This window comes from Variovorax sp. 770b2 (assembly GCF_900115685.1).
Classification (GTDB): Bacteria; Pseudomonadota; Gammaproteobacteria; order Burkholderiales; family Burkholderiaceae_C; genus Variovorax.
In genome coordinates this window covers 281,677-334,974 of record NZ_FOXJ01000004.1, presented here as the reverse complement: position 1 = coordinate 334,974, position 53,298 = coordinate 281,677, and the positions used below count along the sequence as shown (strand labels likewise).

The window sequence follows — 53,298 nt, the reverse complement described above, 5'->3', positions numbered from 1 at the left end:
CCCGCGAAGAACAGGCCCACCAGGATGAGGCAGGTGCCCGCGCCGAACGGGTCCTCGACCACGCCGTTCAGGCCGCCTTCGATGAACTTGGCCGGGATGCCGAGCACCGTTTCGGACCCGAACCAGGTCGCGAAGGTGGTCGTCACGATCATGAAGAGCGGCAGGTGCCGCCCCGCGATGGCGAAGTCGGTGGTGTTCTTCACCCGCCTGGCGGCATAGAGCCCGATGGCGATGGTGACCAGCAGATAGACGACAACCAACGTCAGCAGCACGGGGAATCTCCTCTAGAACAACTTCACACGCACCAGCAACTGCATGGCGAGCAACCCCAATACAAAACCTATGCCACCGTAGATGATGGTCTGCAGCAGCTTGTTGGTGCGTTTTTGCGCGGCCAGCAACTCCAGCAGCTCGCGGCGGTGATCGGGTGGCCGATTCTCAAGGAAATCGTGCAGCAATCGAGGCAGTTGCGGCAGCAATTTTGCGTAGCGCGGCGCTTCGGCCTTGAGCTGCTGGAACAGCTTCTTGGGCCCGATCTGGTCGACCATCCACTTCTCGAGGAAGGGCTTGGCGGTGTGCCAGAGGTCCAGCTCGGGATCGAGCTGGCGGCCCAGGCCCTCGATGTTGAGCAGCGTCTTCTGCAGCAGCACCAGCTGCGGCTGGATCTCGACGTGGAAGCGCCGCGAGGTCTGGAACAGGCGCATGAGCACCATGCCGAGCGAGATCTCCTTCAGCGGCCGGTCGAAGTACGGCTCGCAGACGGTGCGGATCGCCGCCTCCAGCTCGTCGATGCGCGTGCCCTCGGGCACCCAGCCGCTTTCCAGGTGCAGCTCGGCCACGCGCTTGTAGTCGCGCCGGAAGAAGGCCACGAAGTTCTGCGCGAGGTACTCCTTGTCCGACTCGGTGAGCGTGCCGATGATCCCGAAATCCAGCGAGATGTAGCGCCCGAAGGTCTCGGGCGCCAGGCTCACCTGGATGTTGCCCGGGTGCATGTCGGCATGGAAGAAACCGTCGCGGAACACCTGGGTGAAGAAGATCGTGACGCCGTCGCGTGCGAGCTTGGGAATGTCGACGCCGGCCGCGCGCAGGCGCTCGAGCTGGGCGATGGGCACGCCGTTCATGCGCTCCATCACGATCACCTCGGGGTGGCAGAAGTCCCAGAACATCTCGGGGATCAGCACCAGGTCGAGCTCGGCCATGTTGCGGCGCAACTGGGCCGCGTTGGCCGCCTCGCGCACCAGGTCGAGCTCGTCGTGCAGGTACTTGTCGAACTCGCCGACCACCTCGCGCGGCTTCAGGCGCTTGCCGTCGGGCGAGAGCTTCTCGACCCAGCCGGCCATCATGGCCATGAGCGCCAGGTCTTTCTCGATCACGCCGCGCATGTTGGGGCGCAGCACCTTGACCGCGACGTCGCGGATCTCGCCCTGGTTGGTGCGGATGGTCGCGAAGTGCACCTGCGCGATCGAGGCGCTGGCAATGGGCGTCTCGTCGAACTGCACGAACACATCGCCCACCGGCCGGCGGAACGAGCGCTCGATGGTCGCGATGGCCACCGCCGAGGGAAACGGCGGCACGCGGTCCTGCAGGAAGGCGAGCTCGTCGGCGATGTCGGGCGGCAGCAGGTCGCGCCGGGTCGACAGCACCTGGCCGAACTTCACGAAGATGGGGCCCAGCCGCTCGAGCGCCTCGCGCAGCCGCTGGCCGCGCGGCGCATCGAGGTTGCGGCCGACGGACACGACGCGGGCCACCACGCGCAGCCAGGGCTTCTGGAAGCTCGTGAGCACGAGCTCGTCCAGGCCATAGCGCAGCGCGACCCAGACGATGAACAGGCCCCGGTAGAAGCGCCTCATTCGGCCTGGCCCGCCGAACCGCCGGCCTTGGCCGTGCGGTCGCCGACGAACTGGCGAAGCGCGGTCGCCACGCGCCGCACGCCATTGCCCAGGGTGTGCGCGGGCACATCGCCGATCACGCGTGCGAGGTCGTCCTCGACGTCCCAGCGCACGTGGTCGACCAGCCAGTTGACCTCGGCGGCCAGCTGCACGTCGCCGACGATCTGCACCGAGGGCTTGTCGCCGCGCAGCGTGGCGCGGGCGATCTCGAACGGGGAATCGTCGGTGACGGTGAGAGTGAGTTCAGGCACGGAGCCGGGCGGTGCCAGGTCGAGCAGGCCGGCCGGCGTGGCCACCAGTTCCATGGTCACGAAGCGCCACTGGAAACGCACCACCCTGCCCTGCTGGCGCAGCAGCCGCTGCTGGGCCTCGGGTTCCTGCTGCAGCACGTGGTTGAGGAACAGGACCGCGCGGTGCTGGATCTCGTGGACCGCCCAGTCCGGCGGCTGCAGGCGCTCGCCGATGCGGTTGAAGAGGTCGCCGAGAAAAGAAAAAGGGGACGATGGTGTGGCCATGTCCCCATTATCGTTTCTGTACGCGGCCCGGCGGCCGCGAACGTCGGTCGTTTACTGCAGCGCTTGCACGCCGGCAACCAGCCAGCCGCCACCACCGCTGGTCGGCTTGGTCATGTTCCACACTTCGCGGAACGGACCCGGGCCTGCCGAGGCGTCCTCGCGGATCATGCCGGAGAACTCCACGCTCGCCATGTAGGCGTCGGGCAGCTCTTCGATGCCCAGCAGCTTGGCGTCGAGCATCACGACCTCGGTCTTGTTCGATGCACCACCGGTGTGGCTCGCACGGTCGGCCAGCTGCGTGCGGATTTCCTCGACCATCTCGTCGGTCATCATCGAGCGCAGCATCGACACGTCGGCGCGGTCCCACGCATCCTGCAGCGTCACGAAGTTGCGCTTGGCGGCGCCAAGGAAGCCGTCCACGTCGAAGCCCGTGGGGATGCCCCAGGACTGCGAACCGCCCAGCGCTGAACCGATCATGCTGCCGCCCGCTGCGGCACCCGCTGCCGAGAGGCTGCTGCCATGGCGGTCACCATCGGCCGGCGTGGCGTCGAAGGCCGTGGCCGAACGCTCCCATGGCCGTGCCGACGCATCGTTGCCCACATTGGCCGGGCTGTACTGCACCGGTGCGCTGGCGTTGGCGGGGTTGCCGCCGGCGCCCTGGAAGGCAAAGCCGCCTTGGCCATTGGCACCACCCGAAGCAGCCGAGCGTGCCTTGAAGATGCGCCACACCGCGAAGGCGGCGAACACCAGCAGGCCGATCAAGAGGATGTTGCCGAAGCCGGCACCCAGGCCCAGCGAATGTGCGAGCCATGCGAGGCCGAGGCCGGCGGCGAGGCCACCGAGCATCGCGCCCCACGGACGCTTCGGCGCGGCGGCGGCGGGCGCGGCAGTCGCGGGCTTGGCGGCCGAGTTGGTCGCGTTCTGCTGCGCAGGTGCGGCGGGCGGCGTGGACTGGCGCTGCGTCACGTTGGACGACTGGCGGCCGAAGGACTTGCCGCCACCCACACGGGCGGCGTCTGCCTGCACGCTCACGAGCACCAACGCAGCTGCCAGGAACAAAGAACTCAAACTTTTCATGTCGTCTCCTCTAGAGCGAAAAATTCGCCTCATCAACACTTGATTCCAACATGCAAGGCAGCGATGCCACCCGTCATGTTGTGATAGTCCACATGTCCGAAACCGCCCTCTTTCATGAGGGTCTTGAGCTCCTCTTGCGAGGGATGCATGCGGATCGATTCGGCCAGGTAGCGATAGCTCGCGTCGTCGCCGGCCACGAGCTTGCCAAGGCGCGGCAGCACGTTGAAGGAGTACCAGTCGTAGGCCTTGGTGAGCGGCTTGGCGATCTTGGAGAACTCGAGCACCAGGAGCTTGCCGCGCGGCTTGAGCACGCGGTTCATTTCCTTGAGCGCGATGTCCTTGTGCGTCATGTTGCGCAGGCCGAAGGCCACCGTCACGACGTCGAAATGGTCATCGGGAAACGGCAGCTTCTCGGCATCGCAGACCAGCGTGGGGAGCGCAACGCCGGCATCGAGCAGGCGGTCGCGGCCGGTGCTCAGCATGGCTTCGTTGATGTCGGTGTGGACCACCTGGCCGGTGGCGCCGACCTTCTTGGAGAAGGCGAGCGCGAGGTCGCCGGTGCCGCCCGCGATGTCGAGCACGCGCGAGCCTTCGCCCACGTTCGCCACCATCACGGTGTAGGCCTTCCAGGCGCGGTGCAGGCCCACCGACATCAGGTCGTTCATGACGTCGTAGCGCGAGGCCACCGAATCGAAGACGCCGCGGACACGCTGCGCCTTCTCGCTTTCGTCGACTTTCTCGAAGCCGAAGTGGGTTGTACTCATGCGACCGATGTTAGGCCGGAAGCCCACACATCAAGGCGACGACCCCGCACCCACGGCGGGCATTTGTTGCTTTTTCTTCAAATGAAGAGACGCTGCAACGCGCGTCCTTGCTGCCTGCGGGGCTATCGTTTCAATAGCACCGGGAGATTCGAAAGCATCAGTGGCTGCTGCACGAAGGTCCGCTCTTGTCGATCATCGGTGCATCGCGATCGATGCCCGCCTCGGCGAGCCGGCGCTCGTACTGCGCCCACAGGTCGGCCTGGTTCGCACCGAGTTCGTAGAGCAGGTCCCACGAGTAGATGCCGGTGTTGTGGCCATCGCTGAAGGTCGGCTGCACGGCGTAGTTGCCGACCGGTTCGAGGTCGGCCAGTTCGACATCGCGCTTGCCCGTCTGCAGCACTTCCTGGCCCGGGCCGTGGCCCTGCACCTCGGCCGAGGGCGAGTAGATGCGCATCAGCTCGAAGGGAATGCGGAAGGTCGCCCCGTCCGAGAAGCCCACCTCGAGCACGCGCGACTGGCCGTGCACGGTGATCGATTGCGGCGTCGGTGCGCCCGGTTTCAAGCCTGCCATAGCGGTATTCCATTCGGAAAAATTCTCGGAGGCGCGCAGTATGCCGCGCGGCTGCGCCTGCATGCGCATCGCTGCGCGAATACCAGCGCTTAGCATCGCGGCATGCAGACACGTCAACGCCATCGATCGTCGCGCCCGAACTGGGCCGCCCTTGCCCTCTGCGCCGTGCTGGCGGCCGGCTCCGTCATGCCGGCGCATGCCTTCTGGGGCCTGCTCGGAAAGGCGGCAGGCAAGGCCGCAACCGCGGGCAAGGCAGCGGGAACCGCCGGCAAGGGTGCGGCTGTCGGCGCGGGTGCTGTCGCAGCCGAGAGCGCAACGGGCGTGGCAGGCGTTGCCGGCAAAGGCGCGGCAGCCCTCGGTGACGATGCGGCGCATGCCGCGCAGTTCGGGACGCGGGCCTCGGGGCCCGAATTCAGCGCAGTGAACGCCGCGCTGCCACCCGAGGTCGCCGCCTATCTCGCCAAGCCGGCGAAGGACCTGACGCCCAGGGACACTTCGCGAATGATGGACAGCTACCGCCAGATGGTCGAACGCGCAGGCAAGAGCGGCGACTTCACGACGGTGGAGCGCCTGCCCACTTCGGCGGGCACAGGCCGCACATTGCCGGTGAACGAGACGGCCAGGCCGGCCACATCCGCGCCCAAGACCGAAGCTGCAGCCTCATCGACGGGCGTGCCGTCCGCCTTGCCCATCCACGCACTGCGCGTGCTGGCCCATGCGTCGCACGCGGGCAACCGCGAGGCGCAGACCGAACTGGATCGTGTGTGCCGCGACGGCAGCGTCGCATCGAAGCGCTTCTCCAAGGAGATGCGCGCCACCCCGGAATTCAAGGAGGCATGCGCGAACCGCAAGTTGGCGGCAACCCGCACGGCCTCCGCGCGCTGAGCGCGGGCGGCCTCGCGTTCAGCCCTGCAGCAGCGCCAGCCGGCGGACCATCTCGGCCTCCACCTTCGGCAGCAATGCCTGCAGATCCACCACGCGATCGACCGGCGCCGCGCGCTGCGCGGCAGCCCAGAACGGCGCGGGAAAGTGACTGTCCCACTCGAAGCGCGCGATCACGTGCCAATGCAGGTGCGGCACCATGTTGCCGAGCGCGGCGAGGTTGACCTTCGTGGGCTTCAACTGCTCGCGCAGGCACTGCTCGACCGCCGTCACCGCTTCCATGCACAGCACGCGGTCCGCGGCGTCGAGATCGGAAAACTCCGGCGCATGGTCGCGCCAGATCACGCGGTAGAAAGCCGGAAAGCCCGCCTCCTCCGCATGGATCACGCGCACCTTGGCGCCCTCGAACACCACGCGGCCACCCGGGCCTTCGCAGAAGGGGCAGCCTGGATGCACCCTCATACCAGCACCCGCTCGATCCCGCCCTGGTTGGCTGCGGCCACGTATTTCGGCATCCAGTCCTCGCCCAGGATCTTGTTGGCCATCTCGACCACGATGTAGTCGGCTTCGAGCAGGCCGTTGTTCAGGTCGTTGCCGTAGCGCGAGAGGCCTTGCAGGCAGCTCGGGCAGCTGGTGAGGATCTTCACGTTGTCCTTGGCGCCGACAGCACCGCTCTCGCGCAATTCGGCCTCGCCCTTCTTGAGCTCCTCTTCCTTGCGAAAGCGGATCTGCGTGGAGATGTCGGGCCGCGACACGCCCAGCGTGCCCGACTCGCCGCAGCAGCGGTCGTTCTTGAGCACGTTGTCGCCGACCAGCGCCTTCACCGTCTTCATCGGGTCCTGCAGCTTCATCGGCGAATGGCAGGGGTCGTGATAGAGGTAGCCGCCACCGCCTGCGTCAGCCAGCGTGATGCCCTTCTCGAGCAGGTACTCGTGGATGTCGATGATCCGGCAGCCCGGGAAGATCTTGTCGAACTGGTAGCCCTGCAGCTGGTCGTAGCAGGTGCCGCAGCTCACCACCACGGTCTTGATGTCCAGGTAGTTGAGCGTGTTGGCCACGCGATGGAAGAGCACGCGGTTGTCCGTGATCATCTTCTCGGCCTTGTCGAACTGGCCGCTGCCGCGCTGCGGATAACCGCAGCACAGGTAGCCCGGCGGCAGCACCGTCTGCACGCCCGCATGCCAGAGCATCGCCTGCGTGGCCAGGCCCACTTGCGAGAAGAGGCGCTCCGATCCGCACCCCGGGAAGTAGAAGACCGCCTCGGTTTCCGAGGTCGTCGCCTTCGGGTCGCGGATGATCGGCACGTAGTCCGCGTCCTCGATGTCCAGCAGCGCGCGCGCCGTCTTCTTCGGCAGGTTGCCGGGCATCTTCTTGTTGATGAAGTGGATCACCTGCTCCTTGAGCGGCGCCACGCCCAGCGTGGCCGGCGGGGCGGCGGTCTGCTTCTTCGCCAGGCCGCGCAGCAGGTCGTTGGCCAGGCGCTGCGCCTTGAAGCCGATGCCCACCATGCCCGCGCGCACCGCCTTGATGGTCTGCGGGTTGGTCGCGTTCAGGAAGAACATCGCGGCCGCGTTGCCGGGGCGGAAGCTCTTCTGGCCCATCTTGCGCAGCAGGTTGCGCATGTTCATCGACACGTCGCCGAAGTCGATCTTCACCGGGCACGGCGTCAGGCACTTGTGGCACACGGTGCAGTGGTCGGCCACGTCCTCGAACTCTTCCCAGTGCTTGATGCTGATGCCGCGCCGCGTCTGCTCTTCATAGAGGAACGCCTCCACCAGCAGCGAGGTCGCCAGGATCTTGTTGCGCGGGCTGTACAGCAGGTTGGCGCGCGGCACGTGCGTGGCGCACACCGGCTTGCACTTGCCGCAGCGCAGGCAGTCCTTCACGCTGTCGGCGATGGCGCCGATGTCGCTCTGCTGCATGATCAGCGACTCGTGCCCCATGAGGCCGAAGCTGGGCGTGTAGGCGTTGGTCAGGTCGGCATGCAGCGTGACGGTTTCGCCCGCAGGCGCCCGCAGCAGCTTGCCCTTGTTGAAGCGGCCTTCGGGGTCGACGCGGGCCTTGTATTCGGTGAACGGGCGCAGCTCTTCGTCGCTCAGGAATTCGAGCTTGGTGATGCCGATGCCGTGCTCGCCCGAGATCACGCCGTCCAGGCTGCGTGCCAGCGCCATGATGCGCACCACCGCGGCATGCGCGGTCTGCAGCATGTCGTAGTTGTCGCTGTTCACGGGGATGTTGGTGTGCACGTTGCCATCGCCCGCGTGCATGTGCAGCGCGACCCACACGCGGCCCTTGAGCACGCGCTTGTGGATGGCGGTGCACTCGGCCAGGATCGGCGCGAACTCGGCGCCCGAAAAAATCTCCTGCAGCGGCTGGCGCAGCTGCGTCTTCCAGCTCGCGCGCAGGGTGTGGTCCTGCAGCTGCGGGAACAACTCATCCACGTTCTGCAGCCAGCCGGCCCAGAGCGCGCGCACCTCGTGCACCAGCGCCACGGCCTGCGCCACGCGGTCTTCGAGCAGCTCTGCCGCCGGGATCTCGTGCGCGTCGTCGGTCTTGCCCAGCGGCAGGTTGCCGCGCGCAAGGAACACTTCGAGCTCATCGGTGAGCGCGAGCTTGTTCTGCAACGACAGCTCGATGTTGATGCGCTCGATGCCGTCGCTGTACTCGGCCATGCGCGGCAGCGGGATCACCACGTCTTCGTTGATCTTGAAGGCGTTGGTGTGCTTGCTGATGGCGGCCGTGCGCTTGCGGTCGAGCCAGAATTTCTTGCGCGCCTCGGGGCTGATGGCGATGAAGCCTTCGCCGCTGCGCGAGTTGGCGATGCGCACCACCTCGGAGGTGACGCGTGCCACCGCATCGGCGTCGTCGCCCGCGATGTCGCCGAACAGCACCATCTTCGGCAGGCCGCCGTGCTTCTTCGATTTCGTGGCGTAGCCCACGGCCTTCAGATACCGATCGTCCAGATGCTCGAGGCCGGCCAGCAGCACGCCCGAGCGCTTCTGCTCGGCGAACATGAAGTCCTTGATCTCGACGATGCTGGGCACCGCGTCCTTCGCGTTGCCGAAGAATTCGAGGCACACGGTGCGCGTATGCGAGGGCATCTTGTGCACCACCCAGCGGCAGCTGGTGATGAGGCCGTCGCAGCCCTCCTTCTGGATGCCCGGCAGGCCCGAGAGGAACTTGTCGGTCACGTCCTTGCCCAGGCCCTCCTTGCGGAAGGTGCGGCCGGGGATGTCGAGACGCTCGGTGCGCAGTTTCGTCTTGCCGTCGGCCGCGTAGTACTGCAGCTCGAACAGCGCGCTTTCGGCGTCGTGGATCTTTCCCAGGTTGTGGCCGATGCGCGTGACTTCGAGCCACTCGGCCTGCGGCGTCACCATGCGCCACGAGGCGAGGTTGTCCAGCGCCGTGCCCCAGAGCACGGCCTTCTTGCCGCCGGCATTCATGGCGACGTTGCCGCCGACGCACGAGGCTTCGGCCGAGGTGGGATCGACCGCGAACACGAAGCCCGAGCGCTCGGCCGCATCGGCCACGCGCTGGGTGACCACGCCCGCTTCGGTCCAGATGGTCGGCACGGGGTTGTCGAGGCCGGGCAGCGAGATGTGCTCGACCTCGGTCATCGCCTCGAGCTTCTCGGTGTTGATGACGACGCTGTTCCAGGTCAGCGGAATCGCCCCGCCGGTGTAGCCGGTGCCGCCCCCGCGCGGGATGATGGTCAGGCCCAGCTCGATGCAGCCCTTCACCAGGAGCGCCATCTCGGCCTCGGTGTCGGGGCACAGCACGACGAAGGGGTACTCCACGCGCCAGTCGGTCGCATCGGTCACGTGCGATACGCGGGAGAGCCCGTCGAACTTGATGTTGTCCTTGGCGGTGAGCCGGCCCAGCACGCGCGTGGCCTTGCGGCGCAGGGCCGCGACGTCGCGGAACTTGGTGTCGAAGGCTGCCACCGCATCGCCGACCAGAGCGGTGAGCTCACCGACCAGTTGGTCGCGCGGCATGTCGCTGTCGGGGGTGCGGCGCTTCTGGACTTCGGTCAGCCGGTGCTTGAGTGCCTCGACCAGCTGGCCGCGGCGGCGCGGGTTGTCCAGCAGGTCGTCCACGAGGTAGGGATTGCGCTGCACCACCCAGATGTCGCCCAGCACTTCGTAGAGCATGCGCGCCGACCGGCCGGTGCGGCGCTCGGCGCGCAGGGTCTGCAGCAGTTCCCAGCCACGTTCGCCCAAGAGGCGAATCACGATCTCGCGATCGGAGAAGCTGGTGTAGTTGTACGGGATCTCGCGCAGTCGGACAGGCTCTGCGGCCTGTGCCAACAGCGTGTTCAACGCGGTCGGAGCATTCATCGGGTGGGGCCCTTGGCCAGGCGCTGCGCGCCCATGTAGCCGGGGGGTCGATTTTAGGGCAGGGCTTGGGGTCTTGCCTCGTGACCTTGGCCTTGCCCTTGTGCTATGGGCACCAGCCCGTCCCCGCCCGGCGCCCGAGCGCCCGGGCTCAGATGCTCAGAACAGCACGCGGCTGCGGATCGTGCCGTTCACCTTCGCCAGCTTCTCCAGCGCCAGGTCCGAGGAGGAGGCGTCGATGTCCGTCACCACGTACCCGACCTTCTCGTTCGTCTGCAGGAACTGGGAAGAGATATTGATGTTGTTGTCCGAGAAGATCTTGTTGATCTCGGACAGCACGCCCGGCACGTTCCGGTGGATGTGCAGCAGCCGGTGCTTGCCCGGGTGCGCGGGCAGCGCCACCTCGGGGAAATTGACCGACGAGGTCGAGGTGCCGTTGTCGCTGTACTTCACCAGCTTCTCGGCCACTTCGAGTCCGATGTTGGCCTGCGCCTCCATCGTCGAGCCGCCGATGTGCGGCGTCAGGATCACGTTGTCCAGGCCCCGCAGGGGCGACTGGAACTCGTCCTTGTTGCTGCGCGGCTCCACCGGGAACACGTCGATCGCGGCGCCCAGCAGCTTCTTTTCCTTCAGCGCGCCGGCCAGCGCCTCGATTTTGACCACGGTGCCGCGCGAGGCATTGATGAGGATCGACCCCGGCTTCATCGCGGCGATCTCGGCCGCGCCGATCATCCATTGCGTGGCCTGCGTCTCGGGCACGTGCAGCGTGACGATGTCGCTCTGAGCCAGCAGCTGGTGCAGCTCTCGCACCTGGCGCGCATTGCCCAGCGGCAGCTTGGTGACCACGTCGAAGAACGCCACGTGCATGCCCAGCGCCTCGGCCAGCACCGACAGCTGCGCGCCGATCGAGCCGTAGCCCACGATGCCCAGGGTCTTGCCGCGGATTTCGAACGCGTTGTCGGCCGACTTGAGCCAGCCGCCGCGATGCGCCACCGCGCTCTTCTCGGGCACGCCGCGCAAGAGCAGGATCGCTTCGGCCAGCACCAGCTCGGCCACCGAGCGGGTGTTGGAATAAGGCGCGTTGAACACCGCCACGCCATGCTCGCGGGCCGCATCGAGGTCGACCTGATTCGTGCCGATGCAGAAGCACCCGGCGGCCACCAGCTTGTGGGCCGCGGCAAACACCTCGGCCGTCAGCTGCGTGCGCGAGCGGATGCCCAGGAAATGAACGTCGGCGATCTTCGCCTTGAGTTCGGCATCGGGCAGTGCGCCCGGCAGCGACTCGATGTTGGTGTAGCCGGCGGCGCGCAGCACCTCCACGGCCGAGGGGTGGATGCCCTCGAGCAAGAGGAACTTGATCCTGCTTTTATCGAGGGAGGTTTTGCTGCTCATGGCGGTCTCGCAAAGGGCCCTGGCCGTGGCGAAAAGCTGGGCCGAAAAAGGGAGGGCGATGCTAGCATGGTGCAACGCAACATGCAGGCCCGCACCCCGCGCCGGGCTTGGCGCCAAAGGGGTTTCCCCGATTGGAAGATGACAGCGGTCCGTGCGCCAATGTGACGCGGCTGTGTCATCCACATGCCCTAGCATCCGCGCTTTCATTTTCCCTTCAGGAGTCTTCATGCGATTCAAGACGCTCGCGCTGGCCTCGACGCTGGCCGCGACCACGCTGTTCAACGTGGCGCAGGCCCAGACCGAGATCCAGTGGTGGCATTCCATGACCGCCGTCAACAACGAGTGGGTCAACGACCTGGCCAAGCAGTTCAACGAGAGCCAGAAGGAATACAAGATCGTGCCGACCTTCAAGGGCACGTACGACGAATCGATGACGGCTTCCATCGCGGCCTACCGCTCGGGCAACGCACCGCACATCCTGCAGGTGTTCGAAGTGGGCACCGCCACCATGATGGCCAGCAAGGGCGCGATCATTCCGGTGGGCCAGGTCATGAAGGACGCGGGCGAGAAGTTCGACCCGGCCGCCTACATCCCCGCCGTGGCCGGCTACTACACCGCCCCCAACGGCCAGATGCTGAGCTTCCCGTTCAACAGCTCGACCACCATCTTCTATTTCAACAAGGACGCCTTCAAGGCCGCGGGCCTGCCCACCGACAAGGCACCCTCGACCTGGCCCGAAGTGGTCGCGGCAGCGGCCAAGCTGAAGGCGAGCGGCCACAAGTGCCCGTTCACCACGGCCTGGCAGAACTGGACGCAGGTGGAGAGCTTCTCGGCCTGGCACAACGTGGAGTTCGCGAGCAAGGCCAACGGGCTGCAGGGCCTGGACGCGCGCCTGAAGGTGAACTCGCCGCTGCACCAGCGCCACATCGAGAACCTCGCCAGCATGGCCAAGCAGGGCCTGTTCATCTACAAGGGCCGCGGCAACGTGCCCGAGGCCTCGTTCGTCTCGGGCGAGTGCGCCATGATCAACACCTCGTCGGGCTTCTACGGCAACGTGGCCAAGAACGCCAAGTTCGCCTACGGCCTGGCGCCCCTGCCCTACTACCCGGACGTGCCGGGCGCACCGCAGAACACGGTGATCGGCGGCGCGAGCCTGTGGGTCATGTCGGGCAAGAAGCCGGCCGAGTACAAGGGCGTGGCCAAGTTCTTCAGCTTCATCTCGACGCCTGAAGTGCAGTCCGCCAGCCACAAGCGCACGGGCTACCTGCCGGTGACCACCGCCTCGTACAAGCTCACCGAGGAATCGGGCTTCTACAAGCAGAACCCCGGCACCGACGTGGCCGTGACGCAGATGATCCGCAAGGTCACCGACAAGAGCCGCGGCATCCGCCTGGGCAACTACGTGCAGATCCGCGCCATCGAGGACGAAGAGCTCGAACAGGTCTGGAACGGCAAGAAGACCGCCAAGGAGGCGCTGGACGCGATCGTCACGCGCGGCAACGAGCAACTGGAACGCTTCCAGAAGGCGAACAAGAGCTAACGATTGACGGCCGGGCCTGCGCGTCCGGCTAATATCGCCCGCCCCCGTTCGCTCTTGCACAAGGGCGGGCCGGGCGGGATTTTTTATTCAGAGGGATCATGGAAAAACGCGTTTTCTTTCGCTCGGGCTGGTTGCCCTGGCTGCTGTTGACGCCGCAGATGGCGGTGATCCTCGTGTTTTTCTTCTGGCCGGCGGGGCAGGCCATCCTGCAGTCGCTGCAGCAGCAGGACGCCTTCGGCACCTCGGTCGAATACGTCGGTCTGCAGAACTTCAAGGAACTGTTCCACGACCCGAGCTATGCCGAGTCGTTCAAGACCACGGCGTTCTTCTCGGTGCTGGTGGCCGGCATCGGCATCAGCCTGTCGCTCATGCTCGCCGTGTTCGCCGACCGCATCGTGCGCGGCGGCATGTTCTACAAGACCATGCTCATCCTGCCCTACGCCGTGGCGCCCGCGGTGGCGGCCGTGCTGTGGGTCTTCATGTTCTCGCCCTCGCTGGGCGTGGTGGCCTATGCGCTGGGCAAGGTCGGCATCAACTGGAACCACCTGCTCGACTCGGGCCACGCCATGACGCTGATCGTGATGGCCTCGGTGTGGAAGCAGATCTCCTACAACTTCCTGTTCTTCCTGGCCGGGCTGCAGTCCATTCCGAAGTCGCTGATCGAGGCCGCGGCCATCGACGGCGCGCGCCCGTGGCGCCGCTTCTGGACGGTGCAGTTCCCGCTGCTGTCGCCCACCACGTTCTTCCTCCTGGTGATCAACGTGGTCTACGCCTTCTTCGACACCTTCGCGATCGTCGATGCGGCCACGCAAGGCGGCCCGGGCAAGGACACCACGATCCTGGTCTACAAGGTCTACCACGACGGCTTCAAGGGCCTGGACCTGGGCGGCTCGGCCGCGCAGTCGGTGGTGCTGATGGTGATCGTGGTGGCGCTGACCGTCATCCAGTTCCGCTACGTCGAGAAGAAAGTGCAGTACTGATGAAGCAACAAGAAAAACCCGAACCCATCGGAGCGCAGCATGGTTGAGAAGCGCGGCACCCACGGCATCCTGGCCCACGTCATCATGATCCTGGGCGTGCTCATCGTCGCCTTCCCGCTCTACCTGGCGTTCGTGGCCTCCACGCACACCGCGCAGGAGATCGTGCAGGCGCCGATGCCGCTGCTGCCCGGCTCGAACATCGTGGACAGCTACAAGGGCGCGCTCTTCGGTCGCGAGAACAGCGCAGGCTCCAACGCCCCGGTGGCGCACATGATGTGGGTGAGCTTCGTGACGGCGATGGTGATCGCCATCGGCAAGATCTCCATCTCGCTGCTGTCGGCCTTTGCCATCGTCTACTTCCGCTTTCCGTTCAAGAAGATCTGCTTCTGGGCCATCTTCGTGACGCTGATGCTGCCGGTGGAGGTGCGCATCCTGCCCACCTACAAGGTGCTGTCGGACCTGAACATGCTGAACACCTACGCGGGCCTCACGGTGCCGCTGATCGCCTCGGCCACGGCGACTTTCCTGTTCCGCCAGTTCTTCCTCACGGTGCCGGACGAGCTCACCGAGGCCTCGCGCATGGACGGCGCAAGCCCGATGCGCTTTTTCTTCGACGTGCTGCTGCCGCTCTCCAAGACCTCGATTGCGGCGCTGTTCGTGATCCAGTTCATCTACGGCTGGAACCAGTACCTCTGGCCGCTGCTGGCGACCACGAGCGAAGACATGTACCCGGTGGTGGTCGGCATCAAGCGGATGATCGCCGGCGGCGACGGGCAGAACGAATGGAACGTCGTGATGGCCACCGCCATCCTGGCGATGCTGCCGCCCGCGCTGGTGGTGGTCCTGATGCAAAAGTGGTTCGTCAAGGGCCTTGTGGACACCGAGAAATAGGCTCGCCCCCAGGCTGCGCGCACATCGCGCCGCTTCGCCACCCCCTACCCGGGGGCACCACCAGCGGCACGGCAAAGCCGGTTCCGCGGTGGTTCTGGAAATAACAGTGCCTCGCGATAGAGGCCGAAATCGAGAAGAACATGGCTGCACTTTCCCTACGCAACGTCATCAAGCGCTACGGCCACGGGCCCAAAGCCAACCAGGTCATCCACGGCGTGAGCGCCGAGATCGCCGACCATGAGTTCATCGTGATCGTGGGCCCCTCGGGCTGCGGCAAGTCGACGCTGCTGCGCATGGTGGCCGGGCTGGAAGAAATCTCGGCCGGCGAAATCTCCATCGGCGGGCGCGTGGTGAACGAGCTCGAACCCTCCGAGCGCGACATCGCGATGGTGTTCCAGAACTACGCGCTCTACCCGCACATGAGCGTGTTCGCGAACATGGCCTACGGCCTGAAGATCGCCAAGGTGCCGGTGCCCGAGATCAAGGTGCGCGTGGACAAGGCCGCCAAGATCCTCGAACTGGGCCACCTGCTCGAGCGCAAGCCCCGCGAGCTCTCCGGCGGCCAGCGCCAGCGCGTGGCCATGGGCCGCGCGATCGTGCGGCAGCCGCAGGTGTTTCTGTTCGACGAACCGCTGTCGAACCTGGACGCCAAGCTGCGCGCGCAGACGCGCCTGGAAATCCAGAAGCTGCACCGCGAGCTGGGCATCACCTCCCTCTTCGTCACGCACGACCAGGTCGAGGCGATGACGCTCGCCCAGCGCATCATCGTGATGAACGGCGGCGTGATGGACCAGTTCGCGTCGCCCGAAGAGGTGTACTCGCGCCCGGCCACCACCTTCGTGGCGAGCTTCATCGGCTCGCCGCCGATGAACCTTCTGAGGCATGCACCGGGCGTGCGCGCGGGCCAGATCCTGGGCATTCGCCCCGAGCACATGAAGCTGGACGAAAGCGGCTGGACGGTGCAGGTCGAGCAGGTCGAACTGCTGGGCGCCGAGCGCCTGGTGTACGGCCGCATCGGCGACGAGCAGATCATCATGCGCACCGACGAAGGCGATCACCCGCCGGTCGCCGGCGACACGGTGAAGATCGCGGCGCGCGAAGACAAGCTGCACTGGTTCGACGCCGGATCGGGCAAGCGGGCAGATTGAGCGATGGCGGAACGAAGCCCCTGGCCCTACCCCCGTTGGGTCGCACACCGCGGCGCCGGCAAGCTGGCGCCTGAAAACACGCTCGCGGCCTTCCGTTTCGGCGCTTCGCACGGCTACCGCATGTTCGAGTGCGATGCCAAGCTGAGCGCGGACGGCGTGCCCTTCCTCATGCACGACGCCACGCTGGAGCGCACCACCAACGGCCACGGCGTCGGCGGCGAGCAACCGTGGAGCGCGCTGTCGCAGCTCGATGCGGGCGGCTGGCATTCGCGCAGCTTCGCAGGCGAGCCTCTGCCCACGCTGGAAAACCTGGCCCGCTTCTGCCTGGCCAACGATTACCTCCTCAACATCGAGATCAAGCCGACGCCCGGCACCGAACGCGAGACCGGCGAAGTGGTGGCGCGCGAAGCGGCGCGCCTCTGGCAGGGTGCGGCGACTCCTCCGCTGCTCACCTCCTTCCAGGTCGATTCGCTCCAGGGCGCCGCCGCCACGCAGCCCGAGCTGCCGCGCGGCCTGCTGCTCGACACGCTGTGGAACGGCTGGCTGGAGACCGCGCTGGACCTGGACTGCAAAGCCATCGTCTGCAACCACGCGCTGTGGAACACCGCCACCGTCGAACAGGTGCACGGCGCGGGCCTGCGCTCGCTCAGCTACACGGTCAACGACGACTGGGCCGCGCAGCGGCTCATCGCGCTGGGCACCGACGGCATCATCACCGACAGGGTCGACCTCTTCAGCCCTGCCGGTTGAGGCTGCATTTCTTACCGGTTCTTACGAGATGGCGGCTTCTATGATGCGGCCATGAAACGGACCTCTCGCCTGGCGGGCTTCTGCCTTCCCGCCATCCTGGCTCTGCTGGCCCTGTTGACCTGCGGCGGCGCCCTCGCGCAGCCGGACGCCAGCATGAACGCCGGCAACGGCAACCCCAACAACAGCGCCAACACCGCCGCCGCAGCAGCAGCGCCGGCGCCCACCATCGCCGAGTTGCGCGCGCAGTTCGCCAAGGCTGCGCCCGCGCCCAGTGCCGGTGCCGCCGCCGGCCCCGCCACCGGGGGCGGGGGCGCGGACGATGCGCGCAAGCAGCTCGTGCAGATCAACGAGATCGGCGTGCAGGCCGACAAGTTCGTCGCCGCCCGCACCGGCGACCTGGCCGACCTGAACGCGCGCCTGGGCGAACTGGGCAACCCGCCCGCCGCCGGTGCCACCGAAGACCCCAACATCACGCGCCAGCGCGCACAACTGACCAAGGAGCGCAACGCGCTGGACGCCGACATCCGGCTGGCCAAGCTGCTGTCGATCGACGTGCGCCAGCGCGGCACCGACCTGGTGTCGCAGCGGCGCCAGCAGTTCGAGGCCGAGCTCACCAGCCGCGCCGCCTCGCCGCTCAGCGGCGCGTTCTGGAACGACCTGCGCGAGGCCTGGCCCGACGACCTGGCAAGGCTGCAGGCGATAGGCGCGGCGCTCGACGACGGCTTCCAGCAGGCGCTGCAGCCCGAGAGCCGCACGCTGGTGATCGCCGCGCTGATCGGCGCCCTGCTGCTGTCGTGGCTCGGTGTCTGGGCCGCCGAGCGCGGGCTGACCCGGCTGGCGATGCGCGTGCTTCCCGCCGGGCGGCTGCGCCGCTCGCTGCTGGTGATCGCCATCGTCGGGGCCCACGTGCTGCTGGTGGCCGTGGCCGCGCACGGTTTCGTGGAGGTGCTCAAGGCCCATGCCACCTGGGATGCGCAGGCGCGCAAGGCGCTGCAATCGACGGCACAGGCGCTGACCTTCATGGCGTTCGTCATCGGGCTGGGGCGCGCGCTGCTGGCCGCGGCCCGGCCGTCCTGGCGCCTGCCGCCCATTCCCGACGCCACGGCCAGTCGCCTGTCGGCGTTGCCATGGCTGGTGGCGCTGGTGGCCGCGCTCGCATGGACGCCCGCCGAGATCAACGCGCTCATCGACGCGAGCTTTGCCGCCGTGGTGAGCACGCACGTGCTGACGGCGCTGCTTCTCACCGCGCTGGTCGGCACCGTCGTCTACCGGCTGAAGGCCCTGCGCGCCGACGCGCCCGACGCGGGCCTGCCGGAGCGGCCGATGTGGGTCGGCCTCCTGGTCGCGCTGATCGGCGTGCTGGTCATCGCGATCTGGGTGCTGGTGGCCGTGGGCTACGTGGCGCTCGCGAGCTTCCTGGCCTCGCAGCTCACCTGGAGCGGCATCGTGGCCGCGGCCTTCTACGTGCTGTTCAAGTTCGCCGACGACGTGTTCATGGCGCTGGTGTCGTCGCGCAGCACCTTCGGCCAGCGGCTGCAGAAGAGCTTCAACCTGGCGCCGCAGACGCTGGACCAGGCCGCCACCGTGCTCTCGGGGCTGAGCCGGGTCGGGCTGTTCTTCTACATGCTGATCGCGCTCGCCGCGCCGCTGGGCACCGGGCCGGGCGAGGTGTTCCAGCGCAGCGGCAAGTTCGGCACCGGCGTGAAGGTGGGCGAGTTCCAGCTGGTGCCGGGCGCGATCCTGAGCGCCATCGCGGTGGCGGTGGTCGGCTTCATCGTGCTGCGGGTGTTCAAGCGCTGGCTGGAGCGCAGCTACCTGCCCAACACGAAGCTGGAGCCGGGCATGCAGAGCTCGCTCACCACGCTCCTGGGCTACGTGGGCGGCATCCTGGTGATCGCGTTCGCGCTCTCGGCCATGGGCATCGGCATCGAGCGCATCGCGTGGGTGGCCAGCGCGCTGTCGGTGGGCATCGGCTTCGGGCTGCAGGCGATCGTGCAGAACTTCATCTCGGGGCTGATCCTCCTGGCCGAGCAGCCGGTGAAGGTGGGCGACTGGGTGGTGCTGGGCACGGCCGAGGGCGACGTGCGGCGCATCAACGTGCGCGCCACCGAGATCCAGCTGGGCGACCGCTCGACGCTGATCGTGCCGAACTCGGAATTCATCACCAAGACGGTCCGCAACATGACGCTGGCCAACGCCGAGGGCCGCGTGCTGATCCGCCTGCCGATGCCGCTGACCACCGACGCGCAGCGCGTGCGCGAACTGATCCTGGAAGCCTGCCGCGCGCACGAAGGGGTGCTGGAAACGCCCGCGCCATCGCTCACGCTGGAAGGCATCGAGAACGGGCTCTTGATCTTCCAGGCCATCGCCTATGTGGCGAGCCCGCGCCTGGCGGGCGGCGTGCGCAGCGACCTGTTGTTCGTGATCCTCGACGAGCTGAGGAAGGCCGCGCTGCCGATGGCGACACCGACCACCTTCATGATGGCGCCCACCGAGCCGGCCGCAGCCGCGCCGGCCCCCGCGACGCAGAACTCGCCGATCCCGGGCATGCCGACCTGAGCCGCTTTTCCTGTTCCTATTCCAGCGGCAGCGCCGTGGTGCACTTGATCTCATTGAGGCACACGCTGGACCGCACGGCCGACACCCCGGGCATGTGCATCAGCGTGTGCATCAGGAACTGCGAGAGCGACTCCAGGTCGCGCGCGACCACCTTGAGCACGTAGTCGAAGTCGCCGGTCACCGAATAGCACTCCAGGATCTGCTTCAGGTCGGCGATCAGGTCCTGGAACTTGGGCAGCTCGTCGACATGGCCCCGCGCCATCGTCACGTGGATGAAGGCGATCACGCCCAGCCCGACGTGCCGCGCATTCAGGTGCGCCGCGTAGCCGTTGATGAAGCCCAGCTCTTCCAGTCGCCGGTGGCGCCTCATGCACTGCGCGGGCGACAGGTTGGCCACCTCCGACAGTTCGAGGTTGGTTGCGCGGCCGTGCACCTGCAAGTGCTCAAGAATCCGCCGGTCGATCCGGTCGAGTTCGATCTCATGCAATTTCATCTCTTACATCCTTCAATGGATGCAATTATGTTTCTTAAAGCGGGGTAAGCCCGATAAGGGCATGCACCTTAATTGTGCAAAGTACGATCTAGACTTCGAAGCTGCCGGGATTGCACGCGCAATTGCTGGCCCGCTGAATTTCCGCCCCGGCGCACGCCGGCGGCCTCATCCCCGACGCATTCATCCCCATCCGGAGACCCCTCACGTGAAAAACGCCCTGCTTCGCACCCCTTTCAGCGCCGTCGCCCTGGCCCTCGGCATGCTGGCGGCCGCGCCGTCGTCCTTTGCGGCCGACACCAAGTCGGTGGCCGTGACCGCCATCGTCGAACACCCGGCCCTCGATGCCGTGCGCGACGGCGTGAAGGCGGAGCTCAAGGCGGCGGGCTACGAAGAAGGCAAGAACCTCAAGTTCACCTACCAGAGCGCGCAGGGCAACGTGGGCACCGCCGCCCAGATCGCCCGCAAGTACGTGGGCGATGCGCCCGACGTGATCGTCGCCATCGCCACGCCGTCGGCGCAGGCCGTGGTGGCTTCCACCAAGACGATTCCGGTCGTGTACTCGGCCATCACCGATCCGGTGGCCGCCAGGCTGGTGAAGAACTGGGACGCCACGGGCACCAACGTGACGGGTGTGTCGGACCTCTCGCCGCTGGACAAGCACATCGGCCTCATCAAGCAGGTGGTGCCCAACGCCAAGCGCATCGGCGTGATCTACAGCCCCGGCGAAGCGAACTCGGTGGCCATCGTCGCTTCGCTGAAGAAGGCGGCTGCCGACGCCGGCATGACCGTCGTCGAAGCCGCGGCCGCCCGCACCGTGGACGTGCCGACCGCCGCCCAGAGCCTGGTGGGCAAGGCCGACGTGATCTACACGCCGACCGACAACAACGTGGTCTCGGCCTTCGAAGGCATCGTGAAAGTGGCGCAGCAGGCCAAGCTGCCGGTGGTGGCGGCCGACACGGCCACCGTCGAGCGCGGCGCCGTGGCTGCCCTGGGCCTGAACTACAGCGACATCGGCCGCCAGACCGGCAAGATCGTCGTGCGCATCCTGAAGGGCGAGAAGCCCGGCACCATCGCCTCGCAGACCAGCACCAACTTCGAATTGGTGGTGAACCCCGGTGCGGCCAAGCTGCAGGGCGTGACGCTGTCCGAATCGCTCCTGAAGACCGCCAAGGTCGTGGCCACGAAGTAAGAAGCCAGCTTCTTTATGTCGCTCATCGCTTCGCTGGGCGCCATCGAGATCGGTCTGATATTCGGACTGGTCGCGTTGGGCGTCTTCATGTCGTTTCGCATCATCAACTTTCCCGACCTCACGGTGGACGGCAGCTTTCCGCTGGGCGCCGCCGTGGCCGCGACGCTGATCGTCCTCGGCTGGAACCCGGTGGCGGCCACCGCGGTGGCCTGCGTGGCCGGCGCGGCCGCGGGCTGGGTCACGGCCTGGCTGAACGTCAAGCTCAAGATCATGCAGTTGCTGGCGAGCATCCTGGTGATGATCGCGCTCTACTCGGTCAACCTGCGCGTGATGGGCAAGCCCAACGTGGCGCTCATCACCGAGCCGACCGTGTTCACCATGGTCGACTTCGGCGGCATGCCCGAGCAATGGGCCAAGCCGCTGTTGCTGCTGCTGATCGTGATCGCCGCGAAGATCCTGGTCGACATGTTCTTCGCCTCCGAGGCGGGCCTGGCGATGCGCGCCACCGGCGGCAACGCGCGCATGGCGCGGGCCCAGGGCATTTCGACCGACTTCCACACGATGGCGGGCCTGGCGCTCTCCAACGCGCTGGTGGCGCTGGCCGGCGCGCTTTTCGCGCAGAGCCAGGGCACGGCCGACATCTCGATGGGCGTGGGCACGATCGTGATCGGCCTGGCCGCGGTGATCATCGGCGAGACGCTCCTGCCCGCGCGCAGCATGGTGATCACCACGCTGGCCTGCGTGCTCGGCGCGCTGCTCTACCGCTTTTTCATCGCGATGGCGCTCAACACCGACTTCATGGGCCTGCAGGCGCAGGACCTGAACCTGGTCACCGCCGTGCTGGTCGCGGTCGCGCTGCTGATCCCCGCCTACAAGCGCAAGCTGCGCGGACTCTTCAAGGGGAAGAACTGATGCTGCGCGCCCAACAACTGGAGATGACTTTCAACCCGGGCACGCCGATCGAGAACCGCGTGCTGCGCGGCCTCGGCCTGGAAATTCCGACCGGCCAGTTCGTCACCGTGATCGGCTCGAACGGCGCGGGCAAGTCGACCTTTCTCAATGCGGTGAGCGGCGACCTGATCGTGGACAAGGGCAGCATCGAGATCGACGGCAAGGACGTGACGCGCATGAACGCCTGGCAGCGCTCGGGCATGGTGGCCCGCGTGTTCCAGGACCCGATGGCCGGCACCTGCGAGGCGCTGACCATCGAGGAGAACATGGCACTGGCGTACAAGCGCGGCGAGCGGCGGGGCTTCGGCTTCGCGCTCAACCGGGGCCTTCGCGAGCTGTTCCGCGAGAAGCTGTCGATCCTGAAGCTGGGGCTGGAAAACCGCCTGGCCGACCGCATCGGCCTGCTCTCGGGCGGTCAGCGGCAGGCGGTGAGCTTGCTGATGGCGTCGCTCAAGCCTTCGCGCATCCTGCTGCTGGACGAGCACACGGCCGCGCTGGACCCGAAGACCGCCGCCTTCGTGCTGGAGCTGACCGCCAAGATCGTCGAGGGCAGCCAGCTCACTGCGATGATGGTGACGCACAGCATGCGGCAGGCGTTGGACTACGGTTCGCGCACCGTGATGCTGCACGAGGGGCAGGTGATCCTGGACGTGGCCGGGCCGGAGCGCTCGGGCCTCGATGTGCCCGACCTGCTGCGCATGTTCGAGCAGACGCGCGGCGAAAAGCTCGACGACGACAAGCTGCTGCTGGCCTGATGGCGGCAGGCGCCGTCTTCCTGCGTGCGATGCGCGCGGACGATCTGGAGGCGGTGCTCGCCATCCAGCTCGCCTGCTACGGCGCGGGCTTCGTGGAAGACGGTGCGCTGATCGCGCGGCGATTGGCTTCGGCGCCGGAGACGGGCTGGGTGGCGGTGCATGCGGGTGCCGTCAGCGCCTATCTGGCGGCCTACCCCTCGATGACCGGCAAGCTCACGCCGCTGCATGGCGAATTCGAGGTCGCGCCAGTGCCGGATGCGCTGTACCTGCACGACCTGGCCGTGCATCCGAGTGCCTCGGGGCTGGGCCTCGGGCCGCGGCTGGTGCGGCATGCGTGGGACCACGCGGTGCGGGCCGGCTGGCGGCACTCGACGCTGGTGTCGGTGCAGTCTTCGGCGGGTTTCTGGGAGCGGCAGCGTTATGCCGCGACGCAGCCGGCAGACCCGGCGCAGCAGGCCCGGCTGGCGACCTATCCAGCTACGTCGGTCTACATGGCCCGCCGGCTGGACTGACCCGGGATCAGCGCCGCCAGCCGCGCATCGCGAGCCACTGCACGGTGCCGCAGACGGCCACGAGCGCGGCGTAGGTCGTCATCACCCCGTCGCGCCCGAAGACCACCAGGCCGACGACCAGAACCCCCACGCCGGCGCCGAAGGTGATCGCCCATTGCACCCACCAGCGCGCAACGCCCGTGCGTCGCCCGCCCAGGAAGCGGCCCGCGAGGACCAGCACCAGCGCGATGAACGCCGCGGGTGCCACAAAATTAAGCAGGTGATCGAGGAGGGCCAGCAGGTCCATCGGGCAGTCGGAGAGGGAGGCCGCTCACATGCGGTGAAGGTTATGGCTGTTATAGGGAAAGCCATTTGTCCTTCGGCAAGCCTGGTGCGGCTGCTGATTTTATAATCACGCCCATGTCAGTCTGGGCTCTTGGCTTGAACCACACGACCGCGCCGCTCGATCTGCGCGGTCGTTTTGCGTTCGCGCTCGATCAGATCGCCCCGACCCTGCAGAGCCTGCGCAGCTCCTTTGCCAGCGGCCGCCACCCCCAGGTCGAGGCCGCGATCATCTCGACCTGCAACCGCACCGAGATCTATTGCGCCTCCGAGCACATCGCCCTGGACCACACGGTCGGCTGGCTTGCAGAGAGCGGCGGCGTGGCCCCCGCCCTGCTGCGCTCCCATGCCTACACCCTGCACGACGACGAAGCTGCGCGCCATGTCTTTCGCGTCGCCAGCGGACTGGATTCGATGGTGCTCGGCGAAGCCCAGATCCTCGGCCAGATGAAAGACGCGGTGCGCGCGGCCGAGACCGTCGGCGCCCTGGGGACCACGCTCAACCAACTGTTCCAGCGCTCGTTCGCGGTCGCCAAGGAAGTGCGGACGTCCACCGAGATCGGCGCGCATTCGATCAGCATGGCAGCCGCGGCCGTGCGGCTGGCCGGACAACTCTTCGAAGACCTGCGCAAGACGCGCGTGCTGTTCGTCGGCGCGGGCGAAATGATCGACCTGGCGGCCACGCACTTCGCGGCCAAGGAGCCCAAGTCCATCGCCATTGCCAACCGCACGCTGGAGCGCGGCGAAAAGTTGTCCTCGCGCTTCGGCGGTGAAGCCATGCGGCTGGCCGACCTGCCGGCACGGCTGGCCGAATTCGACATCGTCGTCAGCTGCACCGCGAGCACGCTGCCGATCATCGGCCTGGGTGCCGTCGAGCGCGCGCTCAAGGCGCGCAGGCACCGCCCGATGTTCATGGTCGACCTGGCCGTGCCGCGCGACATCGAGCCCGAAGTGAAGGCGCTCGAGGACGTCTACCTCTACACCGTGGACGACCTCGCGCAGGTCGTGCAGCAGGGCCAGGCCAACCGGCAGGCCGCGGTGGCGCAGGCCGAAGTGATCATCGACGCGGGCGTGCAGAGCTTCATGCACTGGCTGGGCCAGCGCGGCGCCGTGCCGCTGATCCAGCAGCTCAATGCGCAGGCCGACGAATGGCGCGCCGCCGAGATGGCCCGCGCCCGCAAGCTCCTGGCCAAGGGCGAATCGGTCGATGCGGTGCTCGAGGCGATGTCGCGCGGGCTCACGCAGAAGATGATGCACGGCGCGATGGCCGAGCTGCATTCGGGCGATGCCGCATCGCGCGAGCAGACCGCGCAGACCCTCTCGCGCCTGTTCCTGCGCAAAGAGCGTTAGCGACGCTCGTCAGCGGCCCGGCCTGCGTGCCGCGGCCCCTTGCGCCATGCCGCTGCACGCGGCATTCATCCCCCATTTTTTCGAGCCTCTTCTTCCGTGAAATCCTTTCTTCGCCATCAACTCGAACGCTACGTCCAGCGCCTGGGCGAGCTCGACTTCCTGCTCTCGCGCGAAGACATCATGAGCGACATGGCGCAGTACCGCACCATCTCGCGCGAGCACGCCGAGGTCACGCAGATCGCCGGGCGCTACGAGCGCTACAAGCAACGCGAGGCCGACATCGCCGGCGCGAATGAAATGCTCGGCGACCCGGACATGGCCGAGATGGCGCGCGAGGAAATCGCCGGCGCCCAGGCCGAGCTGGTGCAGCTCGAAGAAGACCTGCAGCGCCTGCTGCTGCCCAAGGACCCCGACGACGCGCGCAACGCCTTCATGGAAATCCGCGCCGGCACGGGCGGCGACGAGTCGGCGCTTTTCGCGGGCGACCTGCTGCGCATGTACACGCGCTACTGCGAACGCGCCGGCCTGCGCTGCGAGATCGTGAGCGAGAGCGCGAGCGAACTGGGCGGCTACAAGGAAGTGGTGATCCGCATCGTGGGCGACGACGTCTTCGGCAAGCTGCGCTTCGAATCGGGCGGCCATCGCGTGCAGCGCGTGCCGGCCACCGAGACCCAGGGCCGCATCCACACCAGCGCCTGCACGGTCGCGGTGCTGGCCGAGCCCGACGAGGCCGTGGCGGTGCAGATCAACCCGGCCGACCTGCGCATCGACACCTACCGCGCGAGCGGCGCCGGCGGCCAGCACATCAACAAGACCGACTCGGCCGTGCGCATCACGCACATCCCGACCGGCATCGTGGCCGAGTGCCAGGACGACCGCAGCCAGCACCGCAACAAGGCCAAGGCGCTGCAGGTGCTGTCGGCGCGCATCCAGGAAAAAGACCGCAGCGAGCGCGCCGCCAAGGACGCGGCGATGCGCAAGGGCCTCGTCGGCAGCGGCGACCGCTCGGACCGCATCCGCACCTACAACTTCCCGCAGGGGCGGCTCACCGACCACCGGATCAACCTGACGCTCTACAAGCTGCTGGCGATCATGGAAGGCGACCTCGGCGACGTGCTGGAAGCGCTGCGCGCCGCGCGCGAGGCCGAGCAACTGGCCGAGCTGGAAGCTGGCCTGCCGGCGTGATGACCGAAGTCACCAAGCCCTCCACCGTGGCGCAGGCACTGACAGCGGCCGTGGCCCTGGGCGTCGATCGGCTCGACGCCCAGTTGCTGCTGCTGCACGCGCTGGGCCGCGCGCCGCACGACCGCGCCTGGCTGCTCGCGCACGACACCGATGCCCTTTCCGATGCGTCATGGGTCGCGCTCGCGCTGCAGCTGTCGCGCCGGCTGACGGGCGAGCCCGTGGCCTACCTGCTCGGTGAAAAGGAATTCCACGGCCTCAGCCTGCAAGTGGACGCACGGGTGCTGGTGCCGCGACCGGACACCGAAACGCTGGTCGACTGGGCCCTGCAATGCCTCGAAGGCAGCGCCGCTCCGCGCGTGCTCGACCTCGGCACGGGCAGCGGCGCGATCGCGCTGGCGCTGCAGCATGCGCGCCCGGATGCGCAGGTCGATGCGGTCGATGCCAGTGCCGACGCGCTGGCCGTCGCAGAGGCCAACGCCCGGCGCCTGGGCCTGCCGGTGCGCTTTGCCCAGGCCCATTGGCTCGATGGCGCCGCCGACGGCTACAGGGTCATCGCCAGCAATCCGCCGTACATCGCCGTCAACGACCCACATCTGCCCGCGCTGCAGCACGAGCCCTCGGCCGCGCTGGTCGCGGGCGCCGACGGCCTCGACGACATCCGCCAGATCGTCCGGAACGCCCCTGTCCACCTCGCAGAAGGCGGCTGGCTGCTGCTCGAACACGGCCATGACCAGGCCGTGGCCGTGCGCCAGTTGCTCGAAACCCGCGGCTTCGCCGAAGTCCAAAGCCGGGACGACCTGGCAGGCATCCAGCGCTGCTCGGGCGGAATCTGGCGCGCGGTGAAATAATCCCTTCAGCCCCCACTTTTCAGGAGTCCCCATGTCCGACGCCCAGCAACGCATCGACGACCTCGTCAAAACCAACGAACTCGTGCTCTTCATGAAGGGCAATGCCAGCTTCCCGATGTGCGGTTTCTCCGGCCGCGCGATCCAGATCCTCAAGGCCGTGGGCGTCGACACCAAGACGCTCAAGACCGTCAACGTGCTCGAAGACGACGGCATCCGCCAGGGCATCAAGGAATACAGCAACTGGCCCACGATTCCCCAGCTCTACGTGAAGGGCGAATTCGTCGGCGGCTCGGACATCATGATGGAGATGTACGAGTCGGGCGAGCTGCAGCAGGTGGTGAACGGCAGCCCCGCCTGATTCCGCAAGGCTTGCCATGAGCCACGATCACGCGGACCACGGCCACGCGCACGAGGGTGACGACGCCGCTCCGGCCTGGAAGCACGACGGCGTGCGCGTGATCGGGGCCAACCAGCTCGACGTCAACACGGCGCAGACGCCCGGCATGAACCGGGCCGCCGCCATCAACTTCGCCCGCGTGGGCGCTCAGAAACTCTGGGCCGGCACGGTGACCATCCATGCCGATGCCAAGACCGGCGCCCATCACCACGGGCACCTCGAATCGGTGATCTACGTCGTGCGCGGCCGGGCCCGCATGCGATGGGGCGAGAAGCTCGAGTTCACCGCCGAGGCCGGGCCGGGCGACTTCATCTACGTGCCGCCCTATGTGCCGCACCAGGAAATCAACGCGAGCGCGACCGAGACGCTCGAATGCGTGCTGTGCCGCAGCGATGGCGAGGCCGTGGCGGTCAATCTCGATATCGAGCCTGTAGAGAAACCCGAATCGGTCCTGTGGGTCGACCCGACCCACCCGCACGGCGGGGTATAGCCTTCTCCCCCAGGCTGCGCGCACTTCGTGCCGCTTCGCCAACGCCCTTCCGGGGGCAACACCTGCGGCCCGGTGAAGCCGGTTCCGCTGCGTTGCTGGAATCGCCACCCAGTCATGGCACCATGGCGCTCTTCGCTGTGCCACCATGAACCTCACCCAAAGCCTGCTCGTCATCGTCTTGCTGATCGCGATGAGCGCGTTCTTCTCCCTCGCCGAAATCACCCTGGCCGCCTCGCGGCGCCTTCGCCTGCGCCAGATGGCCGACGAGGGCGACGCGCGCGCCGAACGCGTGCTGCGCGTGCAGGAGCAGCCCGGCCATTACTTCACCGTCGTGCAGATCGGCCTCAACGCGGTGGCGATCCTCGGCGGCGTCGTGGGTGAGGGCTCGCTCAGTCCGTATTTCGCGCGTTTCTTCGAGAACTGGCTGAGCGTGGAAGCGTCCGCGAGCGTGGCGTTCCTGTGCTCCTTCGTGATCGTGATCGCTGTCTTCCTGGTGTTCGCCGACCTGTTCCCCAAGCGCCTGGGCATGAGCGATCCGGAGCGCATCGCGGTGCGCATGGTCGGGCCGATGCTGGTGCTGATCACCACCTTCAAGCCGCTGGTGTGGTTCTTCACGCGCTGCACCGACCTGCTGTTCAAGGTGCTCGGCATGCCGATGGCACGCGACGACAAGATCACCTCGGCCGACATCCTCGCGATGACCGAGGCCGGTGCGCGGGCCGGCGTGCTCGCGGTGCGCGAACAGCAGGTGATCGCCAACGTGTTCGAGCTCGACACGCGCCTCGTGAGCAGCGTGATGACGGCGCGCGAGAGCATCGCCTGGTTCCTGCACGACGACCCCGAGTCGGTGCTGCGCGCCCGCATCGTGGCCGAGCCCTTCTCGGCCTATCCGGTGTGCGACGGCGACATCGACCACGTGCTCGGTTATGTCGATGCCAAGGAGATGTTCCAGCGCGTGCTCAGCGGCCAGCCGCTGGCCTTCGACCAGGGCCTCACGCTGCACAAGGCGCTGGTGATTCCCGACCGGCTCTCGCTGACCGAGGTGCTCGAGCAGTTCCAGCAGGCGCACGAAGACTTCGCGATCATCGTCAACGAGTACAGCCTGGTGGTGGGCGTGATCACGCTCAACGACGTGATGAGCACGGTGATGGGCGACCTCGTCTCGATGCCCGACGAGGAGCAGATCGTCAAGCGCGACGAGAACTCGTGGCTGATCGATGGCGTGACGCCGATCCAGGACGTGCAGCGCGCGCTGCACATCGACGAGCTGCCGCATGCGGACGAATACGAGACGCTCGCGGGCTTCCTGATGGTGATGCTGCGCCGCGTGCCCAAGCGGACCGACAGCGTCACCTGGGGCGGCTACACCTTCGAAGTCATGGACGTCGACAGCTATCGCATCGACCAGGTGATGGTCACAAAAACCTAGGCTCGCCCCTGGGCTGCGCACCTCGTATCGCTTCGCCTCCCCCTACCGGGGGCAATACCCGCGGCCCAGCGAAGCCGGTTCCGCGGTATTCCTGAAACAGAGATTCAAGCTGCCGAACGGTCCTTTTCGCGTTCGCGATCCCTGTCGCGTTCGCGCGCCTTGTCGTCGTAGGCCCAGAGCCGCTGGTTCGCGAACACGGCGTTCGGGTACGGCGACTTGCCGCGGCTGCCGTTGTAGCGACCCAGCGTCATATACAGGTCGCCGTTCTCACGATCGAGGTAGTGGCGCAGGATCACGCAGCCGAAGCGCAGGTTGGTCTGCATGTGGAAGAGCTTGGCCGAATCGCTGTCGCCGATCACACGGGTCCAGAACGGCATGACCTGCATGTAGCCGCGCGCACCGGCGCTGGACACGGCGAACTTGCGGAAGTTGCTCTCGACCTGCACCAGCCCGAGCACCAGGCTCACATCGAGCCCCGAGCGCTTGGCCTCGTACCAGATGGTCTGCAGGAATTCCTTGCGCGAGGGCCAGTCGGCGATCTTCTTCTTGAGCCGCTCGCTCATTTCGCCGAGCCAGCGCAAGTAGGCCAGGCGCGCCTCGGTGGTCGTGAATTCCGGCACCGGCGGCGCCTTGTTGTGGATGGCCGAGCTCAGCGCGGTGCGCACCGAGTCGATCAGGGGCTCTTCGATCTGGGCACCGGCAAAGGCGGTCTGCGGCAGCGCGGCCAGCGACAGCACGCCCGAAGCAGCAGCGACACCGATGCACCTGCGCCGGGAGATGGCCATGCCACCCGCCTCGGCAGTTGCCCCTGGGTCGTCGCTGCAACGGCCGGTGAAGCTCATGCGGCGAGCTTGCCGGCGATGAAGTCGGCGATGCCGGCCGACGGCACCTTCGTCGCCGCGGTATCGCGGCGGTGCTGGTATTCGAGCTGGCCCTCTTTCAGGCCACGGTCGGAGATGACCACGCGGTGCGGCACGCCGATCAGTTCCCAGTCGGCGAACATCGCGCCGGGGCGCTCGCCGCGGTCGTCCAGCAGCACGTCGACGCCCTTGGCGAGCAATTCTTCGTAGAGCGCCTCGGCGGCCGCCTTGACCTCGGGGCTGCGGTCCATGCCGATCGGGCAGACCACCACGGTGAACGGTGCCAGCGCGTCGGGCCAGATGATCCCGCGCTCGTCGTGGTTCTGCTCGATGGCCGCGGCCGGCAGGCGGGTGATGCCGATGCCGTAGCAGCCCATTTCGAGGAACTGCGGCTTGCCGCCTTCGTCCAGGTACGTGGCGTTCATGTCCTTGCTGTACTTGGTGCCGAGCACGAACACGTGGCCCACTTCGATGCCCCGCTCGATGGCCAGCACGCCCTTGCCGTCGGGCGAGGCGTCGCCGGCGACGACGTTGCGAATGTCTGCCACAAGAGTGGGCTCGGGCAGGTCGCGGCCCCAATTAATGCCGACCACGTGATAGCCGGCTTCATTCGCGCCCGCGATCCAATCAGCCATCGCAGCAACGTCGCGGTCGGCAACGATGATGACCGGCAATAGAGGCTTGATTGGTCCAAGGTAGCCTGGCCGCGAGCCGAAATGTGCCTCGATTTCAGCTGGAGTAGCGAAGCGAAAACCGCCATCTAATCCTGGCAACTTACTGACCTTGATCTCATTCATGTCATGGTCACCGCGCAGAAGCAGCATCCATATCTTGACGCCCATGAGACCACCAGCTGCATCCAAGACGTCGGTGGCGAGCACCAACGATTTGACTGTCGTCGAGAGGGGAACGCCGAGAAACTCCGCCACGTCGGCACAGGTGCTCTTGCCGGGAGTCGGCGTCTTCTCGAGCGCCCTGGCGGCCGCAGGGCGCGGGCCGGCCGGGGCGAGCGCCTCGGCCTTTTCCATGTTGGCGGCGTAATTGCTCTCGGGGCAATAGACGATGGCGTCTTCGCCCGTGGCGGCGATCACCTGGAACTCTTCGCTCAGGTCGCCCCCGATGGCGCCGCTGTCGGCCGCCACGGCGCGGTAGCGCAAGCCGAAGCGATCGAAGATGTTGCGGTACGCCTGTGCCATGACCTGGTAGCTGGCCTTGGCCGCATCGAGGTCGCGGTCGAAGCTGTAGGCGTCCTTCATGATGAATTCGCGCCCGCGCATCAGGCCGAAGCGCGGACGGCGCTCGTCGCGGAACTTGGTCTGGATCTGGTAGAAATTCTTCGGCAGCTGCTTGTAGCTGCGGATCTCCTGGCGGGCGATGTCGGTCACCACTTCTTCGCTGGTGGGCTGGATCACGAAGTCGCGGTCATGCCGGTCCTTGATGCGCAGGAGCTCGGGGCCCATCTTCTCGAAGCGGCCGGTCTCCTGCCAGAACTCGGCCGGCTGCACGACCGGCATGGCGAGCTCGACGGCGCCGGCACGGTTCATTTCTTCGCGCACGATCGCCTCGACCTTGCGGATCACGCGCAGCCCCATCGGCATGTAGGTGTAGATGCCCGTGCCGAGCTTCTTGATCATGCCGGCGCGCATCATGAGCCGGTGGCTCGCGACCTCTGCGTCAGCGGGCGCTTCCTTGAGGGTGGAGACAAAAAATCGGGAAGCTTTCATCGGGATCGTGGTGATGGAATCGCTGAATTCGAGGTTCGGAAGTGGGGGACTGCTCCCCCGGAGAGACCCTGAGAGACTGGCATCGCGGCTTGCCGAGGGCAACCCGGCATGCATAATCGACTCAGTTCAAAAATTGGGGTTTGATTATGCTCGACCGGGACGGCTTCAGGCCCAACGTCGGCATCATCCTGCTCAACCAGAGAAACCAGGTTTTCTGGGGCAAGCGCATACGCACGCATTCCTGGCAGTTTCCGCAAGGCGGCATAGACCGCGGCGAAAGTCCCGAGCAAGCCATGTTCCGGGAACTGCACGAGGAAGTGGGGCTCCATCCGGAGCATGTGCGCATCGTGGCCCGTACCCGCGACTGGTTGCGCTACGAGGTGCCGGATCGGTTCATCCGCCGTGACGCACGGGGCCACTACAAGGGCCAGAAACAAATCTGGTATTTGCTGCAACTCACCGGCCACGACTGGGATCTGAACCTGCGTGCAACCGACCATCCCGAATTCGACGCCTGGCGCTGGCATGACTACTGGGTGCCGCTCGATGTCGTCGTCGAGTTCAAGCGCGGCGTCTACGAGATGGCGCTCACCGAGCTTGCTCGCTACCTGCCTCGGCAGGATTTCCGCAACCGCTTCCTGCGCAGCAACGTGCGCGCCCGAGAATTCGAGCGCCATCCGCTGGACGCCGGAGCGCCCGCGGGTCTGGACCTGCCGCCCGGCGGCAGTTTCGATCCGCATCCCGACATTCCTTCTGCGAGCGATGAACCTCCCTCTCCCAACAACAGCACGCCCTTCTTTCCGACGCCACGCTGAGCGCGTACTTCTTCTCGCCTGCTTCGGCATCCTCGCCGGCTGCGGAACAGGCAAGTACGACACCGACAACCCCGACTGGGCGCAGGTGGGTTCAGCCCCTGCACCCAAGCGTTCCGAGACGGACAAGGAATGGGAAGAATCCGCGGCCCCGCCGCCGCCGGCCTTCAGCGAAAGCCGCCTGCTGCCGATCGCGATGCCACCGTACATGAGCCTGAAGTTCGGCATCGATCCGGGAACGATCACGATCACGCCCGACGGCATCGTGCGCTACGTGGTGGTGGCCAGCAACCGCAGCGGCGGCGCGCTCAACGCCTTCTACGAAGGCGTGCGCTGCTCGACCGCCGAGATGAAGAGCTATGCGCGCTACAACAACGGCGCATGGCAGGAAGTGACCAAGCAGGAATGGAAGCGCATCATCGACCTGAATTCGCGCTACACGGTGGCGCTGTCCGACCAAGGCATCTGCCGTGGCAACGCGCCGCGCAGCTCGGTCGGGGAGATGGTGCAGAACATCCGCAATCCGGTTCGCGAAGTGCAATAGGCAAAGGCGACGCCGAGATGAAGAAACGGGGCCTTGGCCCCGTTTTTCTTTGGCCGATCTGCCGATCAGCTGGGCATCAGCACCATGTTGTCGCGATGGACCATTTCCGGCTCCGCGACGTAGCCCAGCAGGCGCTCGAACTCGCTGGACGGCTTGCGGCACAGCAGCCGCGCCTCCACGCTCGAGTAGTTGGCCAGGCCCCGGGCCAGTTCGATGCCTTGCGCATCGCGCACCGCGATCACGTCGCCGCGCGAGAACTCGCCAGAGACGCCCGTCATGCCGATGGGCAGCAGGCTCTTGCCTTCGGCGCGCACCTTGGCCGCAGCACCCGCATCGACGATGACGGCGCCGCGAAGCTGCAAGTGGTCGGCCATCCAGCGCTTGCGCGCCTGGTGCTTGGCGGTCTGCGCCACCAGCAGCGTGCCGATGGATTCGCCGCGCGTCAGGCGCAGCAGGGCGTCGGCCTCGCGGCCCCAGGCGATCACGGTCGACGCGCCCGAGCCGGCCGCGCGCTTGGCGGCCAGGATCTTGGTGATCATCCCGCCGCGTCCGAGGCTGGAGCCGGCGCCGCCCGCCATGGCCTCGAGCGCCGGGTCGCCAGCCGCCGCTTCGTGCACGAACCTGGCGTCCGGGTCCTTGCGCGGATCGGCTGTGAAGAGGCCCTTCTGGTCCGTCAGGATGATCAACGCGTCGGCTTCGACCAGATTGGCCACGAGCGCGCCTAGCGTGTCGTTGTCGCCGAACTTGATCTCGTCGTTGACGACGGTGTCGTTCTCGTTGATGACCGGCACCACGCCCAGGCGCAGCAGCGTGACGAGGGTCGAGCGCGCATTGAGATAGCGCTCGCGGTCGGCCAGGTCGGCGTGGGTCAGCAAGACCTGGGCGCTGCCCATTTCGTTCTCGCGCAGCTTGGTCTCGTACATCTGGGCCAGGCCCATCTGCCCGACGGCCGCAGCGGCCTGGAGCTCATGAATCTCGCGCGGGCGGGTGCGCCAGCCAAGGCGCTTCATGCCTTCGGCAATGGCGCCGCTGGACACCATCACGACCTCGCGTCCTTCGCGCACCAGCGCCGCGAGCTGCCGGCACCACTCGCCGATGGCCGCCTCGTCCAGACCGCGCCCCTCGTTGGTCACGAGGCTGGAGCCCACCTTGACGACGATACGGCGGGCATCCCGCAAGGCAGTGGATCCGGAATTCGAGGTCATTGAGGCGTGTGGCGGTCGTGAATGCTGCTGATTTTGCTATCTGTGAAGTCGCATCGATCTCGATGCCATGCCGCACTCAGGCCGGATCGGGCGGCAGCTGGACAAAGCGCGGATCGACCTCGACCGGCTCCTGCTCCGCCACCTGCTGGGCCTTGACCTGCTGGTAGACGGCTTGCACCAGATGCTCGCAGCCCTCGCGCGTGAGCGCCGATATCTCGAACACCGGGCCCTTGAAGCGCAGCCGCTTGACGAAGTCCTTCACCAGCGCCGCGCGCTCGTCGCCGGGCACCATGTCCAGCTTGTTCAGCACCAGCCAGCGCGGCTTGTCGTACAGCGTTGCGTCGTATTTCTTCAGCTCGCCCACGATGGCCTTGGCCTGGGCGACCGGGTCGACGGCATCGTCGAATGGCGCCATGTCGATCACATGCAGCAGCAGCCGGGTGCGCTGCAGGTGGCGCAGGAAGAGATGGCCGAGGCCGGCGCCTTCAGACGCACCTTCGATCAACCCAGGCAGATCGGCCACCACGAAGCTTTGCTCCGGGCCGACGCGCACGACGCCCAGATTCGGATGCAGGGTGGTGAAGGGATAGTCCGCGATGCGCGGCCGCGCGTTCGAGATGGCGCTGATCAGCGTCGACTTGCCCGCATTCGGCATGCCGAGCAGGCCGACGTCGGCAAGCACCTTCAGTTCGAGCTTCAGGCTCTTCTTTTCGCCGGGCCAGCCGGGCGTCTTCTGGCGCGGTGCGCGGTTGATGGCGCTCTTGAAGCGCATGTTGCCGAAGCCGCCGTCGCCGCCCTTGGCGATGGTGATGACCTCGCCTTCGGTCAGCAGTTCGTACAGCACTTCGCCCGTTTCGACGTCGCTGATGATCGTGCCGACCGGCACCTTGAGCGTGATGTCGTCGCCCGCGGCGCCGAACATGTCGGAGCCCATGCCGTGTTCGCCGCGCCTGGCTTCGTGCCGGCGCGAATAGCGGAAATCGACGAGCGTGTTCAGATTCGAGTCGGCCACCGCGAAGACGTGGCCGCCACGGCCGCCGTCGCCGCCGTTGGGGCCGCCGAATTCCTTGTACTTCTCATGACGGAACGACACGCAGCCGTTGCCGCCATCGCCGGCGGCGATGTCGATGAAGGCTTCGTCGACGAACTTCATGGGATGTCCAGTTTACAAATGAAGAAGCCCCGGCAAAGCGGGGCCTCGGGCTGATCGAAGTGACGCGAGGCTTACGCCGCGGGGGTCACGTTGACCATATGCTTGTTGAGCGCACCCTTGTGGCCGAACGACACGTGGCCGTCGACCAGGGCGAACAGCGTGTGGTCCTTGCCCACGCCGACATTCACGCCGGGGTGGAACTGGGTGCCGCGCTGGCGCACGATGATCGAGCCTGCGCTGATCAGTTCGCCGCCGAACGCCTTCACGCCGAGCATCTTGGGCTTGGAATCGCGCCCGTTTCGCGTTGAGCCGCCGCCTTTTTTCTGTGCCATGGAATGTGCTCCTTAGCCGGCGATCGCGCCGATTTGCAGTTCGGTGAACTGCTGGCGATGGCCTTGACGTTTCTGATAATGCTTGCGACGGCGCATCTTGAAGATGCCGACCTTGTCGTGCTTGCCGTGCGACAGTACCGTGACTGTCACCGTTGCGCCGGACACCAGGGGCGTGCCAACCTTGATTTCAGCGCCGTTTCCGACGGCCAGAACCTGGTCGATCACGATTTCCTGGCCTACGTCCGCAGCAATCTGTTCTACTTTAATTTTTTCGCCGGAAGCAACGCGATACTGCTTGCCGCCGGTTTTTATGACCGCGTACATGTAAGACCTCTTAGAAATGAGTCTCCGCAGCGAATTCCGCAGAGCCCAAGATTATAGCGCGGTTTGTGTCCACCAACACCCATAGCCGCGCCCGAGCCCCAGTGGGCGGGTGACGCTCCCTATAATTTGCGCCTCCCGGCCCCTGGGCCGCCTTCATCTTCAGCAGCGCCCCGCGCCTCCGCTTTGCCAGTCCCCGCCGCCGACACCTCCCCCACCGCCACCGTGCTGGACCTGATTGCCGGCGACATGGTCGAAGTCGACCGCGTGATCGCGCGCCGCCTCGACACGGGCGTGCCACTGGTCAGCCAAGTCTCCCAATACATCATCTCCGCCGGCGGCAAGCGCCTGCGGCCCGCACTGCTGCTGCTGATGTCGGGCGCATTGGGTTACACGGGCGAACAACGCTTCAACCTGGCGGCCGTCGTGGAGTTCATCCACACCGCCACCTTGCTGCACGACGACGTGGTCGACGAATCAACGTTGCGACGCGGGCGCGCGACCGCCAATGAATCGTTCGGCAACCCGGCCAGCGTGCTGGTCGGCGACTTCCTGTACTCGCGCGCATTCCAGATGATGTTGGATGCAAACAACATCCGGGTGATGGAAATCCTGGCCGAAGCGACCAACGTGATCGCGGAGGGCGAGGTGCTTCAGCTGATGAACATGCATGACGCATCGCTGGACGAGGCTGCGTACCTGCGCGTGATCCGCTCGAAGACCGCCAAGCTTTTCGAGGCCAGCACCCGGCTTGCAGCCGTGCTGGCCGGCGTCGCACCCGAAGTCGAGGAAGCCTGCGCCACCTACGGACAGGCACTCGGCACTGCGTTCCAGGTGATCGACGATGTTCTGGACTACGCTGGCGACGCCCAGGAAACAGGAAAGAACGTCGGCGACGACCTGCGCGAAGGCAAGACCACACTCCCCCTGATTTTTGCCATGCAGCGCGGCACCCCGGCCCAGAGCGGACTGGTGCGCGCGGCCATCGAGGCCGGTGACACGGCCCAATTGGGCAAGATCGTGGAGATCGTCCGCGAAACCGGCGCACTGGATGCGTCGCGAGCGGCTGCTGCTGCCGAAGCTAAACGCGCAATCGATGCATTGCGCGACTTTCCGTCCAATTCGCATGCCGCCGGTTTGCTACAATTGGCGGCTCAGTTGCTTGAGCGACGTGCCTGAAACACCTCACCAGAGTTGGCATCTAGGACGACTTTCTTTTTTCTTGCAACCAATCGGGGTGTAGCTTAGCCTGGTAGAGCGCTACGTTCGGGACGTAGAGGCCGGAGGTTCGAATCCTCTCACCCCGACCAGCCGTTTGGCTGGCACAAATAATGGCCATGCCTGTTGCTGTGTAGCGATTTACAGCACAGGGGCGATGAGCGATGATCGTGAAGCACTTTCTCACATCTTTTGCATTCGCTGAATGGCCGCTGCCGAACTTCCAGTTAAAGAACTCTCGCAAATCGCCCTCCCGGGTTTGGCGCGCGCTCTCGTTTCGGCCGGCAAACTGCCTGCAAAGATCGCAGAGGACATCTACCAGAAGTCCCTGAGCGGCCGTACCAGCTTCATTGCAGAGTTGACCGGCACGGGTGCAGTGTCCGCCGCAGACCTCGCGCACACGCTCTCCACTGCCTTCGGCGCCCCGCTGCTCGATCTCGATGCCATCGATCACCAGCGCCTCCCCAAGGATCTGCTCGACCCGAAGCTGTGCCACGCGTACCGCATCGTTGTCCTCAGCAAGCGCAACAACCGTCTCATTGTTGCCACAGCAGACCCCTCGGATCAGCAAGCGGCCGAGAAGATCAAGTTCGCATCCCAGATGGGTGTCGACTGGGTCATCGCGGAGTACGACAAGCTCTCGCGAATGATCGAAGCTGCCGCAGCGAGCGCGGCAGAGACCATCAACAGCATCGTCGGCTCCGAGTTCGAGTTCGACGATGTGAGCGCCGAAACCGCGGGCGAAGTCAGCGAACAGGCCATCGCCGAAGTCGAAGACGCGCCCGTCGTGCGCTTTCTTCACAAGATGCTGCTCGACGCAGTCAGCATGCGCGCCTCCGACATTCACTTCGAGCCCTACGAGCACCACTACCGCGTGCGCTTCCGGGTCGACGGCGAACTGCGCGAAATTGCCAGTCCGCCCACCGTCATCAAGGACAAGCTGGCGTCCCGCATCAAGGTCATCTCCCGGCTCGACATTTCCGAAAAACGCGTGCCGCAGGACGGCCGCATGAAGCTCAAGATCGGGCCGGACCGTGTGATCGACTTTCGCGTGAGCACGCTGCCCACGCTGTTCGGGGAAAAGATCGTTGTGCGGATCCTGGATCCGAGCAGTGCACGGCTGGGTATCGATGCGCTCGGCTACGACGCCGTCGAAAAAGAGCGCCTTCTTCATGCCATCGGTCGACCCTACGGCATGGTGCTCGTCACCGGGCCTACGGGCTCGGGCAAGACGGTGTCGCTCTACACCTGTTTGAATCTGTTGAATCAACCAGGCGTCAACATCGCGACGGCGGAAGATCCGTCCGAAATCAACCTGCCGGGCGTCAACCAGGTCAATGTCAACGAACGGGCCGGCCTCACTTTCGCCACCGCATTGCGCGCGTTCCTGCGCCAAGATCCGGACATCATCATGGTCGGCGAAATCCGCGACCTCGAAACCGCCGACATCTCGATCAAGGCCGCGCAAACGGGCCACCTGGTGCTCTCGACGCTGCACACCAACGATGCGCCCACCACGCTCACGCGGATGCGCAACATGGGCATCGCGCCGTTCAACATCGCGTCGAGCGTGATCCTGATTACCGCGCAGCGTCTCGCGCGACGGCTTTGCACGGTATGCCGTGTGCCAGTGGATATCCCGCGAGAAGCATTGCTCGATGCGGGATTCAAAGACGCGGAACTGGACGGCACGTGGAAACCTTACCGCCCGGTCGGGTGCTCCGCATGCAGCGGCGGCTACAAGGGCCGGGTCGGCATCTACCAGGTGATGCCGATCACTGAAGCCATCCAGGAAATCATCCTGCGCGATGGCAGCGCACTCGACATTGCGCAGCAATCCGAAGCCGAGGGCGTGCGTTCGTTGCGCCAGTCAGGCCTCGGGAAAGTCAAGCAAGGTCTCACTTCGCTCGAAGAAGTGGTGGCCTGCACCAATGAATAACGAACACTGAATACCGGAGATCGAATGGCAACAGTGGCATCCCCCCGCTCCTCCCGGATCACGCACAAGGAATTTGTCTTCGAGTGGGAAGGCAAGGACCGCAACGGCAAGCTCGTGCGCGGCGAACTTCGGGCCGCCGGCGAAAACCAGGTGCAAGCGGCCCTGCGACGCCAGGGCGTGCTCGCCAGCAAGATCAAGAAGCGCCGCATGCGCTCGGGCAAGGCCATCAAGCCGAAGGACATCGCGATCTTCACGCGCCAGCTCGCCACCATGATGAAGGCTGGCGTGCCGTTGATGCAGTCCTTCGACATCGTCGGCCGCGGCAATGCGAATGCGAGCGTTGCCAAGCTGCTCAACGACATCCGCAGCGACGTGGAGACCGGCACTTCGCTGTCGGCCGCCTTTCGCAAGTTTCCGAAGTACTTCGACAACCTGTACTGCAACCTGGTGGAAGCCGGCGAAGCGGCCGGTATTCTCGAAGAGTTGCTCGACCGTCTTGCCACCTACATGGAGAAGACCGAGGCGATCAAGTCGAAGATCAAGTCGGCGTTGATGTACCCGATCTCGGTGGTCGTGGTCGCGTTCGTGGTGATCGCGATCATCATGATCTTCGTCATTCCAGCCTTCAAGCAGGTGTTCAGCTCGTTCGGCGCAGATCTGCCTGCGCCGACGCTGATCGTCATTGGCATCAGCGAGTTCTTCGTGTCGTACTGGTGGCTGATCTTTGGCGGAATCGGCGGCGGAGTCTACTTCTTCATGCAAGCGTGGAAGCGCAACGAACGCGTGCAAAAGGTCATGGACCGTCTGCTGCTGCGTATTCCAATTTTCGGCACCTTGATCGAGAAATCCTGCGTAGCGCGATGGACACGAACGCTTGCCACCATGTTCGCCGCTGGCGTTCCGCTGGTCGAAGCACTCGACTCGGTCGGCGGCGCTTCGGGCAACACCGTCTACGGCGATGCCACCGCCAAGATCCAGCAGGAAGTCTCGACCGGCACCAGCCTCACCGCAGCCATGACCAACGTCAATCTCTTCCCCTCGATGGTGATCCAGATGACCGCCATCGGCGAAGAGTCCGGCTCCATCGACCACATGCTGGGCAAGGCGGCCGACTTCTACGAATCCGAAGTCGACGACATGGTCGCAGGCCTCTCCAGCCTGATGGAACCCATCATCATCGTGTTCCTCGGCACCATCATCGGCGGCATCGTGGTCTCGATGTACCTGCCCATCTTCAAGCTCGGCCAAGTCGTTTGATGCCGGTTTCGCAAGGGTTCGACGCCGTCCTGGCCGGCGTGCTGGGGCTATTGATCGGCAGTTTCCTGAATGTCGTGATCTACCGGATCCCGGTCATGATGTACCGCGACTGGCTCTCCGACGCCGTCGCCAACCTGATGACGTCGAAGGACGTGCCCTCGCTGTGGTCGCTGGTCTTCGGCCCCAAGGCCGTGCCGCCTGCCGGACTCGAGGCGGCGGCGGAAAAGGCAGCAGCGGCGATCGAGAACCTTGCGCCCTTCGACCTCACCCGCCCCGCGTCACGCTGCGGCGCCTGCGGCCACAAGATCCGCTGGTACCAGAACATCCCCGTCCTGAGCTACCTGTTCCTGCGCGGCCGCTGCGCGTCATGCAAGACCTCGATCAGCGCGCGCTATCCATTGGTCGAGCTGGTCACGGGCGCCCTCTTCGCCCTCTGCGGCTGGCGTTTCGGCCTCACGCCCGCCGGCGCGTTGTGGGCAGCGTTCGCCGCGCTGCTGATCTGCCAGTTCCTGATCGATTTCGACACCCAGTTCCTGCCCGATTCGCTGAACTACACACTCCTCTGGCTCGGCCTCATCGGCGCGGCCATGGGCTGGACCGGCGTGCCCCTGAGCTCGGCCGTGTGGGGCGCGGTGTTCGGCTACCTGAGCCTCTGGCTTGTGTACCATGCCTATCGCCTGGTCACGGGCAAGGAGGGCATGGGCTATGGAGACTTCAAACTGCTCGCGGCATTGGGCGTCTGGCTCGGCGCCGACTACCTCATCGCCATCATCCTCGTCTCTTCGCTGGTGGGTGCCGTGATCGGTCTCACCCTGCGTGTCGTCGGCAAGCTGGCGCACAAGGACATCCCCATCGCATTCGGCCCTTTCCTGGCCGGCGCGGGCCTCGTCTGCCTCGTGATCGGTCCCGAACTCGTGCGGCAATGGGTTCCCTTCGCCTTTCCGCTCGGCGCGCTGATCCGTTGAGAAACCGGCCATGGTTCGGCGCATAGGCCTTACGGGCGGCATCGGCAGCGGCAAGAGCACCGTTGCCGGGCTGCTGGTTGCCCAGGGCGCCGTGCTGGTCGACACCGATGCAATCGCACGCAGCATCGCGCAGGCAGGCGGCATCGCGATGCCGGCGCTCGAAGCCGCCTTTGGCCGCAGCGTCATTGCCCCGGACGGCGGCCTCGACAGGGCCGCCATGCGCCAGATCGTGTTTGCCGATGCGGGTGCCAAGCTACGGCTCGAATCCATCCTGCACCCGCTGATCGGCACGGAAACCCAGCGCCAGGCTGTGGCCGCAGGCGAAGACGCCGTCGTGGTGTTCGATGTGCCGCTTCTCGTCGAATCCGGACGCTGGCGCGCCATCGTGGACCGGGTGCTGGTGGTCGACGCCACCGAAGCCACGCAGCTCGAGCGCGTCGTCGCGCGCTCGGGCTGGACGCCCGAAGCCGTCGACGCGGTGATCGCCCAGCAGGCCCCGCGCCAGGCGCGCCGGGCCGCCGCCGATGCGGTCATTTTCAACGAGTCGTTGACGCTCGCGGAACTCGAAACCGAAGTGCAGGGTCTCTGGAAGCAGTGGGCTGCGGCCACCACGCGATAATCCGAGACCTGCCGCTGCCGCGGCTGCATAACGATTACGACAAAAAGGCGCTCGCCGCAGTGCCCTCCCCGAGATGCTTTTCAACTCGTATCCCTTCATTTTTGTCTTTTTCCCGCTGGTCCTGATCGGGTTCTTTCTGATCGGCAAGCGCAATGCCCGCGCCGCCGCCGGCTTTCTCGCACTGGCTTCGCTTTTCTTCTACGGCTGGTGGAGCGTCCAGGCCCTGCCGCTGCTGCTGGGCTCGATCTGCGTGAACTACTGGTTCGGCCTGCGCCTGTCGCCCGCGCCGGGCCGCGACGACCGCAAACGCAAGACGCTGCTGATCTGTGCATTGGTGGTCAACCTGGGCGTGCTGGCCGTCTTCAAGTACGCCAACTTCTTCCTGGAAAACGTCGATGCGGGGCTGGTCGCGGCGGGTCTCTCGCCGATCGATCTGGTGCACATCGTGCTGCCGATCGGCATCTCGTTCTACACCTTCACGCAGATCGCCTTCCTGGTCGACTGCTGGCAGGGCAAGGTGCACGAGCGCAGCTTCATCCACTACCTGCTGTTCGTGACCTACTTCCCGCACCTGATCGCGGGCCCCGTGCTGCATCACGCGCAGATGATGCCGCAGTTCGCGAGCCCCTCCACCTACCGGCTCGACCCGAACAAGGTGGCGATCGGCATCGCGATCTTCGTCTTCGGCCTGGCCAAGAAGCTCCTGATTGCCGACCCCCTGGGCCAGTACGCCGACATGATGTTCAACGGCGTGCACAAGGGCATCGAGCCCACGCTCTACACCGCGTGGTTCGGCGCGCTGGCCTACACGCTGCAGATCTATTTCGATTTCTCGGGCTACTCGGACATGGCGGTGGGCCTCTCGCTGTGCCTGGGCGTGCAGCTGCCGCTCAACTTCCGCTCGCCCTACAAGTCGACCAACATCATCGAGTTCTGGCGCCGCTGGCACATCTCGCTGTCGAACTTCCTTCGCGACTACCTCTACGTACCGCTGGGCGGCAACCGCAAGGGCCCGGCCCGGCGCTACCTGAACCTGTTCCTCACGATGCTGCTGGGCGGCCTCTGGCACGGCGCTGCCTGGACCTTCGTGATCTGGGGTGCCCTGCACGGCATCTTCCTGATGATCAACCACCTCTGGAACGCCAAGGTGCGGCGCAACGCCACGCCCGGCCGCATCGCCCGCTTGCTGGGCTGGCTCCTGACCTTCCTCTGCGTGGTGGTGGCCTGGATCGTCTTCCGCGCCGATGGCATGCACACGGCCATGGCGATCTACAAGGGCATGCTCGGCCTGCACGGCGCACCGCCGTCGGCGTTCAGCGAGCTGGGCCCGGTGCCGTTCCGCAAGCCCGAGTTCTTCCAGACCCTGCTGGTGGGCATCGTCATCTGCCTGGCGCTGCCGCCCACCATCACGCTGGAGCGCTGGATTCCGCATCCGAAGGCCGTCGCAGGTCGCCCGGTCATGGCCTGGCTCTCCACCGCGGTCCTGGCCATCGGCACCTTCGCGCTGTTCGCCTGGTGCGTCTCGAAGCTGGGCAACTACAGCCCGTTCCTCTACTTCCAATTCTGATTCGACATGACGATGCCCGCGAAAGTCTGGCTGCGGTTCTTCTTCATCGGCTACATCGTGCTGATGGGGCTGTGGATCGTTTCGCTGACCAGCCCCATTCCCTACGGCGACCTCACGCGGATCGGGCGCCTGTCCGAGCGCGAGTTCGGCTGGACCGCGCCCCCGCCCAAGGTCGACCCCGCATTGCTCAAGGGCACGCCGGTCGATCAGGCCGACATCATGGTCATCGGCGACAGCTTCTCCATGACCTTCCGCTGGCAGTCCAAGCTCGTCGCGGCCGGCTACCGCGTCTCCACCAGCTACTGGGGCCAGTACGAGAACGCGCTGTGCGGCGACTTCGACCAGTGGGTCCAGCGTTCGGGCTTCAAGGGCAAGCTGATCATCATCGAGAGCGTCGAGCGCCTCTTGGGCGACCGCACCAAGGACAGCGCGAAGTGCCAGAAGATGCGCATGCCCTACGACGCCATGCCGCACCCCCTGGTCAAGCCGGACGAGACCGTGCCCGACCCCTCGCCCAACTGGAACGTCCAGTTCATGACCGGCATCACCACGTACTACAACACGTGGAAAGCGAAAAAGTCTGCAACCGACACCTACTTCGACTGGAACACCTGGGTGCGCCCGGTGCCGGACGGCTGCAAGTACTTCTCGCACCATGCGTGCGACAAGATGCCTTTCTTCGCCGAAGACGAGGACAACGGCCCGCTGACCCTCGCGCACCTGGAGTGGATGAAGAATTTCACGCAGGCGCACACCGCCATCCCGATCATGTGGATGGTGATCCCCAACAAGACCACGGTGTACCTGAAGCCCGACTACTCGAAGGATTTCGAAACGGGCTTCCGCGAATCGAAGCTCACGGGCCCCGACCTCTACGCTTTTACACGCGAGAAACACACCCAGGTTCGCGACTTCTATTTCTCGAACGACACTCACATGTCGATGCACGGACAGCTCCTGCTCGGCGACCGCATGCTTGCGGCCGTGCGCCAGGTGCTGCCGACGCCCCCTTCCAAATCACCCTGAAGTTATGATCCCGCGACAGGAAACCGATAAAAACGCGTGATCCTTTACGAGTACCCCTTCAACGAGCGCATCCGCACCTACCTGAGGCTGGAACACCTGTTCCGTCGCCTCGGCGAACTGGTGCCCTCGGAATCCCCGCTCTCCCACCACTACGCCCTGATCACGATCTTCGAGATCATGGACGTGGCCGCGCGCGCCGATCTCAAGGCCGACGTGCTGCGCGACCTGGACAAGCACAAGAACGTCTTCAACAGCTACCGGGGCAATCCGGCCATTGCCGAAACGGTGCTGGACCAGGTGGTCGGCCAGCTCGAAGGCAACTTCGCAGCCCTGAACGGCGTGGCGGGCAAGGCCGGCCAGTCGCTGACGGAAAACGAGTGGCTCATGAGCATTCGCAGCCGCGCCGGCATTCCGGGCGGCACCTGCGAGTTCGACCTGCCCGCCTACTACGCCTGGCAGCACCGCACCCCGGCCAGCCGCCGCGCGGACCTGGAGCGCTGGTCGAACACGCTCTCGCCGCTGGCCTCTTCCATCTACCTCTTGCTCAAGCTGCTGCGCGACGCCGATGTGCCCTACAAGGTCATCGCCACGAACGGGCAGTTCCAGCAGAACCTGCCGCAGGGGCGCAGCTTCCAGTTGCTGCGGCTGCGCATCGATCCCCGGCTGGGGCTGGTCCCCGAAATCAGCGGCAACCGCCTCATGGTTTCGGTCCGGCTCATGCGGCACGAGGCCGACGACCGTTTGCACCAGAGCACGGAAGACGCGCCCTTCGAACTGACGCTCTGCGCATGACGAGCCGGGTGAACGACAAAGGCGAGCGGATCGTCCGTTGCCCCGCATGCGGCGGCGACAGCATCTACGCGCCCTCCAACCCCTATCGGCCCTTCTGCAGCGCGCGCTGCAAGGGAATCGATCTCGGCGCCTGGGCCAGCGAGGAGTTCCGGATGCCGGCCGAGGCGCCGCCCGACGACGATCCGTTCGGCGATCCCAAGCTCCAGTAGGCCGGCGGCGCCCGTCTAGCGGCCGCCGTCCCCGAGGAACACCTTGTCCAGATAGCCCGCGTGCTCCCGCACGTAGAAGGGCCGCAGGTGCTCGCGGTCCTTGTAGACCGGCGTGCCGTCGGGCATGGACCGCACGCATTCGCCCGATTTGCAGAGTTGCGCCAGCACGTCGATGGCCTCCGCGCCGCTCGATGCGGCAATGCGCTTCAACCGCTCGTCGAGCTGCGCCTGCTCGGGCGGCAAGGGGCCCGTGGTGGTGCTGGTCAGCGCTGTCATCCGGCCCATGCGGCTGCCCTCGATCAGGCGGCGCGGCTCGAACTCCACGCTGCGCGCGTTGTCCAGCAGCAGATAGACCTTCTTCTTGCTCTGGACCAGCGTCGTCAGCAGCTTTTCGAGCGCATCGAGCGAGCGCCCGAGCCCCGGGCCGCCGTTGTTGATCGGATAGGCCGATGCGCCGTCCTGGAAATAGAAGGCCAGCGGAAAATTTCCGATGAAGTAGCAGTTCCAGCAAGCGCCGACCACGACCGTGTCGATCTGCGGATCGAGCGCCAACTCGAGCATGCCGGTGCGCGCCTTGTCGCAGCCCTCATTGCCATCGGACAGCACACCGGGCACGGGCGGGCAGGCGCCATAGGTAGCAAAGTACGTCGTGGCCATCTGCCCGGGCGCGCTGCGTGCGAGCGCCAGCGCGCGCGGTGCGTACTGCTGCACATGGCTGTCGCCGATCAGCAGCACCTTGCGCGCGCCGCTGCCGGTGCGCTCGACCTTGTGCGCTCCCAGCTTCTCCTGCTTGAAGCCGCCGTAGTAGTTGTCGTCCACCGTGGCGTCGGTCACCTTGCGCAGCAGGTCGCTGCCGTTGCGCGGAGGCATGCCGCCCAGTGCCAGCACACCGACCAGCGCGACCGCCACGCCCGAACCGGCCAGAGCGCGCAGCATGCCGACGCTCGTGCGCGCCCGGGTGAAGCGCTCCAGAAAACGGTAGGTGGCCCACGCCAGCAAGACGCTCGCGGCCACCGCGCCCGCTCGCACCCACGCCGACGGATTGCCCTCCGCCACGATTCGCGCGTACACCAGCAGCGGCCAGTGCCACAGGTAGAGCGGATAGCTGATGAGGCCGATCCACACCATCACCCGGTTCGAGAGCAGGTACCTGTTCAGCACCCCGGCGGGGCCGGCCGCGATGCAGCTCACCGCCCCCAGCGTCGGCAGCAGCGCCCACCAGCCCGGGAAGGCCTTGTCGCTGCGCGTCATCACGAGCCCCAGCACGATCAGCCCCACGCCCAGCACCGACTGGACATGGCTGCGCCACGCGCTCGGCGCGACGGGCTTGAGCCGCATGCACGCCAGGATGCCGCCGACCATCAGCTCCCAGAAGCGCGACAGCGGCGAGTAGAACGCCGCCTCGCGGAATGGATGCACCGTCATCACGTTGACCAGGAACGACGCCACGGCGATCACCCACAGCAGCCGCACGACCGGCCAGCGTCGCCGCCACGCCACGCCCAGCAGCAGGGGCCAGAAAATATAGAACTGCTCCTCGATGCCGAGCGACCACAGGTGCAGCAGCGGCTTGGTTTCGGCCGCGGTGTCGAAGTAGCCCGACTCGCCCCAGAAGATGAAATTGGCCACGAAGGCGGCGCCGCCCGCTGCCTGCTTGCCGAGCTCGGCGAACTCCCGCGGAAGCAGCGCATACCAGCCGAAGGCCAGCGTCGCTGCCAGCACCAGCATCAGCGCAGGAAAGATCCGCCGGATGCGGCGTGCATAGAAGTCGCGGTAGCTGAAGTCGCTCGCCGCGTGGCTCTGCATGATGATCGTCGTGATCAGGAAGCCCGAGATCACGAAGAAGATGTCGACCCCGATGAAGCCGCCCGGCAGCGCATCGGGAAACGCGTGAAAGGCCAGCACCGACGCCACGGCGACGGCGCGCAGGCCGTCGATGTCGGGGCGGTACTTGGGATGCATCTTCGGGTTCAGGCCTCGGGCGATGTGCGGCCGTCGTGCCGGCCGGTCGCCCACATCAGGCCAGGGTCGAGACAGCCAGCGCCGCCGATGCGGGCAGGCCGCGCTCCTGCACCAGCCATTCGAGCACCGGCAGCGCGCCCGGCAGCACCGGCGCCACGTCCAGCGGCAGTTGCTGCCATGCCATCGCCTGGCCTTCGCGCATCTCGAACTCGCCGGTCCAGGCCGTCACCTTGCACCAGTGCAGGCGCACCAGCGCATGCGGATAGTCGTGCTCGGTGACCTTCCAGACCGAGGCGCCTTCGATGGTGATGCCGAGCTCTTCCTGCAGTTCGCGCCGCAGGGCCTCTTCGACCGTTTCGCCGGCTTCGATCTTGCCGCCCGGAAACTCCCAGTAGCCCGCATAGGCCTTGCCTTCGGGCCGGGTCGAGAGCAACAGGGCGTCGTCGGCCAGGCGGATCAGCACGCCGACCGCGACCTCGGTGTGCTTGCGCGCGCCGTTCTCTGCTGCGCTCACGCGTTGCTCCGCCCCGCGTAATCGCGGGCGAACTGGTAGGCCACGCGGCCGCTGCGGGAGCCGCGCTCCAGCGCCCAGACCAGCGCTTCGGGCCTTGCCGCCGCAATGGCGGCCGCATCGACGCCGAACGACGAGAGCCACTGGCCCACGATCGTGAGGTATTCGTTCTGGCTGAAGGGATAGAAGCTCACCCAGAGGCCAAAGCGCTCGGACAGCGAAATCTTCTCCTCGATCACCTCGCCCGGATGCACCTCGCCATCGTCGGTGTGGGTGTACGTGAGGTTTTCCTTCATGTACTCGGGGAGCAGGTGGCGCCGGTTGCTGGTCGCGTAGATCAGCACGTTGGGCGTCGACGCGGCGATCGACCCGTCCAGGATCGACTTGAGCGCCTTGTACCCCGGCTCGCCCTCGTCGAAGCTCAGGTCGTCGCTGAAGACGATGAACTTCTCCGGACGCTGCGACACCACCTCGACGATGTCGGGCAGGTCGACCAGCTCGGCCTTGTCCACTTCGATGAGGCGCAGGCCCTGCGGCGCATAGGCCTGCAGGCAGGCGCGGATCAGCGACGACTTGCCCGTGCCGCGCGCACCCGTCAGCAGCACGTTGTTGGCCGGCTTGCCTTCGACGAACTGGCGCGTGTTGCGCTCGATCTTTTCCTTCTGGACGTCGATTTCCTTGAGCGAATCGAGCGCCATCGTGGCCACGTGCTTCACCGGCTCCAGCACGCCGTGGCCGGAGTTGCGGCGGCGGTAGCGCCAGGCGATGGAGGCGTTCCAGTCCGCTGGCGCTGACAGCGGCTGCGGCAGGATCGATTCGATGCGGGTAATGAGCTGCTCGGCGCGCTCGATCAGCTTCTGGAACTGCTCGTTCATGACCGGTAGTCGGCGTTGATGGTCACGTATTCGTGGCTGAAGTCACAGGTCCACACCGTTTCGCTGGCATTGCCGCGGCCAAGGGCCACGCGCACCGTGATCTCGCTCTGCTTCATCACGCGCTGGCCGTCTTCCTCGCGGTACGCCGGGTTGCGACCGCCCTTGATCGCCACGTGCACGTCGTCCAGGAACAGGTCGATGCCGGTCTGGTCGAGGTCGGCAATGCCCGCATAGCCGACGGCGGCCAGGATGCGGCCCAGGTTCGGATCGCTGGCGTAGAACGCGGTCTTCACCAGCGGCGAATGGGCGATCGCGTAGGCCACCTGCTTGCACTCGGCGGCATCGCGCCCGCCTTCGACCTGGATGGTGATGAACTTCGTCGCGCCTTCGCCGTCGCGCACGATGGCCTGCGCCAGGAGGCGCGCCACGTCCTGCATGGCCGCCACGAGCGCCTGCCCGTCGGCCGAGTCCAGCGAGGTGATGGTCGCGTGCGCCGCCTTCTGCGTGGCGATGACGACGAACGAATCGTTGGTCGAGGTGTCGCCGTCGATGGTCACGCGGTTGAACGAGCCATCGGCCAGGCGTTTCGCGAGCGGCTGGATCAGCGACGGATCGATCTTCGCGTCGGTCGCCATGAAGCCCAGCATGGTCGCCATGTTCGGGCGGATCATGCCGGCGCCCTTGCTGATGCCGGTGATGGTGAGGGTGGCGCCGCCGATCTGGACCCGCTGGCTGAACGCCTTGGGGATCGTGTCGGTGGTCATGATGCCTTCGGCGGCACGTGCCCAATGATTTTCGGAAGCGTCGGCCAGTGCGGCGGGGAGGCCCGCTTCGATGCGGTCCACCGGCAGCGGCTCCATGATCACGCCCGTGGAGAACGGCAGGATCTGCTCGGGCGCGATGTCCAGCTTGCGCGCGAGCGCGATGCAGGTGGAGCGCGTGCGCATCAGCCCGTCTTCGCCGGTGCCCGCATTGGCGTTGCCGGTGTTGATCACCATCGCGCGGATGCCGTAGTTGGCGGCCAGGTGGTCGCGGCAGACCTGCACCGGCGCCGCGCAGAAGCGGTTCTGGGTGAACACGCCGCCGACCGCCGAGCCTTCGTCGATCAGCACGACGGTCAGGTCCTTGCGGTTGGCCTTTCGCACGCCCGCTTCGGCCACGCCGATGCGAACGCCGGACACCGCGAACAAGGCGGCGGGATCAGGGGCGGACAGGTTCACGGGCATGGGGTTCTCTCAATGAAAGGTTCGGGACGTCAGCTCAGCTTGCCGTGGCACTGCTTGTACTTCTTGCCGCTGCCGCAAGGGCATGGGTCGTTGCGGCCGACGCGGGCAAAGGCGGCAGCCTCGGCGCTCAGCGCACCCAGCCCGGCAGCGGCGATGCGGCGCTGGTTTTCCTCGTCGACACGCACTTCCACTTCGCCCGTTTCGGTCGGCGCGCTGTAGGTGATGTTGGCCACGTTCTCGCCGCGGCTTTCCATCGCTTCGGCGGCTTCCTCGAGCTGCTCGCCCGACTGCACGCGCACCGTCATGAGCTGGCGCGTGACTTCGTTCTTCACCGAGTCCAGCAACTGGCCGAAGAGCTCGAAGGCCTCGCGCTTGTATTCCTGCTTGGGCTGCTTTTGCGCATAGCCGCGCAGGTGGATGCCCTGGCGCAGGTAGTCGAGCGAAGCCAGGTGTTCGCGCCAGTGGGTGTCGATGCTCTGCAGCAGCACCATGCGCTCGAACTGGGTGAAGTTCTCCTGGCCGATCAGCGCCAGCTTGGCGTCGAAGGTCTCGTTGGCGGCCTTGACCACCTTCTCCAGCACGTCCTCGTCGGAGATCGCGTCGGACGCCTCGACCTCCTTCTTGAGCGGCATGTCCAGGCCCCACTCGGTGAAGAGCGTCTTCTCCAGGCCTTCCAGGTCCCACTGCTCCTCGACCGATTCGGTGGGCACGTACTGGCGCACCAGGTCCATGAAGCAGCCTTCGCGCAGCGCGGCGATCTGCGCCGTGAGGTCGCCCGCGTCCAGGATGTCGTTGCGCTGCTGGTAGATCACCTTGCGCTGGTCGTTCGAGACGTCGTCGTACTCGAGCAACTGCTTGCGAATATCGAAGTTGCGCGCCTCGACCTTGCGCTGCGCGCTCTCGATGCTGCGGGTGACGATGCCGGCCTCGATGGCCTCGCCGTCGGGCATCTTCAGGCGGTCCATGATCGCCTTGACGCGGTCGCCCGCGAAGATGCGCATCAGCGGATCGTCCAGGCTCAGGTAGAAGCGCGAGGAGCCCGGGTCGCCCTGGCGGCCCGAACGGCCGCGCAGCTGGTTGTCGATCCGGCGCGATTCGTGGCGTTCGGTGGCGATGATGCGCAGGCCGCCGAGCGACTTGACGAATTCATGGTCCTTGGTCCATTCCTCCCGCACATGCGCGATGTCGACCTGCTTGGTCGCTTCGTCGCGGCCTTCGTCGGTCTCGATCGCCTCGATCATCTTCTCGATGTTGCCGCCCAGCACGATGTCGGTGCCGCGGCCGGCCATGTTGGTCGCGATGGTGATCATCTTCGTGCGGCCGGCCTGCGCCACGATGTCGGCTTCGCGCGCGTGTTGCTTCGCGTTGAGCACCTGGTGCGGCAGGCCCGCCTGCGTGAGCAGGCCGTCGATGATTTCGGAGTTCTCGATGGACGAGGTGCCCACCAGCACCGGCTGGCCGCGCTCGTAGCACTCGCGGATATCCTGGATGGCGGCCTCGTACTTCTCGCGCGTCGTCTTGTAGACGCGGTCCAGCTGGTCTTCGCGCTTGCTGATGCGGTTGGGCGGGATGATGACCGTCTCGAGGCCGTAGATTTCCTGGAACTCGTAGGCCTCGGTGTCGGCCGTGCCGGTCATGCCGGCCAGCTTGCCGTACAGGCGGAAGTAGTTCTGGAAGGTGATCGAGGCCATCGTCTGGTTCTCGGCCTGGATCTCGACGCCTTCCTTGGCTTCCACGGCCTGGTGCAGGCCGTCGCTCCAGCGGCGGCCCGTCATGAGGCGGCCGGTGAACTCGTCCACGATGGTGACTTCGCCCTCTTGCACCACGTAATGCTGGTCGCGGTGGTAGAGATGGCGTGCGCGCAGCGCCGCCGTCAGGTGGTGCATCAGCGTGATGTTGGCCGGATCGTAGAGCGACGCGCCATCGGGCAGCAGCTTGAACTCGCCCAGGATGCGCTCGGCGTTCTCGTGGCCGTCTTCGGTCAGGAACACCTGGTGCGTCTTCTCGTCGACCGTGAAGTCGCCCGGCACCGTGACGCCCTCGCCCGTGCGGGGGTCGGCTTCGCCTTCCTGCTTGGTCAGGAGGGGCACCACCTTGTTGATGGCCAGATAAAGGTCGGTGTGGTCTTCGGCCTGGCCGCTGATGATCAGCGGGGTGCGGGCCTCGTCGATCAGAATCGAATCGACCTCGTCGACGATCGCGAAGTTCAGCACGCGCTGGACCCGGTCGCCCGGCTCGTACACCATGTTGTCGCGCAGGTAGTCGAAGCCGTATTCGTTGTTGGTGCCGTACGTGATGTCGCTGCCGTAGGCTTCCTGCTTTTCCTCGCGCGGCATCTGCGGCAGGTTGATGCCCACCGTGAGGCCCAGGAAGTTGTAGAGCCGGCCCATCCACTTGGCGTCGCGGCTGGCGAGGTAGTCGTTCACCGTGACCACGTGCACGCCCTTGCCGGACAGCGCATTCAGGTACACCGGCAGCGTGGCGGTCAGCGTCTTGCCTTCGCCGGTGCGCATTTCGGAGATCTTGCCGTTGTGCAGCGCCATGCCGCCCAGGAGCTGGACGTCGAAGTGGCGCATCTTCATGATGCGCTTGGAGCCTTCGCGCACCGTGGCGAAGGCCTCCGGCAGCAGGGCGTCGAGGGTCTCTCCCTTGGCCACCCGGTCCTTGAACTCCTGCGTCTTGGCGCGCAGCGCGTCGTCGCTGAGCTTCTCGAACTCGGGTTCGAGCGCATTGATGCGTTCCACCGTCTTGCGATACTGCTTGAGGAGCCGGTCGTTGCGACTGCCGAAGATCTGGGTCAGGAAGTTGGTTGCCATTGGGTGGAGATGGGCGGGCACCTGACACGACAGGCACTGCGACCGGATTCCCTAAGATATGGTGAAAGCAGTTGGGCGCGCTCGTTTCGAAATCAAGTTCGACGTTGAGCAGCCTTTTTTCCGGCGCGAACGCCGGCAAACCGGGCATTTTAG

At 66.1% G+C, this 53,298-nt stretch carries 49 protein-coding genes, 1 tRNA gene and 1 pseudogene; 29 read left to right on the top strand and 22 right to left on the bottom strand.

What is annotated here, in order from left to right; genetic code table 11:
• From BM133_RS23320 to BM133_RS23295, 6 genes and pseudogenes are all read right to left on the bottom strand, one after another.
• Positions 1-272: pseudogene (locus tag BM133_RS23320) on the bottom strand (sodium:solute symporter); the annotation flags it as partial.
• 12 nt (positions 273-284) lie between these two features.
• Entirely contained in the window at positions 285-1,850 is a 1,566-nt protein-coding gene (gene ubiB / locus BM133_RS23315) for a ubiquinone biosynthesis regulatory protein kinase UbiB (RefSeq protein ID WP_093438983.1), read from the bottom strand.
• Complete coding sequence (locus tag BM133_RS23310; RefSeq protein WP_093438980.1) at positions 1,847-2,404, bottom strand: ubiquinone biosynthesis accessory factor UbiJ; 558 nt, start codon at positions 2,402-2,404, stop codon at positions 1,847-1,849. Before BM133_RS23310 ends, ubiB begins: the two co-directional genes overlap by 4 nt.
• Before the next feature lie 51 nt (positions 2,405-2,455).
• Positions 2,456-3,481, bottom strand: coding sequence for a Tim44 domain-containing protein (locus BM133_RS23305; protein ID WP_093438978.1), 1,026 nt, complete (start codon positions 3,479-3,481; stop codon positions 2,456-2,458).
• A gap of 32 nt (positions 3,482-3,513) precedes the next feature.
• Complete coding sequence (gene ubiE / locus BM133_RS23300) at positions 3,514-4,245, bottom strand: bifunctional demethylmenaquinone methyltransferase/2-methoxy-6-polyprenyl-1,4-benzoquinol methylase UbiE (RefSeq protein WP_093438975.1); 732 nt, start codon at positions 4,243-4,245, stop codon at positions 3,514-3,516.
• A gap of 157 nt (positions 4,246-4,402) precedes the next feature.
• Positions 4,403-4,816, bottom strand: coding sequence for a gamma-butyrobetaine hydroxylase family protein (locus BM133_RS23295; RefSeq protein WP_093439393.1), 414 nt, complete (start codon positions 4,814-4,816; stop codon positions 4,403-4,405).
• A gap of 102 nt (positions 4,817-4,918) precedes the next feature.
• Between BM133_RS23295 and BM133_RS23290 the strand changes: the two genes are divergently transcribed.
• Positions 4,919-5,701, top strand: a complete 783-nt coding sequence (locus BM133_RS23290) for a hypothetical protein (protein ID WP_143100185.1) — start codon at positions 4,919-4,921, stop codon at positions 5,699-5,701.
• A gap of 18 nt (positions 5,702-5,719) precedes the next feature.
• On the opposite strand, the gene BM133_RS23285 is transcribed toward BM133_RS23290, so the two are convergent.
• The 3 genes from BM133_RS23285 to serA all read right to left on the bottom strand — a co-directional run bounded on the left by BM133_RS23285 (position 5,720) and on the right by serA (position 11,424).
• Entirely contained in the window at positions 5,720-6,160 is a 441-nt protein-coding gene (locus BM133_RS23285) for an HIT family protein (protein ID WP_093438970.1), read from the bottom strand.
• On the bottom strand, positions 6,157-10,035 hold the full coding sequence (locus BM133_RS23280) for a DUF3683 domain-containing protein (RefSeq protein ID WP_093438967.1): 3,879 nt from the start codon (positions 10,033-10,035) through the stop codon (positions 6,157-6,159). The genes BM133_RS23285 and BM133_RS23280 overlap by 4 nt, the downstream gene beginning before the upstream one ends.
• A 156-nt stretch (positions 10,036-10,191) precedes the next feature.
• Positions 10,192-11,424 carry a phosphoglycerate dehydrogenase gene (gene serA, locus BM133_RS23275; RefSeq protein WP_093438964.1) on the bottom strand — a complete coding sequence of 411 codons (1,233 nt, stop codon included), beginning with the start codon at positions 11,422-11,424 and terminating at the stop codon, positions 10,192-10,194.
• A gap of 226 nt (positions 11,425-11,650) precedes the next feature.
• Here serA and ugpB point away from each other — a divergent pair, with 226 nt between their 5' ends.
• The 6 genes from ugpB (at position 11,651) to BM133_RS23245 (ending at position 19,292) form a co-directional block, all read left to right on the top strand.
• Entirely contained in the window at positions 11,651-12,964 is a 1,314-nt protein-coding gene (ugpB, locus tag BM133_RS23270; RefSeq protein WP_093438961.1) for a sn-glycerol-3-phosphate ABC transporter substrate-binding protein UgpB, read from the top strand.
• Positions 12,965-13,062: 98 nt separating this feature from the next.
• Positions 13,063-13,944: a sn-glycerol-3-phosphate ABC transporter permease UgpA gene (ugpA, locus tag BM133_RS23265; protein ID WP_093438959.1), complete on the top strand. Its 882-nt coding sequence runs from the start codon at positions 13,063-13,065 to the stop codon at positions 13,942-13,944.
• Positions 13,945-13,983: 39 nt separating this feature from the next.
• A complete protein-coding gene (gene ugpE, locus BM133_RS23260) occupies positions 13,984-14,835 on the top strand; it encodes a sn-glycerol-3-phosphate ABC transporter permease UgpE (protein WP_093438956.1) in 852 nt (283 codons plus the stop codon).
• Positions 14,836-14,975: 140 nt separating this feature from the next.
• Entirely contained in the window at positions 14,976-15,983 is a 1,008-nt protein-coding gene (gene ugpC / locus BM133_RS23255) for a sn-glycerol-3-phosphate ABC transporter ATP-binding protein UgpC (RefSeq protein WP_093438953.1), read from the top strand.
• Positions 15,984-15,986: 3 nt separating this feature from the next.
• Positions 15,987-16,733 carry a glycerophosphodiester phosphodiesterase gene (gene ugpQ / locus BM133_RS23250; RefSeq protein ID WP_093438951.1) on the top strand — a complete coding sequence of 249 codons (747 nt, stop codon included), beginning with the start codon at positions 15,987-15,989 and terminating at the stop codon, positions 16,731-16,733.
• 51 nt (positions 16,734-16,784) lie between these two features.
• The gene (locus BM133_RS23245) at positions 16,785-19,292 is read left to right on the top strand and encodes a DUF3772 domain-containing protein (RefSeq protein ID WP_093438948.1); all 2,508 of its coding nucleotides are present in this window, start codon (positions 16,785-16,787) and stop codon (positions 19,290-19,292) included.
• Positions 19,293-19,308: 16 nt separating this feature from the next.
• Here the strand turns inward: BM133_RS23245 and BM133_RS23240 are convergent, their stop codons facing one another.
• Complete coding sequence (locus tag BM133_RS23240) at positions 19,309-19,779, bottom strand: Lrp/AsnC family transcriptional regulator (RefSeq protein ID WP_177224930.1); 471 nt, start codon at positions 19,777-19,779, stop codon at positions 19,309-19,311.
• A gap of 265 nt (positions 19,780-20,044) precedes the next feature.
• Here BM133_RS23240 and BM133_RS23235 point away from each other — a divergent pair, with 265 nt between their 5' ends.
• Genes BM133_RS23235 through BM133_RS23220 form a run of 4 tightly spaced genes read left to right on the top strand, consistent with a single transcriptional unit; the run spans position 20,045 to position 23,192 of the window.
• Complete coding sequence (locus tag BM133_RS23235) at positions 20,045-20,974, top strand: ABC transporter substrate-binding protein (RefSeq protein ID WP_093439390.1); 930 nt, start codon at positions 20,045-20,047, stop codon at positions 20,972-20,974.
• A gap of 15 nt (positions 20,975-20,989) precedes the next feature.
• Positions 20,990-21,886 (top strand): ABC transporter permease, encoded by an 897-nt coding sequence (locus BM133_RS23230; protein ID WP_093438943.1) that lies wholly within the window; start codon positions 20,990-20,992, stop codon positions 21,884-21,886.
• Positions 21,886-22,680 carry an ABC transporter ATP-binding protein gene (locus BM133_RS23225; protein ID WP_093438940.1) on the top strand — a complete coding sequence of 265 codons (795 nt, stop codon included), beginning with the start codon at positions 21,886-21,888 and terminating at the stop codon, positions 22,678-22,680. The genes BM133_RS23230 and BM133_RS23225 overlap by 1 nt, the downstream gene beginning before the upstream one ends.
• Positions 22,680-23,192 (top strand): GNAT family N-acetyltransferase, encoded by a 513-nt coding sequence (locus BM133_RS23220; RefSeq protein WP_093438939.1) that lies wholly within the window; start codon positions 22,680-22,682, stop codon positions 23,190-23,192. The genes BM133_RS23225 and BM133_RS23220 overlap by 1 nt, the downstream gene beginning before the upstream one ends.
• Before the next feature lie 7 nt (positions 23,193-23,199).
• On the opposite strand, the gene BM133_RS23215 is transcribed toward BM133_RS23220, so the two are convergent.
• Positions 23,200-23,478, bottom strand: a complete 279-nt coding sequence (locus BM133_RS23215) for a hypothetical protein (RefSeq protein ID WP_093438936.1) — start codon at positions 23,476-23,478, stop codon at positions 23,200-23,202.
• Between the two features lie 113 nt (positions 23,479-23,591).
• On the opposite strand from BM133_RS23215, the gene hemA reads away from it, so the two are divergent.
• From hemA to BM133_RS23185, 6 genes are all read left to right on the top strand, one after another.
• Positions 23,592-24,863 (top strand): glutamyl-tRNA reductase, encoded by a 1,272-nt coding sequence (hemA, locus tag BM133_RS23210; protein WP_093438933.1) that lies wholly within the window; start codon positions 23,592-23,594, stop codon positions 24,861-24,863.
• Between the two features lie 96 nt (positions 24,864-24,959).
• Complete coding sequence (gene prfA / locus BM133_RS23205) at positions 24,960-26,048, top strand: peptide chain release factor 1 (protein WP_093438931.1); 1,089 nt, start codon at positions 24,960-24,962, stop codon at positions 26,046-26,048.
• A complete protein-coding gene (prmC, locus tag BM133_RS23200; protein ID WP_093438928.1) occupies positions 26,048-26,896 on the top strand; it encodes a peptide chain release factor N(5)-glutamine methyltransferase in 849 nt (282 codons plus the stop codon). Before prfA ends, prmC begins: the two co-directional genes overlap by 1 nt.
• 31 nt (positions 26,897-26,927) lie before the next feature.
• A complete protein-coding gene (grxD, locus tag BM133_RS23195) occupies positions 26,928-27,254 on the top strand; it encodes a Grx4 family monothiol glutaredoxin (protein WP_093438925.1) in 327 nt (108 codons plus the stop codon).
• Between the two features lie 16 nt (positions 27,255-27,270).
• Positions 27,271-27,783: a cupin domain-containing protein gene (locus tag BM133_RS23190; RefSeq protein ID WP_093438923.1), complete on the top strand. Its 513-nt coding sequence runs from the start codon at positions 27,271-27,273 to the stop codon at positions 27,781-27,783.
• A gap of 145 nt (positions 27,784-27,928) precedes the next feature.
• Positions 27,929-29,212 carry a polyamine export protein PaeA gene (locus tag BM133_RS23185; protein ID WP_093438920.1) on the top strand — a complete coding sequence of 428 codons (1,284 nt, stop codon included), beginning with the start codon at positions 27,929-27,931 and terminating at the stop codon, positions 29,210-29,212.
• A gap of 104 nt (positions 29,213-29,316) precedes the next feature.
• Here BM133_RS23185 and BM133_RS23180 read toward each other — a convergent pair whose 3' ends face one another.
• Together BM133_RS23180 and BM133_RS23175 are read right to left on the bottom strand one after the other, a co-directional pair.
• Positions 29,317-29,997 (bottom strand): lytic transglycosylase domain-containing protein, encoded by a 681-nt coding sequence (locus BM133_RS23180; RefSeq protein WP_093438918.1) that lies wholly within the window; start codon positions 29,995-29,997, stop codon positions 29,317-29,319.
• Between the two features lie 53 nt (positions 29,998-30,050).
• Entirely contained in the window at positions 30,051-31,796 is a 1,746-nt protein-coding gene (locus BM133_RS23175) for a proline--tRNA ligase (RefSeq protein ID WP_093438915.1), read from the bottom strand.
• A 146-nt stretch (positions 31,797-31,942) separates the two neighbouring features.
• On the opposite strand from BM133_RS23175, the gene BM133_RS23170 reads away from it, so the two are divergent.
• Both BM133_RS23170 and BM133_RS23165 read left to right on the top strand, forming a co-directional pair.
• Positions 31,943-32,611 carry an RNA pyrophosphohydrolase gene (locus BM133_RS23170; protein WP_093438912.1) on the top strand — a complete coding sequence of 223 codons (669 nt, stop codon included), beginning with the start codon at positions 31,943-31,945 and terminating at the stop codon, positions 32,609-32,611.
• Positions 32,559-33,152, top strand: coding sequence for a CNP1-like family protein (locus BM133_RS23165; RefSeq protein ID WP_093438910.1), 594 nt, complete (start codon positions 32,559-32,561; stop codon positions 33,150-33,152). Before BM133_RS23170 ends, BM133_RS23165 begins: the two co-directional genes overlap by 53 nt.
• A 65-nt stretch (positions 33,153-33,217) precedes the next feature.
• Here the strand turns inward: BM133_RS23165 and proB are convergent, their stop codons facing one another.
• The 4 genes from proB to rplU all read right to left on the bottom strand — a co-directional run bounded on the left by proB (position 33,218) and on the right by rplU (position 36,166).
• Positions 33,218-34,357: a glutamate 5-kinase gene (proB, locus tag BM133_RS23160; protein WP_093438907.1), complete on the bottom strand. Its 1,140-nt coding sequence runs from the start codon at positions 34,355-34,357 to the stop codon at positions 33,218-33,220.
• 76 nt (positions 34,358-34,433) lie between these two features.
• Positions 34,434-35,510 carry an Obg family GTPase CgtA gene (gene cgtA, locus BM133_RS23155; protein ID WP_093438904.1) on the bottom strand — a complete coding sequence of 359 codons (1,077 nt, stop codon included), beginning with the start codon at positions 35,508-35,510 and terminating at the stop codon, positions 34,434-34,436.
• A gap of 71 nt (positions 35,511-35,581) precedes the next feature.
• Complete coding sequence (gene rpmA, locus BM133_RS23150; protein WP_013543198.1) at positions 35,582-35,842, bottom strand: 50S ribosomal protein L27; 261 nt, start codon at positions 35,840-35,842, stop codon at positions 35,582-35,584.
• A 12-nt stretch (positions 35,843-35,854) separates the two neighbouring features.
• Entirely contained in the window at positions 35,855-36,166 is a 312-nt protein-coding gene (gene rplU / locus BM133_RS23145) for a 50S ribosomal protein L21 (protein WP_042578903.1), read from the bottom strand.
• A gap of 183 nt (positions 36,167-36,349) precedes the next feature.
• Here rplU and BM133_RS23140 point away from each other — a divergent pair, with 183 nt between their 5' ends.
• The 10 genes from BM133_RS23140 to BM133_RS23095 all read left to right on the top strand — a co-directional run bounded on the left by BM133_RS23140 (position 36,350) and on the right by BM133_RS23095 (position 45,755).
• Positions 36,350-37,342 carry a polyprenyl synthetase family protein gene (locus BM133_RS23140; protein WP_093438902.1) on the top strand — a complete coding sequence of 331 codons (993 nt, stop codon included), beginning with the start codon at positions 36,350-36,352 and terminating at the stop codon, positions 37,340-37,342.
• A gap of 54 nt (positions 37,343-37,396) precedes the next feature.
• A tRNA-Pro gene (locus tag BM133_RS23135) sits at positions 37,397-37,473 on the top strand.
• Between the two features lie 113 nt (positions 37,474-37,586).
• The gene (gene pilB / locus BM133_RS23130; protein ID WP_093438899.1) at positions 37,587-39,320 is read left to right on the top strand and encodes a type IV-A pilus assembly ATPase PilB; all 1,734 of its coding nucleotides are present in this window, start codon (positions 37,587-37,589) and stop codon (positions 39,318-39,320) included.
• A gap of 24 nt (positions 39,321-39,344) precedes the next feature.
• Positions 39,345-40,577, top strand: coding sequence for a type II secretion system F family protein (locus BM133_RS23125; protein ID WP_093438897.1), 1,233 nt, complete (start codon positions 39,345-39,347; stop codon positions 40,575-40,577).
• The gene (locus BM133_RS23120) at positions 40,577-41,542 is read left to right on the top strand and encodes a prepilin peptidase (RefSeq protein WP_093438894.1); all 966 of its coding nucleotides are present in this window, start codon (positions 40,577-40,579) and stop codon (positions 41,540-41,542) included. The genes BM133_RS23125 and BM133_RS23120 overlap by 1 nt, the downstream gene beginning before the upstream one ends.
• A gap of 10 nt (positions 41,543-41,552) precedes the next feature.
• Positions 41,553-42,161 carry a dephospho-CoA kinase gene (gene coaE, locus BM133_RS23115; RefSeq protein WP_093438892.1) on the top strand — a complete coding sequence of 203 codons (609 nt, stop codon included), beginning with the start codon at positions 41,553-41,555 and terminating at the stop codon, positions 42,159-42,161.
• A 73-nt stretch (positions 42,162-42,234) separates the two neighbouring features.
• Positions 42,235-43,728, top strand: coding sequence for an MBOAT family O-acyltransferase (locus BM133_RS23110; RefSeq protein ID WP_093438889.1), 1,494 nt, complete (start codon positions 42,235-42,237; stop codon positions 43,726-43,728).
• Between the two features lie 12 nt (positions 43,729-43,740).
• Complete coding sequence (locus tag BM133_RS23105; RefSeq protein WP_256219322.1) at positions 43,741-44,754, top strand: alginate O-acetyltransferase AlgX-related protein; 1,014 nt, start codon at positions 43,741-43,743, stop codon at positions 44,752-44,754.
• A gap of 36 nt (positions 44,755-44,790) precedes the next feature.
• Positions 44,791-45,546, top strand: coding sequence for a cell division protein ZapD (zapD, locus tag BM133_RS23100; RefSeq protein WP_093438884.1), 756 nt, complete (start codon positions 44,791-44,793; stop codon positions 45,544-45,546).
• The gene (locus BM133_RS23095; RefSeq protein WP_093438881.1) at positions 45,543-45,755 is read left to right on the top strand and encodes a DNA gyrase inhibitor YacG; all 213 of its coding nucleotides are present in this window, start codon (positions 45,543-45,545) and stop codon (positions 45,753-45,755) included. Before zapD ends, BM133_RS23095 begins: the two co-directional genes overlap by 4 nt.
• Before the next feature lie 15 nt (positions 45,756-45,770).
• Here BM133_RS23095 and BM133_RS23090 read toward each other — a convergent pair whose 3' ends face one another.
• From BM133_RS23090 to secA, 5 genes are read right to left on the bottom strand one after another with little or no spacing between them, the layout of a single operon-like run.
• Entirely contained in the window at positions 45,771-47,717 is a 1,947-nt protein-coding gene (locus BM133_RS23090; RefSeq protein ID WP_093438879.1) for an acyltransferase family protein, read from the bottom strand.
• 55 nt (positions 47,718-47,772) lie between these two features.
• On the bottom strand, positions 47,773-48,231 hold the full coding sequence (locus BM133_RS23085) for a (deoxy)nucleoside triphosphate pyrophosphohydrolase (protein ID WP_093438876.1): 459 nt from the start codon (positions 48,229-48,231) through the stop codon (positions 47,773-47,775).
• Positions 48,228-49,103, bottom strand: coding sequence for an ATP-binding protein (locus BM133_RS23080; RefSeq protein WP_093438874.1), 876 nt, complete (start codon positions 49,101-49,103; stop codon positions 48,228-48,230). Before BM133_RS23080 ends, BM133_RS23085 begins: the two co-directional genes overlap by 4 nt.
• Positions 49,100-50,329, bottom strand: a complete 1,230-nt coding sequence (argJ, locus tag BM133_RS23075; protein ID WP_093438871.1) for a bifunctional glutamate N-acetyltransferase/amino-acid acetyltransferase ArgJ — start codon at positions 50,327-50,329, stop codon at positions 49,100-49,102. The genes BM133_RS23080 and argJ overlap by 4 nt, the downstream gene beginning before the upstream one ends.
• A 29-nt stretch (positions 50,330-50,358) precedes the next feature.
• Positions 50,359-53,145 (bottom strand): preprotein translocase subunit SecA, encoded by a 2,787-nt coding sequence (secA, locus tag BM133_RS23070; protein ID WP_093438869.1) that lies wholly within the window; start codon positions 53,143-53,145, stop codon positions 50,359-50,361.
• Positions 53,146-53,298 lie beyond the last annotated feature (153 nt).

Excerpts from the sequence above, each read along its gene's own strand:
- ubiB (WP_093438983.1), bottom strand. The coding sequence starts at position 1,850 with ATGAGGCGCTTCTACCGGGGCCTGTTCATCGTCTGGGTCGCGCTGCGC.
- BM133_RS23310 (WP_093438980.1), bottom strand. The coding sequence starts at position 2,404 with ATGGCCACACCATCGTCCCCTTTTTCTTTTCTCGGCGACCTCTTCAAC.
- BM133_RS23305 (WP_093438978.1), bottom strand. The coding sequence starts at position 3,481 with ATGAAAAGTTTGAGTTCTTTGTTCCTGGCAGCTGCGTTGGTGCTCGTG.
- ubiE (WP_093438975.1), bottom strand. The coding sequence starts at position 4,245 with ATGAGTACAACCCACTTCGGCTTCGAGAAAGTCGACGAAAGCGAGAAG.
- BM133_RS23295 (WP_093439393.1), bottom strand. The coding sequence starts at position 4,816 with ATGGCAGGCTTGAAACCGGGCGCACCGACGCCGCAATCGATCACCGTG.
- BM133_RS23290 (WP_143100185.1), top strand. The coding sequence starts at position 4,919 with ATGCAGACACGTCAACGCCATCGATCGTCGCGCCCGAACTGGGCCGCC.
- BM133_RS23285 (WP_093438970.1), bottom strand. The coding sequence starts at position 6,160 with ATGAGGGTGCATCCAGGCTGCCCCTTCTGCGAAGGCCCGGGTGGCCGC.
- BM133_RS23280 (WP_093438967.1), bottom strand. The coding sequence starts at position 10,035 with ATGAATGCTCCGACCGCGTTGAACACGCTGTTGGCACAGGCCGCAGAG.
- serA (WP_093438964.1), bottom strand. The coding sequence starts at position 11,424 with ATGAGCAGCAAAACCTCCCTCGATAAAAGCAGGATCAAGTTCCTCTTG.
- ugpB (WP_093438961.1), top strand. The coding sequence starts at position 11,651 with ATGCGATTCAAGACGCTCGCGCTGGCCTCGACGCTGGCCGCGACCACG.
- ugpA (WP_093438959.1), top strand. The coding sequence starts at position 13,063 with ATGGAAAAACGCGTTTTCTTTCGCTCGGGCTGGTTGCCCTGGCTGCTG.
- ugpE (WP_093438956.1), top strand. The coding sequence starts at position 13,984 with ATGGTTGAGAAGCGCGGCACCCACGGCATCCTGGCCCACGTCATCATG.
- ugpC (WP_093438953.1), top strand. The coding sequence starts at position 14,976 with ATGGCTGCACTTTCCCTACGCAACGTCATCAAGCGCTACGGCCACGGG.
- ugpQ (WP_093438951.1), top strand. The coding sequence starts at position 15,987 with ATGGCGGAACGAAGCCCCTGGCCCTACCCCCGTTGGGTCGCACACCGC.
- BM133_RS23245 (WP_093438948.1), top strand. The coding sequence starts at position 16,785 with ATGAAACGGACCTCTCGCCTGGCGGGCTTCTGCCTTCCCGCCATCCTG.
- BM133_RS23235 (WP_093439390.1), top strand. The coding sequence starts at position 20,045 with ATGCTGGCGGCCGCGCCGTCGTCCTTTGCGGCCGACACCAAGTCGGTG.
- BM133_RS23230 (WP_093438943.1), top strand. The coding sequence starts at position 20,990 with ATGTCGCTCATCGCTTCGCTGGGCGCCATCGAGATCGGTCTGATATTC.
- BM133_RS23225 (WP_093438940.1), top strand. The coding sequence starts at position 21,886 with ATGCTGCGCGCCCAACAACTGGAGATGACTTTCAACCCGGGCACGCCG.
- BM133_RS23220 (WP_093438939.1), top strand. The coding sequence starts at position 22,680 with ATGGCGGCAGGCGCCGTCTTCCTGCGTGCGATGCGCGCGGACGATCTG.
- BM133_RS23215 (WP_093438936.1), bottom strand. The coding sequence starts at position 23,478 with ATGGACCTGCTGGCCCTCCTCGATCACCTGCTTAATTTTGTGGCACCC.
- hemA (WP_093438933.1), top strand. The coding sequence starts at position 23,592 with ATGTCAGTCTGGGCTCTTGGCTTGAACCACACGACCGCGCCGCTCGAT.
- prmC (WP_093438928.1), top strand. The coding sequence starts at position 26,048 with ATGACCGAAGTCACCAAGCCCTCCACCGTGGCGCAGGCACTGACAGCG.
- grxD (WP_093438925.1), top strand. The coding sequence starts at position 26,928 with ATGTCCGACGCCCAGCAACGCATCGACGACCTCGTCAAAACCAACGAA.
- BM133_RS23190 (WP_093438923.1), top strand. The coding sequence starts at position 27,271 with ATGAGCCACGATCACGCGGACCACGGCCACGCGCACGAGGGTGACGAC.
- BM133_RS23185 (WP_093438920.1), top strand. The coding sequence starts at position 27,929 with ATGAACCTCACCCAAAGCCTGCTCGTCATCGTCTTGCTGATCGCGATG.
- BM133_RS23180 (WP_093438918.1), bottom strand. The coding sequence starts at position 29,997 with ATGGCCATCTCCCGGCGCAGGTGCATCGGTGTCGCTGCTGCTTCGGGC.
- BM133_RS23175 (WP_093438915.1), bottom strand. The coding sequence starts at position 31,796 with ATGAAAGCTTCCCGATTTTTTGTCTCCACCCTCAAGGAAGCGCCCGCT.
- BM133_RS23170 (WP_093438912.1), top strand. The coding sequence starts at position 31,943 with ATGCTCGACCGGGACGGCTTCAGGCCCAACGTCGGCATCATCCTGCTC.
- BM133_RS23165 (WP_093438910.1), top strand. The coding sequence starts at position 32,559 with ATGAACCTCCCTCTCCCAACAACAGCACGCCCTTCTTTCCGACGCCAC.
- proB (WP_093438907.1), bottom strand. The coding sequence starts at position 34,357 with ATGACCTCGAATTCCGGATCCACTGCCTTGCGGGATGCCCGCCGTATC.
- cgtA (WP_093438904.1), bottom strand. The coding sequence starts at position 35,510 with ATGAAGTTCGTCGACGAAGCCTTCATCGACATCGCCGCCGGCGATGGC.
- rpmA (WP_013543198.1), bottom strand. The coding sequence starts at position 35,842 with ATGGCACAGAAAAAAGGCGGCGGCTCAACGCGAAACGGGCGCGATTCC.
- rplU (WP_042578903.1), bottom strand. The coding sequence starts at position 36,166 with ATGTACGCGGTCATAAAAACCGGCGGCAAGCAGTATCGCGTTGCTTCC.
- pilB (WP_093438899.1), top strand. The coding sequence starts at position 37,587 with ATGGCCGCTGCCGAACTTCCAGTTAAAGAACTCTCGCAAATCGCCCTC.
- BM133_RS23125 (WP_093438897.1), top strand. The coding sequence starts at position 39,345 with ATGGCAACAGTGGCATCCCCCCGCTCCTCCCGGATCACGCACAAGGAA.
- BM133_RS23120 (WP_093438894.1), top strand. The coding sequence starts at position 40,577 with ATGCCGGTTTCGCAAGGGTTCGACGCCGTCCTGGCCGGCGTGCTGGGG.
- coaE (WP_093438892.1), top strand. The coding sequence starts at position 41,553 with ATGGTTCGGCGCATAGGCCTTACGGGCGGCATCGGCAGCGGCAAGAGC.
- BM133_RS23110 (WP_093438889.1), top strand. The coding sequence starts at position 42,235 with ATGCTTTTCAACTCGTATCCCTTCATTTTTGTCTTTTTCCCGCTGGTC.
- BM133_RS23105 (WP_256219322.1), top strand. The coding sequence starts at position 43,741 with ATGCCCGCGAAAGTCTGGCTGCGGTTCTTCTTCATCGGCTACATCGTG.
- BM133_RS23095 (WP_093438881.1), top strand. The coding sequence starts at position 45,543 with ATGACGAGCCGGGTGAACGACAAAGGCGAGCGGATCGTCCGTTGCCCC.
- BM133_RS23090 (WP_093438879.1), bottom strand. The coding sequence starts at position 47,717 with ATGCATCCCAAGTACCGCCCCGACATCGACGGCCTGCGCGCCGTCGCC.
- BM133_RS23080 (WP_093438874.1), bottom strand. The coding sequence starts at position 49,103 with ATGAACGAGCAGTTCCAGAAGCTGATCGAGCGCGCCGAGCAGCTCATT.
- argJ (WP_093438871.1), bottom strand. The coding sequence starts at position 50,329 with ATGCCCGTGAACCTGTCCGCCCCTGATCCCGCCGCCTTGTTCGCGGTG.
- secA (WP_093438869.1), bottom strand. The coding sequence starts at position 53,145 with ATGGCAACCAACTTCCTGACCCAGATCTTCGGCAGTCGCAACGACCGG.